Annotated in this window: 50 protein-coding genes and 1 other RNA gene; 33 read left to right on the plus strand and 18 right to left on the minus strand. The window is 39.1% G+C overall.

The window, feature by feature from the left end:
* Positions 1-798 precede the first annotated feature (798 nt).
* Positions 799-2,073: a CinA family nicotinamide mononucleotide deamidase-related protein gene (locus tag FNZ24_RS11600; protein ID WP_153914645.1), complete on the plus strand. Its 1,275-nt coding sequence runs from the start codon at positions 799-801 to the stop codon at positions 2,071-2,073.
* 48 nt (positions 2,074-2,121) lie between these two features.
* Here the strand turns inward: FNZ24_RS11600 and FNZ24_RS11605 are convergent, their stop codons facing one another.
* Together FNZ24_RS11605 and FNZ24_RS11610 are read right to left on the minus strand one after the other, a co-directional pair.
* The gene (locus FNZ24_RS11605) at positions 2,122-3,303 is read right to left on the minus strand and encodes a flagellar assembly protein T N-terminal domain-containing protein (protein ID WP_153914646.1); all 1,182 of its coding nucleotides are present in this window, start codon (positions 3,301-3,303) and stop codon (positions 2,122-2,124) included.
* 3 nt (positions 3,304-3,306) lie between these two features.
* Positions 3,307-3,993, minus strand: coding sequence for a flagellar basal body L-ring protein FlgH (locus tag FNZ24_RS11610; protein WP_194945056.1), 687 nt, complete (start codon positions 3,991-3,993; stop codon positions 3,307-3,309).
* A gap of 468 nt (positions 3,994-4,461) precedes the next feature.
* Between FNZ24_RS11610 and FNZ24_RS11615 the strand changes: the two genes are divergently transcribed.
* Together FNZ24_RS11615 and FNZ24_RS11620 are read left to right on the plus strand one after the other, a co-directional pair.
* Positions 4,462-5,190, plus strand: coding sequence for a hypothetical protein (locus FNZ24_RS11615; RefSeq protein WP_153914648.1), 729 nt, complete (start codon positions 4,462-4,464; stop codon positions 5,188-5,190).
* An 84-nt stretch (positions 5,191-5,274) separates the two neighbouring features.
* Complete coding sequence (locus tag FNZ24_RS11620) at positions 5,275-5,730, plus strand: LPP20 family lipoprotein (RefSeq protein WP_153914649.1); 456 nt, start codon at positions 5,275-5,277, stop codon at positions 5,728-5,730.
* Between the two features lie 79 nt (positions 5,731-5,809).
* On the opposite strand, the gene FNZ24_RS11625 is transcribed toward FNZ24_RS11620, so the two are convergent.
* The 3 genes from FNZ24_RS11625 to argE form a co-directional block, all read right to left on the minus strand.
* Positions 5,810-6,346: a DUF1439 domain-containing protein gene (locus FNZ24_RS11625; protein WP_153914650.1), complete on the minus strand. Its 537-nt coding sequence runs from the start codon at positions 6,344-6,346 to the stop codon at positions 5,810-5,812.
* The gene (ppc, locus tag FNZ24_RS11630; protein ID WP_153914651.1) at positions 6,346-8,994 is read right to left on the minus strand and encodes a phosphoenolpyruvate carboxylase; all 2,649 of its coding nucleotides are present in this window, start codon (positions 8,992-8,994) and stop codon (positions 6,346-6,348) included. Before ppc ends, FNZ24_RS11625 begins: the two co-directional genes overlap by 1 nt.
* 149 nt (positions 8,995-9,143) lie before the next feature.
* Entirely contained in the window at positions 9,144-10,295 is a 1,152-nt protein-coding gene (gene argE, locus FNZ24_RS11635; RefSeq protein WP_153914652.1) for an acetylornithine deacetylase, read from the minus strand.
* A 260-nt stretch (positions 10,296-10,555) separates the two neighbouring features.
* Here argE and argC point away from each other — a divergent pair, with 260 nt between their 5' ends.
* From argC to argH, 5 genes are all read left to right on the plus strand, one after another.
* The gene (argC, locus tag FNZ24_RS11640) at positions 10,556-11,536 is read left to right on the plus strand and encodes an N-acetyl-gamma-glutamyl-phosphate reductase (RefSeq protein ID WP_153914653.1); all 981 of its coding nucleotides are present in this window, start codon (positions 10,556-10,558) and stop codon (positions 11,534-11,536) included.
* Between the two features lie 14 nt (positions 11,537-11,550).
* Positions 11,551-12,333: an acetylglutamate kinase gene (argB, locus tag FNZ24_RS11645; protein WP_153914654.1), complete on the plus strand. Its 783-nt coding sequence runs from the start codon at positions 11,551-11,553 to the stop codon at positions 12,331-12,333.
* Between the two features lie 13 nt (positions 12,334-12,346).
* Positions 12,347-13,252: an ornithine carbamoyltransferase gene (locus FNZ24_RS11650; RefSeq protein ID WP_153914655.1), complete on the plus strand. Its 906-nt coding sequence runs from the start codon at positions 12,347-12,349 to the stop codon at positions 13,250-13,252.
* Positions 13,253-13,329: 77 nt separating this feature from the next.
* Positions 13,330-14,550 carry an argininosuccinate synthase gene (locus FNZ24_RS11655; RefSeq protein WP_153914656.1) on the plus strand — a complete coding sequence of 407 codons (1,221 nt, stop codon included), beginning with the start codon at positions 13,330-13,332 and terminating at the stop codon, positions 14,548-14,550.
* A 128-nt stretch (positions 14,551-14,678) separates the two neighbouring features.
* A complete protein-coding gene (gene argH / locus FNZ24_RS11660; protein WP_153914657.1) occupies positions 14,679-16,043 on the plus strand; it encodes an argininosuccinate lyase in 1,365 nt (454 codons plus the stop codon).
* 166 nt (positions 16,044-16,209) lie between these two features.
* On the opposite strand, the gene FNZ24_RS11665 is transcribed toward argH, so the two are convergent.
* The gene (locus tag FNZ24_RS11665) at positions 16,210-18,813 is read right to left on the minus strand and encodes a penicillin-binding protein 1A (RefSeq protein ID WP_153914658.1); all 2,604 of its coding nucleotides are present in this window, start codon (positions 18,811-18,813) and stop codon (positions 16,210-16,212) included.
* A gap of 188 nt (positions 18,814-19,001) precedes the next feature.
* Between FNZ24_RS11665 and FNZ24_RS11670 the strand changes: the two genes are divergently transcribed.
* From FNZ24_RS11670 to FNZ24_RS11710, 9 genes are all read left to right on the plus strand, one after another.
* Positions 19,002-20,081 carry a pilus assembly protein PilM gene (locus tag FNZ24_RS11670; RefSeq protein WP_153914659.1) on the plus strand — a complete coding sequence of 360 codons (1,080 nt, stop codon included), beginning with the start codon at positions 19,002-19,004 and terminating at the stop codon, positions 20,079-20,081.
* Positions 20,069-20,647: a PilN domain-containing protein gene (locus tag FNZ24_RS11675; protein ID WP_153914660.1), complete on the plus strand. Its 579-nt coding sequence runs from the start codon at positions 20,069-20,071 to the stop codon at positions 20,645-20,647. The genes FNZ24_RS11670 and FNZ24_RS11675 overlap by 13 nt, the downstream gene beginning before the upstream one ends.
* On the plus strand, positions 20,644-21,261 hold the full coding sequence (locus tag FNZ24_RS11680; RefSeq protein WP_153914661.1) for a type 4a pilus biogenesis protein PilO: 618 nt from the start codon (positions 20,644-20,646) through the stop codon (positions 21,259-21,261). The genes FNZ24_RS11675 and FNZ24_RS11680 overlap by 4 nt, the downstream gene beginning before the upstream one ends.
* Positions 21,261-21,776, plus strand: a complete 516-nt coding sequence (locus FNZ24_RS11685) for a pilus assembly protein PilP (protein WP_153914662.1) — start codon at positions 21,261-21,263, stop codon at positions 21,774-21,776. The genes FNZ24_RS11680 and FNZ24_RS11685 overlap by 1 nt, the downstream gene beginning before the upstream one ends.
* Positions 21,777-21,797: 21 nt before the next feature.
* Entirely contained in the window at positions 21,798-23,846 is a 2,049-nt protein-coding gene (locus FNZ24_RS11690) for a type IV pilus secretin PilQ (protein ID WP_153914663.1), read from the plus strand.
* 299 nt (positions 23,847-24,145) lie between these two features.
* Positions 24,146-24,661, plus strand: a complete 516-nt coding sequence (gene aroK / locus FNZ24_RS11695) for a shikimate kinase AroK (RefSeq protein ID WP_153914664.1) — start codon at positions 24,146-24,148, stop codon at positions 24,659-24,661.
* 8 nt (positions 24,662-24,669) lie between these two features.
* A complete protein-coding gene (gene aroB, locus FNZ24_RS11700; RefSeq protein ID WP_153914665.1) occupies positions 24,670-25,746 on the plus strand; it encodes a 3-dehydroquinate synthase in 1,077 nt (358 codons plus the stop codon).
* 28 nt (positions 25,747-25,774) lie between these two features.
* Positions 25,775-27,247, plus strand: coding sequence for an AAA family ATPase (locus FNZ24_RS11705; RefSeq protein WP_153914666.1), 1,473 nt, complete (start codon positions 25,775-25,777; stop codon positions 27,245-27,247).
* Between the two features lie 98 nt (positions 27,248-27,345).
* A complete protein-coding gene (locus FNZ24_RS11710; protein WP_153914667.1) occupies positions 27,346-28,185 on the plus strand; it encodes a Dam family site-specific DNA-(adenine-N6)-methyltransferase in 840 nt (279 codons plus the stop codon).
* A 57-nt stretch (positions 28,186-28,242) separates the two neighbouring features.
* Here FNZ24_RS11710 and FNZ24_RS11715 read toward each other — a convergent pair whose 3' ends face one another.
* Together FNZ24_RS11715 and FNZ24_RS11720 are read right to left on the minus strand one after the other, a co-directional pair.
* Positions 28,243-28,425: a DUF2970 domain-containing protein gene (locus FNZ24_RS11715; RefSeq protein ID WP_153914668.1), complete on the minus strand. Its 183-nt coding sequence runs from the start codon at positions 28,423-28,425 to the stop codon at positions 28,243-28,245.
* Positions 28,425-28,793 (minus strand): hypothetical protein, encoded by a 369-nt coding sequence (locus FNZ24_RS11720; protein WP_228768462.1) that lies wholly within the window; start codon positions 28,791-28,793, stop codon positions 28,425-28,427. Before FNZ24_RS11720 ends, FNZ24_RS11715 begins: the two co-directional genes overlap by 1 nt.
* Positions 28,794-29,100: 307 nt before the next feature.
* Between FNZ24_RS11720 and rpe the strand changes: the two genes are divergently transcribed.
* The 3 genes from rpe to trpS are packed head-to-tail and all read left to right on the plus strand — an operon-like array spanning position 29,101 to position 31,524.
* Positions 29,101-29,775 (plus strand): ribulose-phosphate 3-epimerase, encoded by a 675-nt coding sequence (gene rpe, locus FNZ24_RS11725; protein ID WP_153914669.1) that lies wholly within the window; start codon positions 29,101-29,103, stop codon positions 29,773-29,775.
* Positions 29,776-29,777: 2 nt separating this feature from the next.
* Entirely contained in the window at positions 29,778-30,488 is a 711-nt protein-coding gene (locus FNZ24_RS11730; RefSeq protein ID WP_153914670.1) for a phosphoglycolate phosphatase, read from the plus strand.
* Between the two features lie 34 nt (positions 30,489-30,522).
* The gene (gene trpS / locus FNZ24_RS11735) at positions 30,523-31,524 is read left to right on the plus strand and encodes a tryptophan--tRNA ligase (protein WP_153914671.1); all 1,002 of its coding nucleotides are present in this window, start codon (positions 30,523-30,525) and stop codon (positions 31,522-31,524) included.
* Between the two features lie 54 nt (positions 31,525-31,578).
* Here trpS and FNZ24_RS11740 read toward each other — a convergent pair whose 3' ends face one another.
* The gene (locus FNZ24_RS11740) at positions 31,579-32,487 is read right to left on the minus strand and encodes a LysR substrate-binding domain-containing protein (protein WP_153914672.1); all 909 of its coding nucleotides are present in this window, start codon (positions 32,485-32,487) and stop codon (positions 31,579-31,581) included.
* Positions 32,488-32,650: 163 nt separating this feature from the next.
* Between FNZ24_RS11740 and FNZ24_RS11745 the strand changes: the two genes are divergently transcribed.
* Positions 32,651-33,523 (plus strand): DMT family transporter, encoded by an 873-nt coding sequence (locus tag FNZ24_RS11745; protein ID WP_153914673.1) that lies wholly within the window; start codon positions 32,651-32,653, stop codon positions 33,521-33,523.
* A gap of 102 nt (positions 33,524-33,625) precedes the next feature.
* Here FNZ24_RS11745 and FNZ24_RS11750 read toward each other — a convergent pair whose 3' ends face one another.
* The 4 genes from FNZ24_RS11750 to FNZ24_RS11765 all read right to left on the minus strand — a co-directional run bounded on the left by FNZ24_RS11750 (position 33,626) and on the right by FNZ24_RS11765 (position 37,063).
* Entirely contained in the window at positions 33,626-34,198 is a 573-nt protein-coding gene (locus FNZ24_RS11750) for a BON domain-containing protein (protein WP_153914674.1), read from the minus strand.
* On the minus strand, positions 34,195-34,788 hold the full coding sequence (locus tag FNZ24_RS11755; RefSeq protein WP_102527688.1) for a phosphoheptose isomerase: 594 nt from the start codon (positions 34,786-34,788) through the stop codon (positions 34,195-34,197). The genes FNZ24_RS11750 and FNZ24_RS11755 overlap by 4 nt, the downstream gene beginning before the upstream one ends.
* A 79-nt stretch (positions 34,789-34,867) precedes the next feature.
* Positions 34,868-35,203 (minus strand): YraN family protein, encoded by a 336-nt coding sequence (locus FNZ24_RS11760; RefSeq protein WP_153914675.1) that lies wholly within the window; start codon positions 35,201-35,203, stop codon positions 34,868-34,870.
* Between the two features lie 36 nt (positions 35,204-35,239).
* Positions 35,240-37,063: a penicillin-binding protein activator gene (locus FNZ24_RS11765; protein ID WP_153914676.1), complete on the minus strand. Its 1,824-nt coding sequence runs from the start codon at positions 37,061-37,063 to the stop codon at positions 35,240-35,242.
* An 89-nt stretch (positions 37,064-37,152) separates the two neighbouring features.
* On the opposite strand from FNZ24_RS11765, the gene rsmI reads away from it, so the two are divergent.
* From rsmI to FNZ24_RS11780, 3 genes are all read left to right on the plus strand, one after another.
* Positions 37,153-37,995, plus strand: coding sequence for a 16S rRNA (cytidine(1402)-2'-O)-methyltransferase (gene rsmI / locus FNZ24_RS11770; protein WP_153914677.1), 843 nt, complete (start codon positions 37,153-37,155; stop codon positions 37,993-37,995).
* 74 nt (positions 37,996-38,069) lie between these two features.
* Positions 38,070-38,413: RNase P RNA component class A (gene rnpB / locus FNZ24_RS11775), an RNA gene on the plus strand.
* Positions 38,414-38,471: 58 nt separating this feature from the next.
* Positions 38,472-39,830: a site-specific integrase gene (locus FNZ24_RS11780; protein WP_153914678.1), complete on the plus strand. Its 1,359-nt coding sequence runs from the start codon at positions 38,472-38,474 to the stop codon at positions 39,828-39,830.
* 79 nt (positions 39,831-39,909) lie between these two features.
* Here FNZ24_RS11780 and FNZ24_RS11785 read toward each other — a convergent pair whose 3' ends face one another.
* The gene (locus FNZ24_RS11785) at positions 39,910-40,575 is read right to left on the minus strand and encodes a hypothetical protein (protein ID WP_153914679.1); all 666 of its coding nucleotides are present in this window, start codon (positions 40,573-40,575) and stop codon (positions 39,910-39,912) included.
* 327 nt (positions 40,576-40,902) lie between these two features.
* Here FNZ24_RS11785 and FNZ24_RS11790 point away from each other — a divergent pair, with 327 nt between their 5' ends.
* Positions 40,903-41,469: a recombinase family protein gene (locus FNZ24_RS11790; protein WP_153914680.1), complete on the plus strand. Its 567-nt coding sequence runs from the start codon at positions 40,903-40,905 to the stop codon at positions 41,467-41,469.
* Between the two features lie 251 nt (positions 41,470-41,720).
* Here the strand turns inward: FNZ24_RS11790 and FNZ24_RS11795 are convergent, their stop codons facing one another.
* Entirely contained in the window at positions 41,721-42,170 is a 450-nt protein-coding gene (locus FNZ24_RS11795) for a hypothetical protein (protein ID WP_153914681.1), read from the minus strand.
* 1 nt (position 42,171) lies between these two features.
* On the minus strand, positions 42,172-42,693 hold the full coding sequence (locus tag FNZ24_RS11800) for a hypothetical protein (RefSeq protein WP_153914682.1): 522 nt from the start codon (positions 42,691-42,693) through the stop codon (positions 42,172-42,174).
* A gap of 576 nt (positions 42,694-43,269) precedes the next feature.
* Between FNZ24_RS11800 and FNZ24_RS11805 the strand changes: the two genes are divergently transcribed.
* From FNZ24_RS11805 to FNZ24_RS11830, 6 genes are all read left to right on the plus strand, one after another.
* Entirely contained in the window at positions 43,270-43,527 is a 258-nt protein-coding gene (locus FNZ24_RS11805) for a hypothetical protein (protein WP_153914683.1), read from the plus strand.
* Positions 43,505-46,048 carry a DEAD/DEAH box helicase gene (locus tag FNZ24_RS11810; RefSeq protein ID WP_153914684.1) on the plus strand — a complete coding sequence of 848 codons (2,544 nt, stop codon included), beginning with the start codon at positions 43,505-43,507 and terminating at the stop codon, positions 46,046-46,048. The genes FNZ24_RS11805 and FNZ24_RS11810 overlap by 23 nt, the downstream gene beginning before the upstream one ends.
* Before the next feature lie 352 nt (positions 46,049-46,400).
* Complete coding sequence (locus FNZ24_RS11815; RefSeq protein ID WP_153914685.1) at positions 46,401-46,595, plus strand: hypothetical protein; 195 nt, start codon at positions 46,401-46,403, stop codon at positions 46,593-46,595.
* A gap of 268 nt (positions 46,596-46,863) precedes the next feature.
* Positions 46,864-49,596 carry a DNA methyltransferase gene (locus tag FNZ24_RS11820; protein ID WP_153914686.1) on the plus strand — a complete coding sequence of 911 codons (2,733 nt, stop codon included), beginning with the start codon at positions 46,864-46,866 and terminating at the stop codon, positions 49,594-49,596.
* Positions 49,589-51,517 (plus strand): DEAD/DEAH box helicase, encoded by a 1,929-nt coding sequence (locus FNZ24_RS11825; protein ID WP_153914687.1) that lies wholly within the window; start codon positions 49,589-49,591, stop codon positions 51,515-51,517. The genes FNZ24_RS11820 and FNZ24_RS11825 overlap by 8 nt, the downstream gene beginning before the upstream one ends.
* Positions 51,517-52,791 carry a GIY-YIG nuclease family protein gene (locus FNZ24_RS11830; protein ID WP_153914688.1) on the plus strand — a complete coding sequence of 425 codons (1,275 nt, stop codon included), beginning with the start codon at positions 51,517-51,519 and terminating at the stop codon, positions 52,789-52,791. The genes FNZ24_RS11825 and FNZ24_RS11830 overlap by 1 nt, the downstream gene beginning before the upstream one ends.
* 315 nt (positions 52,792-53,106) lie before the next feature.
* On the opposite strand, the gene FNZ24_RS11835 is transcribed toward FNZ24_RS11830, so the two are convergent.
* Positions 53,107-53,985 (minus strand): aspartate/glutamate racemase family protein, encoded by an 879-nt coding sequence (locus tag FNZ24_RS11835; RefSeq protein ID WP_153914689.1) that lies wholly within the window; start codon positions 53,983-53,985, stop codon positions 53,107-53,109.
* 633 nt (positions 53,986-54,618) lie between these two features.
* Between FNZ24_RS11835 and FNZ24_RS11840 the strand changes: the two genes are divergently transcribed.
* Together FNZ24_RS11840 and FNZ24_RS11845 are read left to right on the plus strand one after the other, a co-directional pair.
* Positions 54,619-54,921 (plus strand): hypothetical protein, encoded by a 303-nt coding sequence (locus tag FNZ24_RS11840; protein WP_153914690.1) that lies wholly within the window; start codon positions 54,619-54,621, stop codon positions 54,919-54,921.
* Entirely contained in the window at positions 54,921-55,376 is a 456-nt protein-coding gene (locus FNZ24_RS11845; RefSeq protein ID WP_153914691.1) for a hypothetical protein, read from the plus strand. Before FNZ24_RS11840 ends, FNZ24_RS11845 begins: the two co-directional genes overlap by 1 nt.
* Positions 55,377-55,403: 27 nt before the next feature.
* On the opposite strand, the gene FNZ24_RS11850 is transcribed toward FNZ24_RS11845, so the two are convergent.
* On the minus strand, positions 55,404-55,600 hold a 197-nt coding region (locus tag FNZ24_RS11850), incomplete at its 5' end, for an integrase core domain-containing protein (protein WP_153914692.1).

Genomic DNA, 55,600 nt, shown 5'->3' on the forward strand with positions numbered 1-55,600 from the left:
CCAAAACGAAAAAAKCCCTGACTCAGTGAGTCAGGGATTTTTTCGTTTTGGCGTTTTAGTTTTTAAATTAATTTTTACTAACTATCATAGTGTGGTTGATATGCCCATGTAAAAGCAGGTCATTACCAAGCGCCTAATTTCTCTTAATTGAGAGCAGATAGCCCGTTACTGATGTAGCGGGCTTTTTCTTTGTCTAAAGAAAAGTTCAAGTTTAAACACCAATACCTGATAGTGTGGACGATATGCCCATGTGAAAGTAGGTCATTGCCAAGCGCCTAATTTCTCTTAATTGAGAGCAGATAGCCCGTTACTTACGTAGCGGGCTTTTTCTTTGTCTAAAGAAAAGTTCAAGTTTAAACATCAATACCTGATAGTGTGGTCGATATGCCCATGTAAAAGCAGGTCATTGCCAAGCGCCTAATTTCTCAAATTTGAGAGCAGGCAGCTGGCAACGATGTAGCGGGCTTTTTTGTGTCTAGGATATTGCATCAAGTTAAATCAGTGGCATTTGATAACATTGATATCGGAATTTAAGCATGTAAATAATCTACTCAGTAACTTAATTAAGTGCTAATAGCACCTTATCATTACCTTCTTTGTTGTTACTTGTTGCTTTTAAAATGGATATTTACAACAGTTAATTGCAACCATAGTTCTAAATGCTGATGAAAAGTCATTAGTTATATGAATTAATATCGATAATTCGTTGATGTTTAACATAGGTCAGCTATCTTGTTAGGCAATTAAACAGGTTTTACATATTGGCTTAGTTTCCAAGTCAGCATTTTAAGGACAAAAATGAAATTAGAAATGATTTGTACTGGCGAAGAAGTCTTATCTGGCCAGATTATCGATACTAATGCAGCCTGGGTTGCTAATACGATGATGGAGTTGGGGATTGAAACTCAGCATCGCATTACTGTTGGTGATCGTTTAGAAGAATTAATGAATGCCTTCATTGAGCGTAGTTATCATGCAGATGTCATCATAGTTAATGGTGGTTTAGGTCCTACAAGTGACGATATGTCTGCTGAAGCGATGGCTATGGCTAAAGGTGAAACCTTAGTAGAGAACGTCGAGTGGCGAGAGAAGTTAATAGAGTGGTTTGCTCGAAATAATAGACAAATGGCCAAGAGCAACTTAAAGCAGGCTTGGTTACCTGAGTCAGCAATTATGGTAGATAATCCAGTAGGCACAGCCTGCGGCTTTAGAGTAAAGCTTAATAAAGCTTGGTTGTTCTTTACTCCTGGGGTGCCATTTGAATTAAAGCATATGATTAAAGAGCAATTTATTCCTTTTATTAAAGAGGAATTTGAAATTAGCGAAAATACATCTTTGAAGAAGCTGCTCACAATCGGCCATGGTGAGTCTTCACTCGCTGATAGCTTGTCAGAATTAACTTTACCAGATGGAATTACTTTAGGTTATCGCTCATCGATGCCGCATATTGAGATTAAGATTTTTGCTCGTGGTGATAAAGCTATTAGTAAGTTGCCTAATGTAACAAAAAAAGTGAAAGCGATTTTAGGTATTGCTGTTGTTGCTGAAGACCGACCAACATTGGCCGCAGAAATTCATCACAGACTTTACCAGTCAGGCTTTAGTTTGAGTATTGCAGAATCCTGTACTGGTGGATTGGTTACTAGTCAATTAATTGATTTTTCAGGAAGTTCTTCTTATCTTCATCATGGCTTAGTGACATACAGTAATGAATCGAAAGTTAAAGTACTAGGGGTTAACCCGCAGATACTTGATGATTATGGCGCTGTATCAATTGCAACAGTTGAAGCAATGGCTAGAGGGGCGAGAGAGATACTAGATAGCGACTTTGCACTGTCTACCAGTGGTATTGCAGGGCCTGATGGTGGCTCTGAGGAAAAGCCTGTAGGCACTGTGGCTATTGCTTTAGCTACAAAACACGCTGTTTACAGTCAGATGATTAAACTGCCAAGTCGTTCTCGTCAGTTAGTTCGCAGTATTAGTGCAGCGATCGCTTATGACATGTTACGACGTGCTTTGCTTGGTGAAGCTGTGATCGTTGATTACCCGTCGATCTCTCGTTTTGCTAAGTAAATGAATGCGAGCTAGCTTAATTGGCTAGCTCGATTATTGTTTAATGTTTTAAAAATTCACGGTTGTGACAACGTCATAAAGATCTACTTGATGTTGATTCATTCCATTTAAGTCTTCGTGCTCGGGTGCTTTTAATAGACTGACTTTGTTACTTACTTGAACGACTTCTAACAATATAGGCTCTTCAGGTGGCATCAAAGTAGATAACATAGTGTTGTGAAGTGGGATATTTTTCAATTTGATGTGCTGAAATCTATCTCCTTTTTTCACGCCGTGCAGTGTTCCAATATTGATGGTGACAAACTGTTCATCTTTATTGATAACAAGGGCCTTAGTTGGTTCACAACTCAAAGTTTGATTTATATCTTGAGCAACTTTAAATAGGGTATTGACGATAGTTGTACCGTATTCACTACGCCAAAATAGACTATTTTCCATGTCGACTTTGCTGTACGAATCGAAACTCCAACCCCCTTCGCCATGATATTCTTCTTCAAGTAGAATACTGTCGCTAACCCTATCGTACATGAACACTTTTATAGTGAAGTTACGCTTTGGGTAAATAGTATTAGTCACTAATCCCGATTTCTTTTCATTGTACAATCCAATATCACGGACATATCCAAAGACCAAATACTGACTTTGAAACTGGCTGTTCAAACCATGGGATATTCCTTGAACAGATTTTAAATTCACGCTATCAAAACTAGACGTTGGTTTAAAAACCATTTGTGGTATGAGTTCTTCTACGAAGATATTAGGTTGGTTACTGAGTTCGTTCTTGAATCTAGAGGCAACATGAAATGGCAGTGATGAAATGTCTCCTGGCGTTGCTTGAGACGGCGTAAGTAAAGGGAATTGGGCAATGATCAGCTGCTTTAGGTAATCATCTTTGATACAGTTTGAGCTTGATAGAAGGTTTATTTTTAAATTAACAGTTAACTTTCCAGCTGCTATCGATTCATTAAGAATGACTATTTCACTTATTTGTTGCTTCGAGATGATATGAGTTTTACTACTGGTTAAAATGCCATCTTTTACTGTGTTTTCAATATTGATATAACTGCTGGCTTGTAGCGATGCATTTTCAATTGCTTGTTCTATAGCTAGCTTACGAATATCGTTGTAGTCATCGCCATCATAGGGAATAGATGCTTGTCCGAGGTACCACTGTCCGTGTGCAATGCTCGGTAAAAAGAGTATTAATATAGCTGCAAGGATTTTCTTCATGTATTAGCCGAAAACACTGAGCAGTTTTGTAATTAATGAAGGATCTTGGTTATCCTGTTGTTCGCCTTTTCCGCTCACTTCTATCACGGTATTGCCAACCATACTTGAGTCAATTGAATGATCAGAGTCGATATCAGTTACTCTGATCTCGCCTGAAAAGCGCACATATTCGTCGCCTTTATTTAGTTTGAGCCACTTCTCTCCAGCTACGACTAAATTTCCGTTTGGAAGCTTCTCTCTTACGGCGACTGTAATCGTACCTGAGAGTGAATTATTGTGATTACTGGCTGAAGAGCTATCGAAGCTTTTATCTTGAGAGTAGTCAGCACTGAGGTTGTTCTCATCAATATTGATGTTACCTGCAGTAATATTTGGCGACATATCGAAGTTATTCGAGCTATCTCTTTTATAGCTGACTGACTTTTTAGAAGTCATTTCTTCATTTAACCTAATCAAAATCATATCGCCGACTTCATAGCGGTTATTGTTTTGATAGATATTGTAAACATTATTGGGATTGAATATTGAGCCAGTGATTTGTTGTGCTTGCTGAATATTATTGTTACGAACAGGTCGAAAGTCTGGATCGCCTTTCATCACTTCATCAGTAGTTTCTACGACATTTACTGTGGTATTTTCTTTTGTTGGTACTTTTATTTCAGCTACCTCAGTAGTGGTGCAAGCTGACATGTTGAATAAAAATAATACTATAATTGTTGTTTTAATATTCATTCGCAAAAAGTGTTTATTGGTTTTGTAAATTTTAACGTTAAATATATATTTAGATCTACGTTCTGCACAATTACTTCATTATCTTTACTTGTTTTTACGCTATATAGTTTTATTTGTTAATCTATGTTGGGTTATATTGTTCAAGTAAAGTTTTGTTGATGTTCTTTTTTGTGGTTAACTTGTTTTGCGTAACATTGTAATGTTATTTGTATCTAGTGTTTATTATGGAATTGTAAGTTGGTAGTCGGGAAAAATCATATATTTAAAGAATGTTTTTAAATAATGGTCTTTTAGTGTAATTATATAAACCTATTAAAATAATAAATGTAACGGATTTCATGTTGTAATATTTCGTTTTTAATAGAATTCTTTAAGAAACATAATAATTATATCGTCAATATTTTTATCTAAAATGGTTTAAAAAACATGCAGGCACAAAGTTCATTATCTGTAATAGGACAAGCTGTTGATCTGGCCAAAACTGACTCTAGCCACCAAGCGGAATCAGCTGAAAATACAGAGAAATTCTCTGATGTCTTATCTAATGTTACTTCTGTTGCAAGTGTCGGTAGTGCAGTATTAGCTACAGCGACATCAACGGATATTTTTTCTGTAGATAACTTAAAGCAACAAATCCTCTCAGAAACAGGTTTAGATAATGAAAACATTTTGTCGTTAAATATGAATGCTAGTATGATTTCTGAGCTACAACAAGGGTTATTATCTTCACTACAAACCAGCATGGTGAAAAGTTCAGCGATAGCAAACGTTGTTAGTCAAACTCAACAGGTTACTGAAAGTATAAATACAAAAAATGACGCTGCTAATTTAGTGACTAGTGATAATTCAAGTCTTGTCGATGATATCTACTCTTATTCCTTTGGAGAAGATGGATTTGATGAAAAAGATATTATTGATTCAGTCAATATATTAAATCATACGCCAATATTATCTTATATCTATCAAGAAACGACGAACACTGAAATTAGTCCCGCTTCAACATTAGCAGGAAGTGTTTTGTATTCTGATTATGTCGGCACGGGTTCAACAGCGATTAAACTCATTATGGATTATTTTTCAGAAAATAATTCAGAAGTGTTAGCTGCTGGTGTTAGTTCATTTTTATCAAGCGATAGTGAGGAAAATAATAATTAATATTCTTCAGATTTAAATCTATTTAGATGTTCATTCTATTTTTATTATATCTAACTATATTATTGATTGTTTGCGGTTATTAAAATGAAAAATTTAATTGTTCTATTCTTTCTATGCTTGGGTGGTTGTCAAAGTTTAACAAGTGAGCCAGAAGCGTATCAACCTACAGACTTTCCAGTACTGAATGCTGTGGGGTATGCACCTATTGAGAAACAACCTGCTGAACTACGCTCAGAGCAAATTCTAATGGCAATGGAAGCGTCTAAAATTCTTGCCTACAGAGAGCTAGCCGAACAAGTCTATGGCTTACAGTTGAACTCTCAGACTGGGATACAAGGCCATTCTTTGAATAACATTGCCACTAAAATAAAGGTGTCTGGATTAATCAAAGGCGCAAAAGTTGTTAAGACTTACCCAATAGACGGCTTTTACGTTACTGAGCTCGAATTGGACTTTAAGTTAGTACGTGACTTATATATGCAGTCTGAAACTCCTGTACATAATAATATCTTGGTGGTTGAACCGGTAAAAAACTTCTAGCTGCAGCTGTTTTTTTGCTTAGGAATAAAAAAGCGCCCTTAGGCGCTTTTTAAAAATAAGTTACTTAGCGTTGAGCATTCTAAAACTTAATCACAATTTTACCTTTTTGTACCTCAATCTCTTTCGTCATTTTAGCCATTAACGCTTGGTTTGAATCGCTTGTGTCGAGTACATAAACAGGTTGAGATTCTAAAAATGTTCGTAAAAAGATCATCAGCTGTGGTGTGATGGGTTTCAGCATTTGTTCAATATCAGCAGGTTCTGATTTCACGCTGACTAAATCCAATTTCTTTAAAAAGATACTCTTGGTTTCAACGTCATACCATGGCTCAGCTTCAAAAGTGGTTTCCATGTCAGCAGAGATAGATTTAAATGGATTTTTTACGGCCATTTTGGTCAATGCAGTAACAGATATGGTATTAGGTTTATTACCTAACTCCACTTCCATATCATTGAGTTTCAGTTGCAGGCCGAATATTTGATTTCCTTGAGAGACTTCGTAGTGCATCTCATTATTCAAATAGTCTTCTACTTCTGATTCAGTAATGCTGTACTGACTGGCGCAACCAGTCAGCAGTAGCATTATGCATAGTAAGCTTGCTTTGAACAAAGTCATTATCCTGTGTTTCTCATTCCTGCAGCCACACCCGCGATGGTTAACATTAATGCCAACTCAACCTGTTTTGACGCTTGCTCTTCATTACGGGTACGCGCCAATAGTTCAGCTTGTAAGAAATTTAATGGGTCGATATATGGGTTACGAAGCTTAACTGACTCTCTATTCCAAGGCGTGTGAGACATTAACTCTTCTGCTTCTGTTAGAGATAAAACGGCTTCAGTGCCTAATTGTAGACTCGCACGCAGCTTTTTACCTAAATGGTGTAAATTCTCTGGAACCAAAGTGCTTTCATAATAACGAGCAAGATTAGGTTCTGCTTTCATGTAAACCATTTCTAGCATTGAAATACGAGTTTCAAAGAATGGCCACTTAAGCTCCATCTCTTTCAATAATTCAAATTCACCACGTTCATTCGCTGCTTTTAATGCTTCGCCAGAACCTAACCATGCTGGAAGCATTAAACGGTTTTGTGACCAAGCAAAAATCCAAGGAATTGCTCGGAGACTTTCAATACCACCGTCAACACGTCTTTTGGCTGGGCGACTGCCTAATGGCAGCTTTCCAAGTTCGACTTCAGGAGTCGCTGCTCTAAAGTAAGCCACAAAGTCAGGTTCTTCTCGGACAATGTCACGATAGGCTTTGACTGAATCATCTGCAATGCGCTGCATACAGTCGCGCCATTCCTGTTTAGGCTCTGGTGGTGGCAATAATGTCGCCTCCATCACTGCCGATGTGTAAAGCGCTAAACTTTGCACGGCCACTTTTGGCAAGCCGAACTTAAAGCGGATCATCTCGCCTTGTTCGGTGACCCTAATACGGCCATCAACGGATCCTGGAGGTTGTGACAAAATCGCTTTATGTGCAGGTCCACCGCCACGGCCAATAGAACCACCACGACCATGGAAAAGCATTAACTTGACGTCAGCTTTTTTACATACTGCGACGAGTTGCTCTTGTGCGTGGTATTGCGCCCAAGCTGCAGCCATTACACCTGCATCTTTAGCAGAGTCAGAATAACCAATCATTACTTCTTGCATACCTTTGGTGTAACCACGGTACCAATCAATGTCTAGTAATTGGGTCATACAGTCTGAAGCAGTATTCAAGTCGCTTAAGGTTTCAAATAATGGCACCACGCGCATAGGGTGCTGACAGCCTGCTTCTTTTAAAAGCAATAACACTGCTAAAACATCTGAAGGCTTGCTGGCCATTGAAATAACATACGAACCTAATGCTGTGGCTGGTTGAGTTGCTACAAGCTGGCAGGTTTTAATGACTTCTTGAACATCAGCTGACGGTTGCCAATCAGTAGGGATGAGAGGTCGGCGACTGGTGAGCTCTCTTAATAAGAATGCTTGTTTCTCATTTTCGTCCCAATGATCATAATCACCCATGCCTAAATAACGAGTTAGCTCGGCTATAACATCACTATGACGCTCAGCATCTTGGCGAATATCTAAGCGAAGCATGTGAATACCAAAACATGCTAAACGGCGTAACATATCTAATAAAAGACCATTAGCAATTAAGCGCATTCCTGAGTCAGAAAGACTACGGTATAACAATTCTAGCGGTTGCTTTAAGTCATCCAACTCCCATATGAGGTCACTATGGTTTGTATCGAGTTGATGGCCTTCAAGACGGGCATTAAGGTAATCAATGGTGGCACGCAGTTTATGACGCAAGTGTCTTAAGATATCGCGGTAAGGTTCTTTGCTGTTTGGCACTAGCGCCATTAGCTCAGCATTGGCATCTTCCATCGATAGTTCATTCACTAACGACACAACATCTTTAAGGTACAGTCTTGCGGCTGCATGGCGGTTACGTAACAGTACTTCTTCAGTGACAACAGAGGTAACAAATGGGTTGCCGTCTCTATCACCACCCATCCAGCTTGAGAATCTGACAGGGCAAATATCTGCTGGAATTTGTTGGCCTGTTTTGGCTTCAACATGATCGTTTAACTGGCGTAAGAAGTCGGGGACTGCTTGCCATAATGAGGCTTCAATGGTGCTTAAACCCCAACGTGCTTCATCAACAGGAGTCGGGCGCTCATTACGAATTTCATTGGTATGCCAAATTTGGGCTATTAACTGACGTAATCTAAGGTGTGATTGGTTTCTTTCACGTTCTGTGAGTTGTTTATTCTCTTGCTCGGTTAAGCAATCGACAACAGCTGAATACTTTTGGATGAGTGTTCGGCGTGAAATTTCCGTTGGATGCGCTGTCAACACCAAGTCAATATCAAGTGTTTTTAAGCAATTAATAACATCTTGCTCGTTTGCATTACTGTTAAGCATGCGACCAAGGAGCTGTTCTACTGGATCTGGGACACAAACAAGCTCATCACAATTACGGCTTATGGTATGAAATTGCTCAGCAATATTGGCTAAATTTAAGAATTGGTTAAAGGCTTTAGCAAAAGGGACTAACTCTTCATCTGGTAATGAATTCAACAAGGTCAGCATTTGCTGTCGAGAGTCTGAATCACCTTTACGTGATTCTTTTGCAAGAATACGAATTTGCTCGACTTTTTCGAGAAATGCTTCGCCAAGGTGATCGCGCATGGTATCACCCAGTATCTGCCCTAAGCTACTCACATTAGAACGCAAAGATGCGTACATGTCGGCGGTTTGCTCTGCCATAATTACTCCATAAGTTAACTTAATTAGCCGTTACAAATATTTGACTCAAACTAGCACAATAGCGAGCTGCGAGGGTATTGGTCAATGGCTTCTATTATTAATTAAAATACATAATCATTTAACGTCTATATCATTGATGCTGGTCACAACTATTTAATACAAGCCTGATAAATAAGCTTTTTAAGTAAGTCTACAGTGGGCGTTAAATACTCCAAGCCAATATATTCATCAGGTTGGTGGGCTTGATTAATGCTACCTGGCCCCATTACAAGAGTTTGGCAGCCTAATTGTTTAATATATGGGGCTTCTGTGGCGTAGTTAACGACTTCTGGTTCGGTGTTTGAGATTTCTGCCACTAATTTAGTCCAATAGCTATCCACTTTACCCGCAAATGATTCAGAGCCAGGGTATAAGGTTGATATTTCAATACTACCTGGATATTGCTTACTGATTTCCGATAAGTAATTAATGACCATGAGTTCTAAATCGGCTAATTCGATACCAGGTAGAGGTCTGATATCGAGGTGTAAGTCGCAACAGCCACAAATTCTGTTAGCAGCATCTCCACCATGTATATGGCCAAAGTTCATCGTCGGGTGAGGAACGCTAAAGGCATCTTCGCGGTAATTCTCACTTAAATGCTGCTTAAGCTTCATTAATTGACCGACCACTTGATGCATAATTTCGATGGCATTTAATCCCCTAGCAGGATCTGATGAATGGCCACTTCTTCCTATTACTCGAATGCCTTGTGCTAAATGGCCTTTATGCATATATACCGGTTTTAAGCTGGTGGGTTCACCAATAATGGCATAATCAGGAGCAATACTTTTTGAATCAGCAAATGCTTTTGCGCCATTCATGGTGGTTTCTTCATCCGCACTTGCAAAGATATGCAGCGGACGTTTTAACTCATGTAAAGGCACAGTCTTAAGCGCTTCCATTATTAACGCAAAAAAACCTTTCATGTCACAGGTGCCTAAACCATACCAACGATTATCTTTTTCTGTCAGCTCAAATGGGTTTTGACTCCAGCGTCCTTCATCAAAAGGCACGGTATCAGTATGTCCAGCGAGTAAAAGCCCACCTTTACCCGACCCAATAGTGGCCACTAAGTTTTGTTTGCCACGGCTATCCGCCACTGTACTAACAGTGCACTCAAAACCCATGTCAGAAAACCAAGATTGCAGTATTTCGATAACTGCATGGTTACTCATATCTTGTTCAGGTTCTAGTGCACTGATTGATGGCGATGCAATCAGCTGTGTAAAAGCATCTTTAAGTTCAGGTAATGACTTCATAGGAACCTTTCTTAGTTATCGCAATAAATATGTATTCATTATTATTGCATAAGTAATAATTTGTGTTAGTCTAGCAAACAGCTAAGGCATTCACCATAACTTGATAACGATTTAAGAATATAGATATGTATTTAATTGCGATTCAACTCACTGTAACAGATCCCAAGGTAAACTATCTTCGACGATAGTTTTATTCTCGAGCACCCAGCTCATGTATCGATTTATCTCCAATAGTTTACTTACTTAAAGACGACAAAATAATGAAAAATATCGCAATAATTGGTGCAAGTGGTTATACCGGTGCACAAATCACCGCTCTTATTGATGCTGAAGCAACAATGTCTATTCAAGGCTTATACGTTTCTGAGAATAGTCTTGATAAAGGCCGTTTACTTGCTGATTTGTACCCCAGTTACCAACATATTCAAATTCCTTTATCGCCTTTATCTGCAGCGGCTAAGCAAGCTATCGTTGAAGAAGCTGATGCCGTAGTACTTGCTACTGAGCATTCTGTTAGCTTAGAGCTTGCGGCTTTCTTTTATCAGCAAGGTTTAGCTGTGTTTGACCTAAGTGGTGCTTACCGTTTTGCTGATGTTGAACAATACCCTAAGTGGTATGGATTTGAGCACTCTCAAGCAGAAGTACTTGCTGATGCTGTTTATGGTTTAGCTGAATGGAATCAAGAGCAAATTGCACAGAGTAAAATGATTGCGGTTCCAGGGTGCTATCCAACTGCGTCTTTAACTGCTCTTAAACCTTTAAAGTCATTACTTACTGATGCTTACCCAGTGATCAATGCTGTAAGTGGCGTAACAGGTGCAGGTAGAAAAGCACAGCTACATACTAGCTTTTGTGAAGTAAGCCTGACACCGTATGGCGTATTAGGTCACAGACATCAACCTGAAATAGCAACGCACTTAGGACAAGAAGTTATTTTTACACCGCATTTAGGTAATTTTAAGCGGGGCATTTTAGCCACTATTACTGTGCAGTTGGCTAAAGGTACTACTGAGGCTGACGTCGCTGCCGCTTATCAAGTTTATGATAATTGCCCATTAGTTAGCGTTAAACATAACCAATTCCCAAAAGTAGATGATGTAGTTAATACCCCTAACTGTATTTTAGGTTGGAAATATGATCCTCAAAGCCACTACTTAGTTGTGGCGAGTGCAATTGATAATTTAATGAAAGGTGCTGCTAGCCAAGGCTTACAGTGCATTAAAATTCACTTTGGCTTGTAACAGGAGAAGATAAAATGTCAGATATTAAGCCTGTTATTGTACTTAAAGTGGGTGGCGCGTTATTACAGTCGACTTCAGGTATGGCTGAGTTAATGGCAGTGGTTGCTGAAATGATGTCGCAAGGACAGAAAGTTATTTTTGTACATGGCGGTGGATGTTTGGTTGACGAGCAATTAACAGCCAATGGCAAAGAAACCATTAAACTTGACGGTTTACGGGTGACACCAGCCGATCAAATCCCAATTGTAGTTGGCGCATTAGCTGGAACATCTAACAAGCTATTACAAGCTGCAGCAATTGAAGCTGGCATTGTGACTGTAGGTATGAGCTTGGCAGATGGTAATACCGTGAATGCATCAATTAAAAATGAAAACTTAGGTCTAGTGGGTGAAGTCACACCCAATGACCCGAGCTATTTAAATTATTTACTATCACAGGGTTGGTTGCCTATTTGTAGCTCGATTGCTGTGTCACCTCAAGGTGACATGTTGAATGTTAATGCAGACCAAGCTGCCACAGCGTTAGCAAAATTAGTGCAAGGTCAGTTAGTTTTATTATCTGATGTTCCGGGCGTTTTAGATGGTAGCGGCGAGCTAATTGCGCAATTAAATCAACAACAAATTTCAGATTTAGTTCAGCAAGGCGTGATAGAAAAAGGAATGAAGGTCAAAGTAGAAGCGGCATTAGAAGTTGCTCAATGGATGGGTAAACCAGTGCAAGTTGCATCTTGGAAACAGCCTCAACAATTAATTGCCTTAACGAACGGAAAGTCCGTAGGCACACAAATTCAGCCATAGGAGTAAATTACTAATGGAACATTTATTGTCAATCAAAGACCTATCGCAAACTGAGTTATTAGATTTACTAGCGCTAGCAAAAAAGATTAAAGCTAACCCTACAGATTATAACCAAGCATTAGCAGGCAAAAGTGTCGTAATGCTGTTTGAAAAGCCTTCGCTTCGTACGCGAGTGAGTTTTGATATTGGTATTAATAAATTAGGTGGTCATGCTGTTTATTTAGATCAGCAAAATGGCGCGTTAGGTAAACGTGAGCCAGTTTCGGATTTTGCGACTAATATTTCTTGTTGGGCTGATGCAATTGTGGCGAGAACATTTTCCCATACAACCATTGCAGGTTTAGCTGAGCATGCTTCAGTTCCTGTTATCAATGCTCTATGTAACTTATATCACCCATGCCAAGGCCTAGCTGATTTTCTGACCTTATCAGAGAAGTTTGATGATGTGAGTAAAGTGAAATTAGCTTATTTAGGTGATGGTAATAATGTCACTCACTCATTGATGTATGGCGCTGCGATTCTTGGTGCAACTATGACTGTTGTTTGCCCTCCAGGGCATTTCCCTGATGGACAAGTGGTTTGTGAAGTTCAAGCGTTAGCTGCTAAGCATGGTGGTGAGCTTATTTTAACTTCAGACGTCAATGAAATGGGCCCGCAAGATGCAGTTTATACCGATACTTGGATCTCAATGGGGGACAACACCTCAATGGAAGAGATTGAAGCTAAGTTTAAACCGTACCAAGTGAATATCGAGTTGATGACAAAAGTAGGTGCTAACTTCTTTATGCATTGTTTACCAGCATACAGAGAAGTAGAAGCAACAACCGAAGTGGTTGATGGCGAAGGTTCGCTGATTCTGCAACAAGCAGAAAATAGAATGCATGCCCAAAATGCAGTATTGGTTACCTTGTTAGGGTAATGACAAACATATTTCGTTGGCTGGCTGATAACTTTAGCGAGCCAGCTTTACACAGTTTACGTTAGGAAGAATTAACGATGTCTATTGAAACACAACCAAGTATTAAAAAAGTCGTATTAGCTTATTCAGGTGGACTGGATACATCAGCCATTATCCCATGGTTAAAAGAAACCTACGACAATTGTGAAATTGTGGCATTTTGTGCCGATGTTGGTCAGGGTGATGCAGAGCTTGAAGGTTTGCACGAAAAAGCGATTGAATCAGGTGCTTCAGAATGTTACATCATTGATTTAAAAGAAGAGCTGGTGGCTGATTATATTTATCCAACGATTGCTACAGGTGCTATCTATGAAGGAACTTATTTATTAGGTACTTCAATGGCTCGTCCAATTATTGCGAAAGCGCAGGTTGAAGTTGCCCGTAAAGTTGGTGCTGACGCGGTTTGTCATGGCTGTACAGGTAAGGGTAATGACCAAGTTCGTTTTGAAGGTTGTTTTGCTGCCCTCGCTCCAGATTTAAAAGTGATTGCTCCTTGGCGTGAATGGTCAATGGTAAGTCGTGAAGACTTATTGGATTACTTAGCTGAAAGAAATATTGAAACCACTGCATCAGCGACCAAGATTTACAGTCGTGATGCAAATGCGTGGCATATCTCTCATGAAGGTGGCGAGTTAGAAGACCCTTGGAATGAACCAAGCAAAGAAGTGTGGACCATGACGGTTGCACCTGAAGATGCGCCTAATACACCTGAATACGTTGCATTGAACATTGAAAATGGTCGTGTGACTCATGTTGATGGTGTTGCTTTATCACCATACCAAGCGCTGATGCAGCTAAATGAGCAGGCAGCTGCACATGGCGTAGGCCGTATCGATATTACCGAGAACCGTTTAGTTGGCATGAAGTCTCGTGGGTGTTATGAAACACCAGGCGGTACGGTCATGTTTGCAGGTTTGCGTGCGATTGAAGAGTTAGTGCTTGATAAAACCAGTCGCGAGTGGCGTGAACAAGTTGGCGCACAGATGGCGCACTTAGTTTATGACGGACGTTGGTTTACCCCTTTATGTAATTCACTTCTTGCGGGGTCAGAGTCATTAGCTGAGCTGGTTAATGGTGAAGTGGTGATAAAACTTTATAAGGGCCAAGCGAGTGTCGTTAAAAAACGCTCACCAAATAGCTTATATTCAGAAGAGTTTGCAACATTTGGCGATGACGATGTGTATGACCAAAAAGATGCTGAAGGCTTCATCCGTCTTTATTCTTTATCTAGTCGTATTAGAGCACTTAACAGCAAATAAGCTCAGCTGTTAAATAGTTTTTAAACGGGGCTTACATCTACATTCAGGTATAAGCCCCGTTTTCATATTCATTTTAATATTATTGATTTAGCAACACTGATTAAAGAATTGAACAAGAGGATATCAACATGGCTTTATGGGGCGGAAGATTCAGTCAAGAAAGTAGTGCACTATTTAAATTATTCAATGACTCACTACCAGTCGATTACCGTTTAATTGAAGAAGATATTGTTGGCTCAATTGCATGGGCAACGGCCATTACTTCTGTGGGGATTTTAACCCAACAAGAATGTGAGCAGTTACATGGTGCTTTAAACGAATTACTTGCAGAAGTCGCTGATAAGCCTGAAGCGATTATTGCCTCTGGTGCTGAAGATATTCATAGCTTTGTTGAGCAGTCCTTGATTGCAAAAGTAGGTGATTTAGGTAAGAAACTACACACTGGACGTTCGCGTAATGACCAAGTGGCAACAGATCTAAAATTGTGGTGTAGAAAAGAGGGCGAGCAATCACTAACTCTGCTTAAAAAGCTCAGAGGTGCTTTAATCGACCTTGCGGCGCGTGAGATTGATGCCGTCATGCCAGGCTACACTCATTTGCAAAGAGCGCAGCCTGTATTGTTTGGCCATTGGTGTTTAGCCTATGTAGAAATGTTTGAGCGCGATATTAGCCGTTTAGAAGATGCGTTAAAACGCGCTGATACCTGTCCTTTAGGTTCAGGTGCGTTAGCTGGTACAGCTTACCCAATGGATAGACATGAAATCGCTAAATCATTAGGCTTTGCAGCGCCAACATTGAATAGCCTTGATACTGTATCAGACCGCGACCATGTGATTGAATTATGTAGCGACGCTTCTATCAGCATGATGCATTTAAGCCGTATGGCTGAAGATTTAATCTTCTTTAACAGCGGTGAAGCAGGCTTTATTGATTTAGACGATGAAGTCACTTCTGGCTCTTCATTAATGCCGCAAAAGAAAAACCCTGATGCACTCGAGCTTATTAGAGGTAAAACTGGCCGTGTTTATGGCAGCTTAATGGGTATTTTAACCACCATGAAAGCATTACCTTTGGCTTATAACAAAGACATGCAAGAAGATAAAGAAGGCTTATTCGATGTTATGGATAGCTGGTCAATTTGTCTTGAAATGGCGGCATTAGTGTTAAGTGGATTACAGGTAAATCGTGAAAGAACATTAGCAGCTGCGCAGCAAGGTTATGCCAACTCAACTGAATTAGCTGATTACCTTGTCGCTAAGGGAATGCCATTTAGAGAGGCACACCATGTAGTGGGCGAGGTGGTTGTGGTTGCAATAGGCAAGCAAACTCCGTTAGAGGAGCTTCCGCTTGCTGAACTTAAACAGTTTAGTGACATTATCGAAGACGATGTATACGCCTGCTTAACGATTGAATCTTGCTTAGAGAAGCGCGAAGCTTTAGGTGGGACGTCTATTATTCAAGTTAAACAAGCGTTAGCTGCAAAACAAGGCTAATCATAAGGTTTGAACTTTGGCTTACAAATAGTCATTAGCAAATTGGACGAGTGTTCATTATGATTATTTAATAGTAAAAAGCCCTAAGTGAAATTCACTTAGGGCTTTTTAGTTGATGTGCTTTATTGATTCAAGATTTAGCGTTTATAGTCCAGACATTCAATCATTATTGAAATAAATCATCTGTCGGATTTTCATTGAAAATATTGTCATCAATAACTTCATCCGTTGCATACTCTCTTGGCTCGGTACCTTCAACGAAGTACTCAAACGAAGTCGTATGATCAGTTTTACGGGTTAATAACCCAGTGGCTAAGTCAATTCGAGCAGAAACAATCCCTTTAGGTGGGATACTTGTTTTTTCTTCAGTGCCCTTTAGCGCCTGATTCATAAAGTCATTCCAACCTGGTCCTGCGGTTTTAGCGCCAGCCTCAGCACCAGAAATTTGATTTTCCGGTCCATCAGCGACCCAACTCGTACGGCCTAGTCGACGGCTATGATCATCAAAACCAACCCAGAATGTTGAGGTTAATGTTGGATTAAACCCACTAAACCAAGTATCTCGAGATTCATTGGTGGTACCGGTTTTACCTGCGATGTCGCGACGTTTTATTAATCGTGATGCACGCCAAGCTGTACCATTCCAACCTGTTCCTTTACTCCAATCGCCACCACCCCAAATTACACTTTTCAGTGCTTCAGTAATAAGGAATGCCGTTTGCTCAGTGATGATTCTAGGCGCATAAAGGCTATTCTCATCGCCACACTGGCCAACAAGCGTATTGGTCTGCTCAGTTTGCTCTTCTTCAGATACAACTTGTTGTGAACGAGCAAATTCAACTGCCATAGCTGCGAAAGGGTCATTCTCATCGGCTTTTGCAACATTATCAGCTTCATTGGCTTGTATAGGTGTACAAGCAAGCAGTGGATTTGCTTCTTCAATGACATTGTCGAATGAATCAGTTACTTGCTTGATAAAATAGGGCTCTACTAGGTAGCCGCCATTAGTGAACACGTTAAATGCCGTGACAACTTGTAAAGGAGTTACAGATGGAGATCCTAATGCGACAGACTCGTTGCGTGGTAAATCATTAGGATCGAATCCAAATTCGACTAATTTGGCTATGGTGTCATCTAAACCAATATGTCTCATAGCACGCACAGACATTACATTGACCGATTGTGCTAAACCTACACGTAAACGAGTTGGGCCACCATAAATATCAGGCGAGTTTTTTGGTCGCCATGCTGTGCCTTGTCGGGTATCCGGTTTATTAATTGGCGCATTATTGATTAATGTCGCTAAATTGTAGTCTTTTTCAAGAGCTGCAGAATAAATAAATGGTTTAATATTCGAACCCAGCTGACGCTTAGCTTGAGTGACACGGTTATACTGACTTTGTGTAAAGCTAAAACCACCAACTAATGTTTTAATGGCACCATCACTTGGCTCTAGTGATACTGTCGCGCTGGATACTTGAGGTATTTGAGATAACTGCCAGTAGTTGCCATTATTTCTAATCCATACCTTTTGGCCCACAGCCAAAATGTCATCAGCTTTTTTAGGTGGTGTTCCTTGGCGTCGATCAGTAATAAATTTTCGTGCCCACTTTAATCCATTCCACTCTAGCAGTATTTCTTCGCCTTTAGCGTTTAAGACAGTTGCTTGCTGTTCTTCAACGGCAATGACAGCGGCAGGCATAATACCTTGCATGGCAGAAGTACTTTTTAAATTGCTGATAATATCGCTGGTGGACATTGGCTCAGTAGTGGCATCTGATGTCGAGTCTGTAGACCATAGTTCAGCAATCGGCCCTCGATAACCATGACGTTGATCGTAAGCAAAAACATTATCTCGTAATGCACTTTGGGCTTTTAATTGTAAGTCAGACGAAATAGTCGTGTAGACGTTATAGCCATTGGTGTAGGCTTCTTCTTCGCCATATTGTTTCACCATATATTCACGTGCCATTTCTGAAATGTAAGGTGCGTATAAGTCGATTTCAGCGCCATGATATTTAGCTGTAATAGGTGAATTAATTGCTTCTTGGTATTGCGCTTCTGTAATGTTGCGCTTTTCTAACATCCGGCTCAGGACCCAATTACGGCGTGTTTTGGCTCGCTCAGGATTTCGAATTGGGTTTGCAGCTGAAGGTGCCTGAGGTAAGCCGGCAATCATCGCCATTTCGGGAAGCGATAGTTGGGTTAAATCTTTACCATAATAAACTTGGGCGGCAGCGCCAACACCGTAGGCTCTGTTACCAAGGAAAGAACGGTTTAAATAAAGTGTCAGGATTTCTTCTTTAGAAAGTGCTTTTTCAATTTTTAACGCTAAGAATATTTCTTTTGTTTTACGAATATAGGTTTTTTCACGGGACAAGAAAAAACCACGGGCGACTTGTTGAGTAATCGTACTCGCGCCTTGGCTTTTTTTGCCTGTCGTTACCAAAATAATAGCAGCACGAACAATACCGATTGGATCAATACCTTTATGTTCAAAAAAACGAGCATCTTCGGTATCTAATACGGCATTGATTAATTGTTCAGGTACATCCTGATATTCAACTGGGATTCTTCTTTTCTCACCAAACTGAGAAATAAGTAGTCCATCGCTACTGTATATTCTTAATGGCGTCTGTAATTTTACCGTTTTAAGGGTATTTACATCCGGTAATTCAGGTAAAAGATAATAATAAGCCCCGACAATTGTGCCGACGCCTAATAAAGTTAAGCTAAATATAGCTATAAGTATTCGTTTTAACCACTTCACCGAAATATTCCAAAAATCATAAATATGCTCGCTAGTATATAAGCGGGAAGGTTTTTGGTGAAGTAAAAACATGAAAACAGAAAAAAACAAGTTGTAAAATTTAGAAACATTTAATACAAATACTTATAACGAGTTGATTTTGTGCTAATCTATTTTAAAATATAAAAAAATAAATGCGATGACGGAATATGCTTTCTAAATTTTGGAAGCGTCAAGCTCCGCAAATGGTCGGGATCGATATTGGTTCCCACGAAGTTAAAGCCATTTTGCTGAGTAAGACCGCTGATGGATATAAAATTCAAAACTATATATCTGCTCCTTTGAGAAAAGGTGCAGTTGTCGATCATGAGATCCGTGATTCTGAAGCTGTTATTGAATCATTAAGGCATATTAGACGTGGACTGCCAAAAGGAATTAAGTCTGCTGCGGTTGCTGTCTCTGGTTCTGCTGTAATGACCAAAGTGATTTACATGGATGCTTCATTAAATGAAGAAGAAATGGAAGCACAAATTGAAATTGAAGCAGACAACCTTATCCCTTACTCACTCGACGAAGTGAGTATCGATTTTGAAACACTCAATGCCAACACAACTGACCCGACGAAAGTTGATGTGTTATTAAGTGCTTGTCGTACAGATAATATTGATTCCAGAATGGATTCATTAGATGCGATTGAACTTGATACTAAGGTAGTGGATGTTGAAGCTTATGCTTTAGGACGCTCGTCTGAGTTAATCCTTGCTCAACTTCCTGAAGGCGCCAATGAAAAATCAGTTGTACTGGTTGATATTGGAGCCAATATGACCACTTTTGCCGTGGTTGAGCACGGAGAAACGACATTTATTCGTGAGCAAGCATTCGGTGGTGAATTATTTACCCAATCAATTTTATCATTTTATGGTATGCCATATGATGAAGCTGAAAATGCAAAAATAACGGGTGAACTTCCACGAAACTATATGTTTGAGGTGTTATCACCTTTCCAAACCCAATTATTGCAGCAGATTAAACGTACACTTCAAATTTATTGTACTGCCAGTGGTAAAGATAAAGTTGACTATATTGTCTTATGTGGTGGAACAGCAAAACTTGAAGGTATGACAGCATTACTAACTAATGATTTAGGAGTGCATTCAATTGTTGCAGACCCATTTCAAGGCTGTTTACATGCTGATGATGATATTAAAAACCAGCTAGAACCTAGTATTAGTAAATATATGGTTGCATGCGGTTTAGCGCTTAGGAGTTACGCTCAATGGCGAACATAAATTTACTTCCTTGGCGTGAAGAGGCCAGAGAAAAACAAAAACGAGATTACATTGGTATATTAGCGTTAGTTTTTTTAGTTACCTGTTTAGTTGTATTTTTAGCATTAAGCTTTATTGAAGTGGTCACAGATGATCAACGTCAACGAAATGCATATTTACAATCTGAAATATCTCTATTAGATGCCCAAATTGCAGAAATAAGAAAAATTACGGCTCGTAAGAAAGATATTGAAAGACGAACTAAGATTATATTAAACCTTCAGCAATCTCGTAATTTGCCGACACATGTTTTAGACGAATTAGTGAGAATTGTACCGCCAGGAATATACCTTTCGAGTATCGAGAAGAAAGGCAGTTTACTTTGGATTGAAGGCAGAAGTGAGTCAAATAACAATGTTGCGAACATGATGAGAAAAGTAAAAACATCGCAATATTTAAATGATCCAAGTATGCAATCGATTATTAGTCAAAACGAAAATTTAAGACAATTACAAAAATTCAGATTGCGAGTGACAATCTTTGATGACACTCAAACAATAGAGACAACTGAAGGAGGTCGAAAATGAATCTCGACTTAGAGCAGTTTAATGATATTGATTTTGAGAATATTGGTGGTTGGCCAACTTTAGTTAAAGTGGTTTTTGCTATTTTTCTTTCATTGACTGTATTAGGGGCAAGTTATTACTTATTTGTTTCCGATGCACTAGATGTATTAGATAAAGAAGAAAGGCAGGAGATAACCCTTAGAGAAGACTTCCAAAATAAATATCGCTTAGCGGCTAACTTGAAACTGTATCGTGAACAACTTGTAGTAATGGAAGCACAGTTTGCTGAGTTACTTAAAATGTTGCCTTCAGAAAACGAAATGCCTGGTTTGTTAGATGATACAACTTTTGTTGCGACAGATGCTGGCCTTCGCATTAATAGTTTGGATTGGGATACTGAAATCGAACGTGATTTCTATTTAGAGTTCCCAATTAAAATGGCAGTTGTAGGCGACTATCATCAGTTAGGTAATATGGTCAGTGGTGTTGCGAAGCTGCCTCGTATCGTGAGTTTGCATGATTTTGTGATAAAGCGTGATGACAGCGGAAGTTTATCGATGGATATTCTCGCGAAAACCTATCGATTTAAAGAAGGTGCACAATTGCCTCCAGAGCAAAATAAGGGGAAGAAATAATGAAATTCTTACCCTTATTATTAGTCGTATTAATGTTAACTGGCTGTATAGGTGATCGCAGTGATTTAGAGTTGTTTGTTACGACGACTAAAGCACAGCATATTGCTCGTATTCCTCCGTTAAAAGAAACGCCTAAGTTTGAACACTTTGCCTATCAAGCAGAGTTAATGCGCAGTCCTTTTGTTCCACCTTCTCGTGAATTGACAGAGGAAGTGGTGGATACCAGTAGAAATTGTCTTCAACCTGACTTAAAACGTCGTAAAGGTCGTCTTGAAACATATGCAATAGACAATTTAAGAATGCGCGGTACGTTGAGTGAAGATGGTACAACTTGGGCTTTAGTTGAGTCATCTGATGCAAATGTATATCGCTTAGGGGTCGGTGAGTATCTCGGACTTTACCATGGGAAAATAGGTAAAGTGACACCGCAATATATTGAAATTATAGAATTAATTCCTGATGGTTCAGGTTGCTGGGCTGAAAGAGCAAGCAACTTAGAGCTAACTGGCAAATAATGTGCGAAGGATGAGGGAATAATGAAATCTTCTGCCGCGATGCAAACATCGACAAAAAGAATCTCACTACTTAAAACAGTACTTGGTGTTGTTTTAATGATTGGGGCACTACCAAGTGCACTAGCCGCCAATAAATTAATGGACGTTAAATACCATTCTATTGTCGATCACCAATTAGAATTAGAGCTTGTTTTCGAATCTGATTTATCTACTCCTGAAGTTGATCTATCTGGTTCACCAGCTCAAATCATATTAAGTTTTGAAGACAGTATTTCAAATCTTGAAAAAGATGACATCACTATCGATAGAGTTGGTGTTGAAGGCCTTAAAACTACACAAATAGATGGCTCACTCAATGTTGTTGTCGATTTAGCAGAAGTGAAGCCTTATCAAGGTAAAGTGGTAGGAAATACGTATCGTTTGACTGTAAATGATACCGCTTCAGGCCCTGATAATGCTGATAACCCTTTTGTGAATGGTATCGAAACAATTGATTTTCGCCGCAATAAAACCGGTGGTGGAGATTTATTGGTACATCTAAATAATCGCTCCGTTGCGGCAAATGTTGCTCAGGTGGGTTCAAAGCTTGAAGTAAAACTATATAACACTGATATCAAGGGCGAGCATTTGTACGTTATGGATGTACAAGACTTTAATACGCCAGTGACCAGTTTTGAAACATTTAAAGATGACTTAACTTCACGCATTATGGTTGATGTTGATGGCAACTATGATTACAACTACAAGCAAGAAGGCAACGTCTTTAAAGTCAGTATCAATAAAGTTGAACGTGCAGCTGTTGCTAAAGAAGATAAAAAATACAATGGCCGCTCATTGTCATTAAATTTCCAGAATATCTCTGTAAGAACAGTGCTTCAAATTATTGCTGATTATAACGATTTTAACTTGGTGACCAGTGATACAGTTGAAGGCAACATCACTTTGCGTTTAGACGATGTACCTTGGGATCAAGCGTTAGATTTAATTTTACAAACTAAAGGTTTAGATAAGCGAATTGAAGGTAACATTTTAATGGTTGCCCCGAGCGAAGAGCTTGCTATCCGCGAAAAACAAGATTTAGCTAACCAACAAGAAGTTAAAGAATTAGCGCCACTTTATTCCGAATATATTCAAGTCAATTATGCTAAAGCAGCTGATATGGCTGAGTTAATGAAGAGTTCTGACTCAAGTTTATTATCAAGCCGTGGTAGCGTTGCTGTAGATGAGCGAACTAACACACTATTAGTCAAAGATACTGCAGAGTCTTTAGAAACAATCCACCGTTTAGTTGAAGTACTTGATATCCCAATTAAGCAAGTATTAATTGAAGCGCGTATGGTGACAGTAAAAGATAATGTTTCAGAAGATTTAGGTATTCGTTGGGGCATTACAGACCAGCAAGGTGATAAGGGAACATCTGGTTCACTAGAAGGCGCGAATGATATCGTATCAGGTGTTATTCCTGCGTTGAGTGATCGCTTAAATGTTAATTTACCTTCGTCAGCAACAAATGCCGCAAGTATCGCATTTAGTGTTGCAAAAATGGCTGATGGAACAGTGCTTGATTTAGAGCTAAGTGCGTTAGAGCAAGAAAACAAAGGCGAGATTATTGCAAGTCCACGTATTACTACCTCTAACCAAAAATCAGCTTATATTGAGCAAGGTGTGGAGATTCCATATGTTGAGTCTGCATCAAGTGGTGCAACGACTGTATCATTCAAAAAAGCTGTACTATCTCTGAAAGTGACTCCACAAATTACTCCTGATGACCGCGTGATACTTGATCTAGAGATTACTCAAGATACTCGAGGCGAGACTGTTCAAACAGGTACGGGTGAAGCGGTATCGATTGATACTCAACGTATCGGAACCCAGGTACTCGTTGATAATGGTGAAACGATTGTACTTGGTGGTATTTATCAGCAAAACCTAATTAGTCGTGTCAGCAAAGTTCCTGTTTTAGGTGATATTCCACTAGTTGGCTTCTTATTCAGAAACACTTCTGATAGTAATGAACGTCAAGAGCTATTGATTTTTGTGACACCGAAAATTGTCACTGAACAGCTTTAAATAAATACAAATAAAAATACCAGCTTATTGCTGGTATTTTTTTGTCTATTTTTTACGTAGTTGATTGATTCTATTGTTAAGAGGGAAATATATCTCGTCAGTCATTAGTCTATTTAAGAAAGACTAATAGAGATTTATTTTAATAATCTTGGGTTAATTCATCAACACCACTTGCAACAACGGCCATATAACTGAGATAATCCTCCGTCAAGTCTCATTAGAGCAAGGTTAAATTATAGGTCGGCTTGAGTTTAAGTCGATAAGGCATACATTTCATATAAGATTCAGACGTATATATAATGGCTGAAAAACGCAATATTTTTCTGGTAGGCCCAATGGGCGCAGGCAAAAGCACAATTGGTCGCCATTTGGCCCAAATGCTGCATTTAGATTTCCACGATTCAGATCACGAGATTGAGCAACGCACAGGTGCAGATATTGCCTGGGTGTTTGACGTAGAAGGCGAAGAAGGTTTCCGTCTACGTGAAGCTCAAGTCATCGCCGACCTGTCGGAAAAGCAAGGCATTGTCCTAGCTACTGGCGGCGGATCTGTACAAAGTAAAGACATTCGTAATCATCTGTCAGCTCGCGGTATCGTTGTATACCTAGAGACTACAATCGATAAGCAAGTGGCTCGTACTCAACGTGATAAGCGTCGACCTCTATTACAGGTTGATGACCCACGTGAAGTGCTTGAGAATCTTGCTGATGTCCGTAATCCTTTATACGAAGAGATTGCCGATGTTATCGTTAAGACAGATGAGCAAAGCGCGAAAATAGTCGCAAATCAAATCATTGAGCAACTCGGTTTTTAGGTAGGTTTATGCAGCAAGTTCAGGTTGAATTAGGTATACGAAGTTATCCCATTTTTATTGGCCAGAATTTACTGCAGCAAAACGCTTATTTTTCCGATTACCTTTCTGGTAAAAAAGCACTCATTGTCACCAATGACACTATAGCTCCGTTGTACTTAGAACAAGTTCAACAAGCTATGACAAGTTGTGGTGAAGTGGGTGTTGTTGTGCTGCCTGATGGAGAGAGATTTAAAGATCTCACTCATTTGGACTTAATATTTTCTGCTTTGTTAGAAAATAATTTTGCACGTGATTGCGTGATAGTTGCATTAGGTGGCGGTGTCGTTGGCGACATGGCTGGCTTTGCTGCATCTTGCTATCAGAGAGGCGTGGAATTTATTCAGGTTCCTACAACCTTGTTGTCCCAGGTTGACTCATCAGTTGGCGGTAAAACAGCAGTTAATCATCCTTTAGGTAAAAATATGATCGGGGCATTCTATCAGCCTCAATCTGTCATTATTGATACCAATTGTTTAGCGACATTACCTGCAAAAGAATTTGCTGCAGGAATGGCTGAAGTGATTAAGTACGGCATTATTTGGGATGCTGACTTCTTTAGTTGGTTAGAGCAAAATGTTGAGCAACTAAAGTCGCTTGATAACGACGCCCTTACTTATGCGATTGCAAAGTGTTGTCAAATTAAGGCTGATGTCGTTGCTGAAGATGAGACCGAGCGCGGTGTTAGAGCGTTATTGAATCTGGGGCACACCTTTGGTCATGCTATCGAAGCTGAAATGGGTTATGGTGTTTGGCTTCATGGCGAAGCAGTTGCTACAGGTACAATAATGGCAGCATTAACATCGTTAAAACTAGGCTTAATTCAGCAAGCTGATTTCGATAGAGTTGTTCGCATAATGGAAGCGTTTGATTTACCCATAACCTCTCCTGAAACGATGATGTTTGAAAGTTATATCAAGCACATGCAACGTGATAAAAAAGTATTAGCGGGCCAAATTCGTTTGGTACTACCCACTTCAATAGGCACTGCTGATGTATTCTCTGATGTAAAAGAGTCATTACTTGCAGAAGTGATTAGCGAAGTTTAACTTGTAGTGTAAGTCTAATGGTGGGCTTTTGGATATCCAACAAACGCTATTATTACCTTCTCAGGAATCTTTAGTTCAGCGACTAGAGCATATCGCTAGTTATAGTGAACAACTGGTACTAGTGTCGGGTTCAAAAGGCTCAGGTAAAACCACGTTAGTTACAGCGCTTGCAAGTGAATTAGATAACTATAACTCTGCATTAGTTATCTGCCCAATGCACGCTGAAAGTGCAGAAATTCGACGTAAAATTCTTGTTCAATTAATTTCTTCTCCCATTTTCGATGATGCCTTACCTTTAGCTGATACCTTGCTAAGGATCCAATCTAGCCTGACTAAGCCATTGCATATTATTATTGATGATGCGCAATATATGTCTCGTGAGTTATGGGCTGAATGTCTAGTGTTGACGCAATTGAAATGTGCTGGAAAGCCTATTTCAATCACCTTTACTGTTGAGCCAGATTCATTTGCTGATCTGAGTCATGAATTAACAGAAACGATGCAATCATTACTACTGCATGTTGAAGTCGAACCTTTGTCATTAGCTGAGCGTGAAGGCTTATATAGAACCCTATTAATTAGAAGTAATAGAACACCATTTATCCCTCGTGAAATAATCCAAGCTCAGATTGAAAAACAATCCGGCACTCCAGCAGAAGTTATTGAGCTTTTAAAAAAAGCATTGGAAGATGAACCTGTTGTCTCAAAGAAATGGACCAAAAACCTAACATCTATTGTATCTCTGGGGTTAAGCTTGCTTATCGGTTTATCTGTTGTTGGATTCTATTTTTATCAGAGTGAGCAACAAGCTGAAATTGAACAGGATAAAAATACTGAGACGGTAGATTTCTTACCTTTTACAGCGCCAATAAACGCTAGCCAATGGTTTATTTATGACTACGGTAAATCGTTAATAGCCCCTGTTTTCACTAATACTGTAACTGCAAAATTACAGCATAAAATAAGCTTAGATGAAGAAACCCCTGCAGATCCAATACTCATCATAATCCCAGCTTCAGAAGACCATATAGTTCAGCAATTAATTGCAGAAGATATAGTCAATATCGCTGATGAGGGCGCCGAGACGGCAATAGCTTCAGATTTAAATCATGTTAATAACCAGGATGTACAATTATCAGATGTCGCTGAAGAAGAAACAATTGTAGAAACAGATAAGCTTGAAATCATCAATGAGCAAGTTGACAAGGTTGCCGACACTGATAAATTAACTGACAGGGCTGGATTTACATTACAGATAGCCAGTGTTCGAGAAGAAAAGTCACTGAAAAACATACTCACAAAACTCGCTATCCATCAATCTAGTACTGCAGAATTAGTGCAGGCAAAATATAAGAGTCGCCATATTGTATTATTCGGGCAATTCGAAAGCGCAGATCAAGCTTTAAGAGAATCAGATACATTACAACAAAAGCTTGGACTAAGTGCTCCTTGGATAAGGAAATGGAGCGATCTGAAAGGATACGAAATCAAATCGAATTAATCGCTTAAAAAGCTATTCGATTTGGTAATTCAAACAATGATTATTCTTATTAAAAAGAGTACAATCATCTGCTTTAATTTTGCTAGTAACTGGTATTCATGACTAAAAAGCATAGAGCCTTTCTTAAGTGGGCGGGTGGAAAATTTAAACTCGTTGACGAGCTAGCAAAGCATTTACCCCAAGGTAAAAGGTTAATAGAACCATTTGTAGGTGCTGGTTCAGTATTTTTAAATACTGACTATGACGAGTACCTGTTATGCGATATTAATCATGATTTAATCAATCTCTATAATATTGTTAAAAATCAACCTGACGCTTATATCGCTGCAGCTAAAGCGATGTTTGTTCCAGAAATGAATGATAAAGAACAATATTACCGAATTCGCACCGAATTCAATCAAACGAAAGATCCTTTCAAACGCTCGGTATATTTTCTTTATATGAACCGCCATGGGTTTAATGGCTTATGCCGCTATAACCGAAAAGGTGGCTTTAATGTGCCTTTTGGTTCATATAAAAAACCTTACTTTCCAGAAGAAGAGCTACGCTACTTTTCTATTAAAGCCCAAAAAGCGACATTTCATTGTGTAAGTTATGAACAAGCATTTGAGATGTCGAATACTGGTGACGTGATTTATTGTGATCCTCCTTATGCTCCGCTCTCAACAACAGCAAGCTTTACGACCTATGTAGGCCCAGGTTTTAGCTTAGACGATCAAGCTTTATTAGCGAGACAATCGCGCCATACTGCCCTTGAACGTGATATTCCTGTATTAATCAGTAATCATGATATTCCACTGACTCGTGAGCTTTATCGTGGGGCAAAATTAGCTTCAATTGCAGTGCAGCGCAATATTAGTCAGAAAGGCAGTTCGCGCAAGAAAGTAGACGAAATCATGGCGCTGTATGATCATCATTATCAAGAAGTGATCGATTAAATATCGGAATACTTTGATGAGTTTATGAAATTACTTAGAAAAGTTTTTTAGGGGCTGTCAACTTAATACTTGATTCACGATAAAGATCAAAGACAAAATCATTAATGCAGCTAACGCTATTCCCATAAATATAAATGGGAGAGGGGAACTGTTTTGGTTAAAGTCACGCTGGCGATTATCTTCAGTTTGCACTCCAAAAAAAGCAGCGACAGTACTGGTAAAAACACGCCAAATCGACATTAAATAGTGTTCGGGTTATTTGCAGGCATATCACTGATAGGTTTACTTTTTTCATTACCGTGCAGTAACTCTAGCAAATCTAAGAAATGAAACTGACTTGAGCGACTATTACCTGTAACCCAGCTACCCCAACTGACATCATCAGATTGAGTTGCACAACGATTGTTTGGATGGCTGCTCGGTAAGCTAGAGTTATAGGTGGCAGTATCAGTACAAGCACAGTTCTCTGCAAATAAATGCTCGCGGTTATCAGATGAAGCAAAATAAGCGACAAACATTAAGGCGCTTGCTGAGAAAATACTTAATACAGACTTTAACGTCACTTTACCTGACTGGTAAGTGTTCATTTTTCGCTGACTGCACATCATAAGGGCTATCCTTGTCTCATACTTTCAGAATGAATAAAAAACGTGTCCTAAATAACTCTTTACGATCCAACAAGATGTAAGGATCAGTAACTATAAATATAAAAAAGACACAGTGACGTAAGTCGCATTATAGCAAATTTGTCTAGTTAATGAACATCCATCATGTGTGATCTAGATCAATTTAATACTTACAGATTATTAATATTTACATTTATTGACGCTAACAAAGTTTTATTACCGTTTGTGACTAGAGCGTTTTCTCTGCAAAGGGTAAAATAATGCCACTTTAAACAGCTTCGAGAAGAATATGCGTCCATTTCTGATTGCTCCATCTATTTTATCTGCCGATTTCGCCCGCTTAGGTGATGATGTTCAAGCTGTACTAGATGCAGGGGCTGACGTTGTTCATTTTGACGTGATGGATAACCATTATGTACCTAATTTAACCATTGGTCCTATGGTGTGTCAGGCTTTGCGTGATTTTGGTATTACTGCTGACATCGATGTTCATCTAATGGTGAAGCCTGTTGATCGTATCATTCCAGATTTTGCTAAAGCAGGTGCTTCTATTATTACCTTCCATCCAGAAGCTTCTGAGCACCTAGATAGAAGCCTACAGTTAATTAAAGAATCAGGCTGTAAGGCAGGTTTAGTATTTAATCCAGGTACACCACTGCATTATCTTGATCATGTTATGGATAAACTGGATGTGATTTTATTGATGTCGGTTAACCCAGGGTTTGGTGGGCAATCATTTATCCCGTCTACTTTAGATAAATTGAAACAAGTGCGCGCTAAAATTGATGCGTGTGGTTTTGATATCCGTCTTGAAGTTGATGGTGGTGTTAAAGTAGATAATATTGCCGAAATCGCTGCAGCCGGTGCTGATATGTTTGTTGCTGGTTCTGCCATTTTTAATCAGCCAGATTATAAAACCGTGGTTGATGAAATGCGTGTAGAGCTTGCTAAAGTCGACGCTTAATCATGGCTGATTTTACTAAGGTTAAAGCCATTGCTTTTGACTTAGACGGCACGCTTATTGATAGCGTGCCAGACTTAGCTGCGGCCACTCAAGCGACATTGTCAGAACTTGGTTTAACGACATGTTCTGAAGATCAAGTCAGAAACTGGGTAGGTAATGGTGCTAAGGTGTTAATGCAGCGAGCTTTACAGCATGCTTATGGTGATGACAATAGTTTAAACCATGAAGTAACAGAAGCGACGCTCAATGCTGCAATGCCAGTATTTATGGAACATTACCAACAACACCTTCAAAAACATAGTCGGCTGTACACTGGGGTGTTAGATACTTTAGATGCATTAAAAGCATCAGGGTACACCTTAGCAATCGTGACAAATAAACCTCACCATTTCACAGTGCCACTATTGTCTGCATTTGAAATTGATGAACTGTTTAATCTGGTATTAGGTGGCGATTCACTCACTAAAATGAAACCTGATCCTATGCCGCTTCAGCATATTTTAACTGAATGGCAACTTGAACCCGAGCAATTATTAATGGTTGGTGATTCAAAAAATGACATATTTGCAGCTAAAGCGGCTGGAGTTGGCTCGATAGGCTTGACCTATGGGTACAACTACGGTGAAGATATTGGGCTAAGCGGTCCAACTGCGGTATGTGAACAATTTAATGAGATTTTAGCCTTACTAACTTCAGTTAACACTAACGGCTAAAACTAAAAGCTAAATCAATGGAGCAATAAAACAAATGACTGCAAAACCTATCGTGTTTAGTGGTGCTCAACCTTCAGGTGAGCTAAGTATCGGAAACTACATGGGCGCGCTTCGTCAGTGGGTTAATATGCAAGACAGCCACGATTGTATTTATTGTGTTGTTGATTTACATGCCATTACAGTGCGACAAGATCCTGTAAAGCTGCGTGCAGCTTGTTATGACACGCTAGCTATTTATCTAGCTTGTGGTATCGACCCAGACAAAAGCACTGTGTTTTTACAGTCTCAAGTGCCGCAACATACTCAATTAGGCTGGGCACTAAACTGTTACACCCAAATGGGTGAGCTTAACCGCATGACGCAGTTTAAAGATAAGTCGCAAAAGCACGCTAATAATATCAATGTGGGCCTATTTGATTATCCGGTATTAATGGCTGCAGATATCTTACTTTATCAAGCTAATGAAGTGCCTGTAGGCCAAGATCAGAAGCAACATTTAGAACTTTCTCGCGATATCGCGACTCGTTTTAATAATGCATACGGTGACACCTTTGTTGTACCTGAGCCGTTTATTCCAGAAACTGGTGCACGGGTCATGTCATTACAAGATCCAACCAAGAAAATGTCTAAGTCAGACGATAATCGTAATAATGTTATTGGCTTACTTGATGATCCTAAAGCGATTATGAAGAAAGTTAAAAAAGCGATGACTGATAGTGAAGAGCCACCAGTAGTGCGTTTTGACGTAGAAGAAAAGCCAGGTGTTTCTAACTTATTGAGCTTAATGTCTGGCTGTAATGGACAGTCAATCGAATCGATTGAAAAAGACTTTGAAGGCAAAATGTATGGTCATTTAAAAGTGGCAACAGGTGAAGCTGTTGTCGAGATGCTTGAGCCATTACAAGAGCGCTTCCATAAGTTCAGAGCTGATGAAGCGTACCTTGATTCTGTATTTAAAGCTGGTGCAGAAAAAGCCAAGGTTCGTGCAGAAGCCACAATCAAAAAAGTGTACGAAAAAATCGGCATGATTGTGTAGAGCCTATTAAAATAGAAAGCCGCAAAAGCCAGCATAATGCTGGCTTTTTTTGTTTTATAAACCCGACTGCGTCTGAGTCTTTAACCAATCAATAAAACAGGCTATGGCTGGCTCGCGTTTTCTGCGTTGTTTACAGCTAAAGTTGAAGTTAAAGCCCGTTAATAAATCGGGTAAATCGAGGGCAATTAATCGCCCTGAGCGTATGTCATCTTTCACCATGAAGTCAGAAGCGAGTGCAATACCTTGGTGAACAATTGCCGCTTCAATGGCGAGCAAGACATGGCTGAAAATGTGTTGTTGCTGCTCAACGGATGGAGTTAAATGGTTTACCTCGAACCAACGCTGCCAATCAATGCCTAATGCTCCTTCATCAACAGTGAGCAATACTGCACTCGCTAAGCAACTTTTTAACTCTTGGGTGGAATGAGCTGGGTTAATTAACCATTTAGCGATGTATTCAGGACTTGCTACTGCAATTAAGCGCTCTTTATGTAAAGTGAAGTGACTGTAACCTTTATGGTTTGATTGACCCGAAATAAACATGTCAGCGACGCTATCGCTTAACTGTGGGTCTTCGGCAATCATATCTATACGTAGGTCGATTTGTGGTTGAAGCTGACGGAATTCACTTAATCTAGGTATGAGCCATTTTACCGCAAATGAACTATAGACAGCTAAACGTAAATGTTGGTTTTCATCGCCAACTATTTGCCGACTGATGTCATCTAATTGATTGAATGATATCTCAGCTTGTTCAAATAGTAGCGCGCCCTTATCTGTTAATTCTAGCTGTCTAGTATTACGAATAAACAGCACTTCCCCATAGTACTCTTCAAGCTGCTTAATTTGATGTGATACTGCACTTTGAGTTATACAAAGCTCATCAGCCGCTTTCGAAAAGTGCTGCAAGCGAGCTGCTGACTCAAAAACTTGTAAAGACCGCAATGGAGGAAGCTTTCTCATTGTTGTACCACTCAAAAATAATAGAGATGAATAAATTATGGTCGATAATCATATTTATGAATTTAGCTCATGAATGGGTAAGAAACATCATTTCAGTTGCAGAAACTTGCTAGATATCATGATTTTCTTATTTAGGTTGTCTGTTAATTGAGTTTAGAAAGCCATGAAGCCACATGTCGTCGTTGCATTATTGATATTAGTATTAGGAAATATTTTCAGCGCCTTATACGACGTATCGATTAAGTGGCTACCCCACGATGCTGATGTGGTGACATTTTTACTTATACGCCAGCTAGGTTGCGTATTAATGCTGTTGCCTTTGTGGCTTATCGCTCGCAGACCAAACACCGCAGATTTTAAATTACAATTACTGCGCTCAAACATAGGTGTTGTGACTTCGATTACTCTAGTGATCGGGTTATTGTCATTACCATTAGCAACAGTGAGTTCCTTATTTTTCTCCGCGCCTATTATCATCATAGTATTAGGCCATTTCTGGCTTAAAGAACAAGTGAGAATGAGTCAGTGGCTGATCACTTTACTTGGGTTTGTGGGAATCATTATTTTACTTAGGCCGTCAGAAATGAGTTGGGCTGGGCTGGTGGTATTAATTGCCGCAGTGGCATTTTCTGTTAATCAGATTACCTTACGAAAATTACCCCAAACTGACTCACCTATCGTGACATTGCTGCTTTATAACCTGTTAAGTATTCCTGTGTTAGTTATCATTGGTGCCAGCATAGGTTTCGGTCAAATTTCTTGGTCACTGATTGGTTTGTCTATTGTCAGTAACATCTTTATTTTGGCTTATCATCTGTGCTGTATTTTTGCATACAAAAATGCCCAAGCCAGTGATATTGCAGTAGCAGAATACTCTGGACTACTGTTTTGTATCTTTTTCGGTTGGCTGTGGTTTGGTGAATGGTTAGATGCATTAAGCTGGGTTGGTGCTAGCTTAATTGTGCTACCCAGCTTAGTTATACCATTTGCAGTGAAATACTTTACGACTCGTTCAGCTAAAGCTTTAGTAAGCTAACGTTTGCTTGAACTAACAACAGCTAAAAAAAATTCATCGGACCAAGAGTGCGATGAATTTTTTGTGTTAGAAAGTGAGTGAGGTTTGCTACTTTTGAGTCATCTATTCAGGCTCAATATATTCAAAAACCTTTATTACCTTTCTCACCCCAGAAGTATTACGAGTCACTTCTACAGCTAGATCTGCTTGATCACGAGCGATTAAACCCAGTAAAAAGACTTCGCCATTCTCAGTCACTACTTTTACTCGTGTTACATCTAGTTTAGATTCGTTCAGCATACGGGTTTTCACCTTGGTAGTGATCCACGTATCGTTACTGCGTGTAGTAAATGATGTGGGGTTACCAATGCGAATTTGATTATGCAGTTTCCCGCCAATTTCTAATTCCTGAACGACTTTAACTGCCTTATCGCGCAGCATGGAATTAGGTGATTGACCAATCATTAAAACATTACTATTTAACACCACACCGGTAATATTGGTCTGGCTATGAATGTCTTTATGTTTTGATAATGCACTGGTGATTTCAAAGTCGGCATTTGTATCGCTGATTTGCGTAGACATGCTACGCTCATCATTTGCCATTTTTGCACCGCCAACAGCACCAACCATAACAACACCAGCACAGCCTTGAAGCAGAAACAGTATTGCTATGACAAGAACTGCTTTTATCATGCTTGCTCGTCCTGAGGGAACAGAGTACGGTCGATGTTGTCACATAGGCAGTGAATCACTAATAAGTGAACTTCCTGAATACGTGCAGTCACATTTGAAGGTACACGTACTTCAACGTCGCCTTCACTCATAAAGCCAGCCATAGCGCCGCCGTCTTTACCGGTTAACGCAACAATCGTCATATCACGACCTAATGCCGCTTCCATCGCTTTAATCACGTTACCAGAGTTACCACTGGTAGAAATAGCTAATAAAATATCGCCAGGTTGACCCAGCGCCATGATTTGCTTTGAGTAAATCTCATCGTAGCTGTAATCATTTGCGATAGCAGTGATGGTTGAAGTGTCACAGCTTAATGCGATTGCTGGTAAAGGTGGACGTTCAATTTCGTAACGGTTAAGTAATTCAGCAGAAAAATGCTGTGCATCGCCAGCACTACCACCATTACCACATGCAAGAATCTTATTACCGCTTAACAGGCATTGCACCATCATTTCAGCCGCTTTCTCAATCGACTCAGGTAATGCTTCAGCTGCGTCAATTTTAGTTTGAATTGACTCTGTGAAGCTGTCTTTAATACGTTCTAACATGGTTAAATCCTTACTCGGTAAAGTGTTGCTATCATGCATAAATCACTATCTTGGCAGCATTATAGCTAAAATTGTCTATTTAAAAACACCCTTGTAGCCATTGTATGTCTTGGCCGTTAATGGCAACAACATCAAAGCGGCATGGGGCATTGATTTTATGTGTTTGTAAATATTGCTCGGCAGCTTTTCTAATGCGAGATATTTGCGCTGCTGAGACGGCACTTAATGCACCGCCAAACTGGGTTGAAGAGCGATATTTCACCTCAACAAAGACCCAATACTGTTTATCTCGCATGATTAAATCTATTTCACCAAAACGGTAACGCTGATTCTGAGTCACAAACTGTAGACCTTGTTGTTCAAGGTAAGTTCGAGCCAATGATTCAGCGTGTTGGCCTTGATTGTTTTGGTTCATAACAAATGCTTCATATAGGGTGCTTATAAATGGCAGCTATAAAGGGCGAAGCTGGCCTCGCTGATATTTACCCCAGCTAAGTGTTCGTTCAATCACACCGTCTTTATCAACTGATAAAGCCCCACTGCGTCCGTTGAATTGGTAGCCAGGGAAAGCGCGCATTTGGGCTAAACGACTTACAAGTTCTAGTGAGTCATAGCCCATGATATATAAGCGCTTTTGGCCGTTATTCCAATTACTCCATAGTTTATTCACCATGGTTGTTTCAGTATTGGTGCCCATTAACCAAGGAATATCGCTGATCATTAGGTTATTGAGCTCTTGCGCTGATTGGGTTGAATTACCACTTAATCGACTGCGGCTGGTGGTATAAAGTGCAACAGGATCGGCAAACACACTAAAGTTAACGTCGAGGAATGGCTTAAGTAGTACCAAATCTTTAGCGGCAGAAATCATGTAAATGGCATCAATATCTCGGCGTGAGCGAAAATCAGCTTCAATATTGCTGCCAATGAGCTCTTTCATGCGGGAGATACGTGCTTGACTGTCTTTAACCCCGAGTGCTTCTTGTACTGTGAGTTTCATTTGATCGCCACCATCGTAGTAATGGATTTCGGCGTTTTCTTCTGTTAACTCAAACCATTTTTTATTAAAACTCTCAGCCATACGTTTACCCGTTGAGTCATTGCTGACGAGTAACAGAGGTAAAGTAATGCCATCGTTATACAGCTTTTGCGCAGCATCACTGGCTTCTTGCGCTGGTGATAACGCAAAATAGAACTGGTCGTTATTGGCTGTGAAGGTTTCAGTTTGATTCAAATACAGCTGTGGAACGCTCATTAAGCCTTGGTCGTTTAACGCCTGCATTTCTTCCACAGCGTTAGGTAACAAAGGTCCAATAACAAATTCAGCACCAGCGGCAATAGCATCTTGATAAGCTTGCTCAACACCTAGATTAGTATCGTAGAAGTTAAGCTCAATTTGGTCATCATAAGCGGCCATATAACTTGCAATAATACCTTGGCGAATAGGCTCAGCAACTGCAGCTCGTCGACCAGTAAGAGGTAAAAGCACGGCAATATTTTGCGGCTTATAAGGTTTTGCATTCAAGGCTTTTTCTAAATCAGAAGGTAGCTTCATCGCACCTGGATGATTTGGATTAGCTTGTTGCCATTCACCTAAGTAACGCACTAATTGAGAAGGGTCTACAGCATAATGTTTCGCAATATAAGCTAGCTGTAACCAACCAGAAAAAGTGGGATTGCTGCTATCGCCCATAAAGTTTTTAATCGTTTCTTCATGTAGAGGTTGCAGTGCACGCCAAATATTATCGTTGACCTCAAAAGCTTGCTCTTTTGGTAAATATAAACTTAACGAGCTTAACTGGCGTAATTCATCGATTGGCTGCTTTGTTTGATTAAATAAGCGCGCTTTATATTGATGATAAGTCACTCGCTGCCAATCGGGGAGGTTCCACTGTTGTGGATAATTCAAAATAGCGAGTGCGTCAGCCTCTGAGCGAGTTTGCTCAGTGACTCTTGCAGAAAGGTATAACCACTCAGCTTGTAAGCTAGGATCAGGCTGTAATTTTGGCTTCATTGAGGTCAATAAAGAATCAGCAGCGCTAAGATTACCTTCATTCACATAGGCATGGGCAGCTAATAGCAAATATCTATCACGCTCTTGTGGCTGCTCACTGTTACTTGCTGCCGATAAATAGACATTAGCCGTTTGAGTAACGCTGGCTAACGAACTATCAATAGCTTGTTTGTTATCAGTGGTTTGGGTTGCACAACCAAATAGTACAGTAGACAAAATGGCTGCGAAAACAAATTTTGTTGTAATCAGTCTTTTTAACACAGGGCTTCACTCTGGTAAGATGCTGTCTCTAGTTTAACCTGCTCTTTCACTTGGCGAAAGTCCAGATGGTATTCAATACAGAGGTAGTTATGGACCTATCGGTCGCACTTTATATCGTTCCCACCCCAATTGGTAACTTAGGGGATATCAGCAGCCGTGCAATAGAGGTACTTAATAACGTTAAACTAATTGCCTGCGAAGACACTCGCCACAGTGGCAAATTATTAAGCCATTTTGGTATCGAGACCCGCAAAACTGCGCTGCATGATCATAATGAACGTGACAGAGCCCAGTGGATTATTCAAAAATTAAGTAACGGTGAAGCGGTCGCATTGATTTCAGATGCAGGCACACCATTAATTTCAGATCCTGGATATCACTTAGTCAAACAAGTGCGTGAAGCGGGTTATAACGTAGTGCCATTGCCAGGTCCTTGTGCAGCTATCACAGCGTTAAGCGCATCTGGCTTACCATCAGATAGATTTTCTTTTGAAGGTTTCTTACCGTCGAAAGAAAAAGGACGTTTAGATAAACTTGCAGCGCTAAAAGAAGATCCGCGCACGCTGATTTTTTACGAATCACCGCATCGTATTGTCCATAGCCTTGAATCCATTGTGAAAGCATTAGGTGACGATCGTGAAATCGTTATGGCCCGTGAAGTCACTAAAACCTTTGAAACCTTTTTATCAGGTTCTGTGGCAGAGGTATTACAAACTGTAAAAGATGACCCAAATCAGCAAAAAGGTGAAATTGTCATCATGATCCATGGGCATCGCATTGACACTGAATCAGAAATTCCAACCGTTGTGATTAATACTCTAAAGCTGTTATGCCAAGACTTACCGTTGAAAAAGGCTTCGGCGTTAGCGGGTGAAATATACGGGCTTAAAAAGAATGCACTTTATAAATATGGTTTAGAAATCGGACTGTAATTAAATTGCGAATGGTTTAGCCCAAAGCTATTTTTTAGATGGTGTGTTGGAGTCGCTTACGCTATAATCCGCGCCGAGTTGGCCAGACAGTTGCTGCGTTCGCAAGAACGGGGAGGAAAGTCCGGGCTTCAAAGAGCAGGATACCAGGTAACGCCTGGGCGGTGTAAACCGACGACAAGTGCAGCAGAGAGAAGACCGCCAACTTCGGTTGGTAAGGGTGAAAGGGTGCGGTAAGAGCGCACCGGGCCACTGGTAACAGTTGGTTGCAAGGTAAACTCTATCCGAAGCAAGACCAAATAGGGTCCCGTATGGCGCTGCTCGCGTTGGGACCGGGTAGGTCGCTTGAGCCTGTGAGCAATTGCAGGCCTAGATGAATAACTGTCCACGACAGGACCCGGCTTATCGGCCAACTCACCTACAATTTTTGCGAAAGCAAAACAATGACTTAGTGGCACCTCAACCTTGGGGTGCCATTAATGTTACACAAACTGATACACAAGCAAACCAGTCAAGTATTACGCCCATTACCTCTATATCTAGAGTTAAGAAGTCGAATTTATTACTTTCGATATCGCTTACCTGCAAGTATTTCTCTTCTAGTAAATCAAAACGAAATTCGTTTTAGCCTTCATACTGATAGCTTAAATGAAGCATACTCTCGTTTGCACAGCTTTCTCCCGCTCATCCAATCAATTAAGCGTTACAGCTTCCATAAAGACTTAGCCGCCGTTGAGCAATCTCAAGTAAAAAATCTGATAAAACAGCTTCTAAATTCTAGGTTTCAACAACTCTTAGAGAATGCCCCTCTAACGCTACCAACAACAGTTGAGGTAAAGCCTGATAGCTCTGGGCAATTATTCTCTAATATTCATGACCAAATGATTGAGTATAAAAAATCAAAAGGCCTGACAGCCAAAATGTGCGAAGCCTATCTCAGGTACAAAAAACTATTCTTACTTATCTCAGGTGACAAGCCTGTTTCTCAGTTAACTACCCGCCACTTAAAAGACTATTTGGTGCGAGTGGCTGATTTACCCAGGAAAAACATCAAGCCATATAGTGCAATGTCATGGGAGGAGGTTGTAAGTTTAGATGTTGTTCCTGATAGGGATAAAGTAGCGGAAAAGACTGCTAAAGAGCACTTGAAATGGCTACAGGGCTTATATGTTTTTATGAATTTTCAACTTGATATGAAGTTGGAAAATCCCACCAAAGCAATAAAAATAAAATCTAAAGCTATCCGGTATGGTTCATTTGAAGACCACGAGGTAAATAAAATTTTTCAAAATGCTAAAGGGAAGGACTGGCAATATTGGCTTCCACGGTTAGCATTTTATACGGGAGCTAGAAGGGGAGAATTGGTTAGTTTGCAAAGGAAAAACATTAAATTCCACTCTGATTTAGGTCGTTATTATATACAGATTACAAGTGAAGATAATAAAAGCTTAAAGACAGATAATGCTCTCAGGCTGGTTCCTCTAAGTCATAAGATTATTGATTTAGGCTTTATTGATTTTGTTTCAAAAATAGACAAGGAGGACGAATTTGTTTTTGGAAGCCCAAAGTTAGTTACAAAGAAAATCACTTATTGGTTTAATCATAGATTACTCAATGAATCGGGCGTTAGAATAATTGACGACATGAACCAAAAACGTGTGTTTCACTCAACTCGTCATACATTTATAACGAAAGCACTTCAAAAAAATGTACAGCCCCAACTAGTGCAAGAAATAGTTGGTCACGATAAATCTCAGGGGCTTGGTATCACAGCTAGATATACTCATAGGTTCCCATTGAAAGAGTTGATTAAAGTGATTGATATAATTACCTATTAGTGACTATAAGTTGCACTCCACCAGCATGCTGGTGGACAGAGAAACACCTATGTACTTAGTCGAGTCAAGCTAATGCAAATTAACCTAATAAATTCATTCCGAGCTGAAATACACCATAAACGAAGGCAGATATGCAAAATAATACGACTGAAACCAAGAATATCTTTTTTATAATTTTCGCTTGTTTTTCTTCTTGTAGTTTTAGCTTAGCTTTTACTTTCTCGTCTATCATTAATTTTTCTTGTTGAAGCTTTTCTTTTTCCGCTATTTCATTTTTGAGTTCTAATGAATGCTTTTCTGCTTCTGCTTTAATATCAATAATTATTTTATTTAAGTTAGATTCAGTTAAATAATCTTCGCCTAGGGTTTCATATAATTTTTTTAGCTTTAATAGCGAGTTATCTAGTTCTGTACCAGATAAATTACTATTTAGAAAGCTAACCGCATTTGAAACTTGTTCAATGTAAGTTTGAGCTTGCTCCCATTTCTCTTGAGACTCACGAATAGAAGCTTCTGGATTATTATTGTCGCTGTTAAGTCCTAATGATGCCTCTTGATTTTTTAATATGGACTCTTGGAACGTTTTATCTACATTGCTTTGAGAGGCTACACAAATCAGTAATCCGATTAACGGGCTGAATATAAGGGATGCAAGAAATGATGCGAAAAAACCAATTTTTCGTGTACTACCAATCATACCAACGATGACACTTAAAACTATCCATATCATTATTGTTGAGAACATAAAAAACCTTATTTAATTAATTGTTACATAACCTTATACCTTTAAATTTTGCTTTTAACAAAGAAAACCATAAAAATATTAATGCTTTATCTTAAAGCTGGCGCCTTTGGCTAGATGTGTGAATTAGTTTTTGCCATGTGTAGGGGGGAAGAGAGGCTTTTTAATATATTCAATGTCTTCTATCCCCCCCCTCTTTAAAGATGTAACCTTAACTACAGTTTTGATTACATGAAATTGTTACTCCGTTATTCTTCAGAATTGATTTGATTTCGTGTAATCTTTATCGTAACCTTAGAGGCGTAATCTAAGCCGAAGGATAAAGAATACATGTTGATTGCATACGCTCGATGTTCAACGCAAAACCAAAACCTAGATGCTCAACTTGAGCAGTTAAAGCATTGCGATAAAATTTTTAAAGAAAAATTGAGCGGAGGGAAAAGCGACCGTCCAGAATTACAGCGTGCAATTGATTATTTGAGAGAGGGCGATAGCCTTGTTATAACCAAGCTAGACCGATTAGCTCGGTCATTGACTGACCTGCATAAATTGGTAGCCATTATTGAAGAGAAAGGTGCAACTCTCAATGTACTGAATCAGGCTATAGATACCTCAACAAGCAGCGGAAAGTTGATGTTCAGTATGCTCGGTGCCTTTGCTGAGTTTGAAAAAGACCTTATCAATGAGCGAGTCCAAGAAGGATTAGATAGGGCCAAAGCTAATGGTGTTAAATTTGGTAAGCCACGCCGTATACAGGATAAAGATCGTAAACGTATAGTTGAACTTGTAGATGATGAGCTGAGTAGCCTAACTAAACAAGAAATAGCGGATATGATGGGCTGTTCTAGAAATCAGGTTTACAAAATTTATCGAGAAGAAAAAGCTTTGGTAAAATGAACTAAGAGTGAGCCCTCATGATGAGGGCTTTTAATTAGCTTCTTGGAAGGCTGCGGAAGTGTTTGCAAACCATCTCCCAGTGATTAAACCGCCAGCGCCAGTAGCGTCTTACCAATACTATTTTGGGCCTATTATATCGGTTGCTCATAAGTTACTCCTTGATTGTATCGGGGTAGCCTAAGCCTGAAATAGATTCTATACTGTCAGCTCTCACACGTAGGAATAGAATCTTTTCCAGATTTAAACTTCTACTAAGAATAAGGTGGTTGAGGGTATTCTTGACCATCTTCTTCTATTTTGGGTTTTGCTGGCCTATCTCCTGTGTTTCTTTTATAAGTCGTTTCACGGCTAGTTTTTGCCTTCTTAAGACTCGCGACAAGTCTCTCTTTAGCTTCAAGAATCATATCGTCAGCACCACTCACTCTTTCTAGCACCTCAGCCTTCGATAAAGCACCATTTTTTATTTGAACAACAGTCTTGTTGTTTTGTAGCTTTAGCAAAGTTAAACCTTGTAAGCGAACTGAAACGTCAATCACATCTTTGATTTTTGACTCTTTAAAGATGACTTGAAGATTGCTTTTACAGTCTTCTAAAGTCCACTCCGACGGGCTTTTCTGCTCGTTAGTTACGGCAACATCATCAAACAAGTTCATAGGGTTAAAGGCCGTGCTAGTATTGCTATCGTTGTTTAAGTTATTCATGCTATTTTTCCTCGTTGTTTAAAATTCTATTTACAGAACGTCTAGATATTTGGGTTGTTTGGGCTATATCGCTAATGCTCATGTTCGTGTTTTTCTTATAGTTTTTCACATCACCTTTTACCTCTTCGGTTATTGGCTTTCGTCCTTGAGGTTTGTTGCTTAAATCCTTTCCCTTCATGATTTTTGCACTAATGACATAGTGTTCAAAATCCTTCAAAGCTTTAAAACGGCCTGATAAGTTAGCATTCATATCTAAAACGGTTAGCTTCGCTCCTTTGCTCTCTACTTGCTCGATTAGAGCTATCAACTTGTTTGTATCTTGCGCTAAAAACCTCAAGCTACAGATAACAAATTCATCACCATTATTCAGTGCGTTGATACATGGTAATAGGGTCATTTTCTCACCAAACCCAGTCGCTTTCTCAATGATTACTTTGTCGCAATCCTTAAGTAAAAGTTCTTGATTGAGCTTTACGTCACCTCTCTTGCTATACGGTGATATTCCTTGGTATCCGATTTTCATTTTATCTACTCGTGGTGCTGTTCAATTTGTGGAGCCATTAAATCAACCTAAGGGGCTGTTGATCAAAAACATTTTTTTTGGATGTGCTCATCTGAAGCGGTTTGTATGAGCTAAAAACGCACTGTAATCAGTGTATGCAAATTTTTTAATGGTAGCGTGCTAAAACATATGCTTTAGCGCATCAGTATGGCGAAGAATGCTTAAAGTATCTATAAACCCACGGCAAAGTTACGACGCTGGTTGGAAAGAGCTTTCGGTATTGCTTAGAGAGTGATACGAAAATCATTAGCATGGATGTTGGTGGTTGCTCCGCTCTGTGCGGATGGGCCTTCGGGCTAAGTTGTGGCAATAGAGTTAAGAAGGGGGAGAGTAATCAATGAGTAATTTTATCGACACGACTTTTGTATTTACTTAAAAAGAATATTCATTTGTGTTTTTCAAGGTTTCAACTGGCTGATTCATCGACAGCACTTTTTGATATAAAACTTGACGATATATTAACTTAATCAATACGCTACGCAGGCGAGATTAATAATATTTGCTTGCAAAATCAGTGAGTTAGGGTATAATAATTGTATGAAAACAAAAGACCTAGAAGATGTTCTGATTTTAGCTACAGATGGCATTAGGGTGATTCCCCCTAGAAGTCTGTTAGTAGAATCTGGCCTGTTAGACTCAGAGGCAAGAACATTTAGCAAATACCTAAAAAACAAAGGATACGTCAAGCTTTCAGCTCTTAGAGCAAAGCTTTTAGAAGCAGCAGAGATAGAGTTCGAGGCCATGAAGCTCTCTATTTCCATTAACCTAGAAGATGCAATTTCAAGTAGCACCTAACGTCTTTGAAAAGACGTCTTACACGACCAAATCTGTTACAAACCTGATTGAAGATATCAAATGCCTAAAGATACCTAATCAAGGAGTGACATACGAAGATCTTGTTATAAACTATGGATCGCAATTCTGCGATTTAACTAAGCAAATCAAACAATATAACCCTTACCTTTTTCCATATTCTGTAAAAGACCAAAATGAAAAGTTAGTTGCAGATAATATAGATAAATTGCAGTTTTTGGTCCTCGACATTGATGATTCTTGCACTATAGAGCAGTTCATTAAATGCAATACAGACTACAAATATTACTTGCACACTACCACTACTCATCGTGTCGCAGGTGTTGATAAATTTAGAGTCATTTTCCCTATAACTGAACCTATGGATATAGCAGATGCTATAAGCCGCAAAGCTGCAATACAGGACTACTTTAGCTTTGGAGGGGATACATACTTAGATACTAGCTTCTTGATTAAGGGGCGAGGGTTCGTAGTTCCAGTGGAGCTCGACCATTATTTTGAGTATGAAACGCAAACCTCGAATATTTTGGATTTATCGTCATTTGCTAAAGGCGCTAGTTCCGTCAAGCCTACAGGTAAAAAAGTAGATGCGATAGAAGGAATGGACAACTCTCCTGAAGTAATTAAGCTTGCTCAAGTTTATATGGACGCATGTGAAAATTCGGTAATAACAGTCAATAATCGAAAATGCTCTAGAAATGATGCTTTCTTTTTTCTTCATGCTGAAATCGCAAAGCACAGGGTTAGTGAAGAGTTTCAAATTGCTTTAGCCCATAAGATGAATTGGGATCAAAAGAGGAATACAGTCCAGAAGACAGTAGATGAGGCGAGAAAATATTGTAGAAGTATTGATATATCTGCGCTCAAAAAGAAATCCACAAACTATAAAGTTGAAACTAAAAAAGTAACCTACCTGCAAGCAGATGATGTGCAAATTAAGGACGGTAAGAAGCACCTGTTAACAGCGACTACAGGCACAGGGAAAACCACTCTTGTACTAGATAAAATGGATAGAAAAGTGATTTTTGCCGCTCCACTAAATTCAATTGTTGAGCAACAATCCCATAATCGAACATGTGTAACTTTAACTGGATGTAGTGGTGTTTTACCTTCAGGCGATAAAATCATATGTAGCTACAACGCACTTATAGCCCTACTAGACAAGAATGACTTAAGTGATTACTTGATTGTGTTAGATGAATTTCATCGAGTTCTATCTGATGGTTTTAGATTGGATGTAATGTCAGGTCTAATTGAAAGGCTCAAAGCAAAATCATATACCGTCCTTTGTATGTCAGGAACTTTTGACCCCACTCACTTGGATTGTTTCAAATTCGATTATCACTTCGATTTCAAAGCCGATAGGCCGACAAGAGAAATAACTGTACTTGAGACCACTGGCACTTTAGATAATGCACTGGTTCGATTTCTGAAAAACCTTAATCCTTTAAGTAACAACTTAGTGCTATTTGATGATAAGAAAAAGGCTTTAGCCATAGAGAAGGTGCTGAGTAACATTGAGGTTATTAGCTCTGATTCAAAAGAGGATGATTGTCATAAGCAAATCTTAGCATTGGGCGAGATAAAGGGGACTGTCATAACAACTCAAGTATTGTTGGAGGGTATTAATTTAAAGGGGATTGATAACATCATTATTGTGGCTAGTAAATATTGGTCAGAAGAGCAAATTGTTCAGTTTTATGAACGGGATAGAGACCGAAGTGCGAAGTGCTATTTAGTGAAAAAGCCAACAAAAGACATCGAAAGCTACATCCCTGATGCTTATAAGGAAAAAGAGTATCAAAACCAGTTCTATAACGAAGTTAATAATCTGGGAGTCGATAAGCTAAAACTGCTTGGGGCTAGGGATATGGAGAAGCTCATTCGTATAGAGGGAAGTCAAATCTATATGAACTTGCTATATCCATATCATAAGCAAAAGTCTGCAATGGACGTAGCTAACTTTAGGAAGGGGTTAACGTTTGAAAAGTATGATTATAGCTTAACCACAGATGTTGAAAGTATCTCCTCGTCAACTGTAGCTGCACTCGACAAGGTAAAAAACTTGAGCAAGGAAGTTAAAAGCCAAAGCTACGCACAAGCCGTTGAGAAGGCATTAAATCGAGAGCGATATGATGAGGACCATGATTCAGTATTCAATATGGTGACGTTGTTACTTGATAACGGCTTCGATAAAGAAGAAGTTCGAGAAATAGCTCTTAAAAGAAAAGAGCTAGGTATATACAAAGATAGGCTCTTATTCGCTGACCTGACATTAGAGAGGGCAATATATAAGCAGTTTGTCGTTGGCGAGTATTACACTGCAATAGATGCTAAAGCCATCATCACAAAAACGGTGACTAATAGCCCTCAAGTCACAGTTAGAGTGAACCCGAATCATTACCTGAAAATTTTGAATAGATACTTTCATATCAAACGTAAACCAACAAAAAAAGGAGTCGTAATTGTCTCAAAAAGAGAGGTGAATAATGTTCAATTATGAGCTTGATAAGCTCCCTAGTTTCTATGGGAGGTAAGTATTTGGGGGAGCATGAGTACAGAACAAAAATGGAACTACTGAATTTTTTGAACTTGCTCTGGGTTCTTGACCAAAAACGCTTCTCTCGAACTGCATTGATGAGGGACCTAGGCGTCCCTTACTCAATCGCTAGATGCTTTTCTGAGGGCAAGGGGGTCAACCCATATCACTGTTATAAATCGATACATGATGAGCCTGAAAAGGCTCAAGCCATTAGAGAACTAGTGATAAACATTAACCAAGCAAGAAAAGTGGATAAATTACTCGATAAGCCAGTTGTTGAAGGTGATTTTTTCAAAGATAAGAGGAGAAAAAGATGAAAAGAAGAATGAAGGATTTCATTTACTACATGAGTATAGGCAGTAAGCCAGAATGGATAGTTAAACAAATGGAATTAACCGAAGGTGAAGCTATAGATTTAACAGTAAAAGTTAAATCATTTATGGATAGCTTGCAGTTAGAGGCTGCTAGGCGTGAACGATTTCAGCGATTTTATCAGGCGGAGTTGTAATTGTTCACCTAAAAGCACATTAAAACTAGTTTTAACCCGTTTGTTCAGCTCCTCCTAGTGGGACCTCTTCCTAAAGAAAGCCTAATACTATGACTTTGCGGAATAAATACGTCACAGGTCATGTTCTTAAGCCGAACTTAGAAGTATGATTGATGCCACATGGATCATTGTCTATGGTGGTGTTATGACAAGGCAATGCTTGCTGAATACTTAATTCGATAACGACAAAAGTAATAGTGGTGAAAATACTGCTGCCTTAGGAATCCTGATGAATATTACCAAAATAGAAGAAATCGTTAAAAAATTAGCTACAGATATTAATGCTAACCAAGTTAACAAGGATGAATTTGTATACCAACTAATGGCGGCTTACGGTCATCGTAAAACAACCATAGGTCGTATTAAATCAGGTGAGCGTAATTTATCTAAAGTTGATGGTGAAGTCAGAGCTAAGCGCCATATTTACTTTAAGCAAAGCCAATATGATTGTGTGTTGTTAGATATCGACAACATGAAAAAAGAACCTTCTGTTTCTCGTGATAAAATTCGTTTTGTTATCGCTACAGACTTTAATCAGTTTGTTGCCTTAGATACTCGTACCCACGATACCTTAGATATTGAGTTTAATGAACTAGGTAAACATTTTGATTTCTTCTTACCTTGGGCTGGTATGGAAAAAGCGGTTTACCAAGGTGAAAATCCTGCTGATGTTAAAGCGGCTGAAAAAATGGCTAAGTTGTTCGACTTAATCAAAGCCGATAATTTTAATGAAGAGAACAACGACGATACCACGGCACTTCATAACCTAAACGTATTCTTAACCCGTTTACTGTTCTGCTTTTTCGCTGAAGATACAGGAATATTTACTCAAAACCAATTTAGCGGTGAGCTTGAATCACATACTAAGGTAGATGGCTCAGATGTTGATAGTTACTTAAACCGCTTATTTGAAGTTTTAAATACCAGTAAAGAAAACCGTGGTGACTTACCGGACTACTTAGCTAATTTTGAATTTGTAAATGGTGGCTTATTTGCAAATACTATTGCGTCACCAAGGTTTGCCACTAAATCACGTAAAATGCTCATTGAGTGTGGCAGTGAGCTAGATTGGTCTAATATTAACCCTGATATTTTTGGCTCTATGATTCAAGCCGTAGTTCACCCAGACCAGCGTGGCGGCATGGGTATGCACTACACCTCTGTTACCAACATTATGAAGGTGATTGAACCGCTATATCTCGATGAGCTTTATGCTGAATTTGAAAATATTGAAGATAATATTGATGCTAAGTTAAAACCAAGTCGCTTACGAAAATTACATGATCGTATTGCTGAAATTAAAATTTTCGACCCTGCTTGTGGATCGGGCAACTTTCTGATTATTGCCTTTAAAGAGTTACGTAAGCTGGAGATGGAAATCATCAAGCGTTTACAAGAATTAGAGCAGAATGATAACCAAGATGACCTGTTTAATGATGTTGGTTTAGATTCTTCTTTTTCACGTATCAAGCTTTCTCAATTTTACGGCATTGAACTAGATGACTTTGCTCATGAGGTAGCGATCCTTTCGCTTTGGCTTGCTGAGCACCAGATGAATGTTGAGTTTAAGTCTGAATTTGGTGAGTGTGAACCAACCCTACCACTCCATCACGGAGGCAATATAGTGCATGGAAATGCGTGTAATGTTGATTGGAATGTGGTTTGTCATAATGATGGTAGTGAGATTTACGTTTGTGGGAACCCTCCATATGCAGGGCAAAGAAATCAGATTGACCAGCATAAAGTGGATTTAGATGTAGTTTTTTCAGGAATGAAAGACTACAAAAAAATGGATTATATCTCTTGTTGGTTTTTTAAGGCTTCAACATATATAAAAAACAACCAGATGATTTCATTTGTAACAACAAACTCTATTTGCCAAGGAACACAGGTAAATATGCTCTGGCCTAAACTTTTTAATGCCGGAATAGAAATTTATTTTGCTTACGCACCTTTTAAGTGGACTAATAATGCTAAAGATAAAGCAGGTGTAACTTGCACAATAATTGGGTTAGGTAAGCCCAATAGTGGTAGGAATAAATATATTTATAACAGCATGTATAAAGAGTTTGCAAAGAATATAAATGCTTATCTTGTGGATGGAGAAAATTTAATTATAGAAAAAAGGAACTCACCAATATCTAAACTTCCCAAAATGCAAGGGGGGAATCAACCTAGAGAAGGTGGTTTCTTAATGCTTGATGATACTGAAAAGAACTCCATAGTTGAAAACGATGGGAGAATTACTAAGTTTATTCGCCCTCTAATGGGGTCTAATGAATTTATTAAAAGCATCAAAAGGTGGGCTATATGGATAACTGATGAAACATTAAGTGAAGCTCTTGGTATTCCAGAATTACAGAAGAGAGTTGAGTCAGTTAAAGCTCATAGAGAAAATGGTAATAGTGTTGAACTTTCATTCAAGAATGTTCCACATAAGTTTGTAACTACGAAAACAGGCAAAGCTCATCAGTTTATAATTCCTATCGTCTCATCAGAAAAGCGGGAATATATACCTATGGGGTTATTAAGTTCAGATGTTGTTGTAACAAGTAAAGCATTTTCCATTTTTGATCAGCCTTTATATGTTCTTGGGCTATTGCTTTCAAGAATGCACATGCAATGGGTAAAAGCTGTTTCAGGTCGATTAGGCACGGGAATCAGTTATTCATCACAGATTTGTTATAACACATTCCCTGTCCCTGATATCCCTGAAGGTAAAGAAGAAGTTATTGCAAACCTAGTCTTAGATGTCCTCTCGACCAGAGAAATGTTCCCTCAAAATACGCTTGCGGAATTGTATTCTGGTGAGTCAATGCCAGAAGAGCTAATCGACGCTCATGCAGCTTTAGATTCTGAAATTGAAAAGCTTTATTCAGCAAGTGAATTTAAATCCGACATTGAACGGCTCTCACTACTATTTAGTTTATATAAAGAAATGACAGGAGGTCAAAATGCGTAATTTAATGGAATTCAAATATGCCCAAAGTGGTGCTAGTTCAAATACAAATGACATGGGCATGCGAGCCATGCAGTCTCGTGCTTACGAAGGAAGAAACAGCCAATACCTGTTATTAAAAGCACCACCAGCTTCAGGTAAATCACGTGCATTAATGTTTTTAGCGTTAGACAAGCTACATAACCAAGGCGTAAAAAAAGCGATTGTCGCAGTTCCTGAGCGCTCTATCGGTGGCTCATTCGATACTACAGAGCTAAGCAAATATGGCTTTTTTTGTGATTGGCAAGTGGATAACGACAATAACCTTTGTACGCCCGGTGGTGAAACTAGTAAAACCAAAGCATTTAAATGTTTTATGGAGGGTAACGATAAAGTACTAATTTGTACTCATGCTACGCTGCGTTTTGCTTTCCAAGAAATCGAAGACACCGCTTTCAATGATTGCCTAATTGCTATTGATGAATTTCATCATGTTTCAGCCGATGGTGAAAATGTATTGGGTGATGTTTTACGCTCTATTATGGAAAACAGCAATGCTCATATTGTTGCTATGACAGGCTCATACTTCCGTGGTGATAGTGTTCCTGTATTAACACCTGAACTTGAAGCTCAGTTCGACAAAGTATCATTCAACTATTACGAACAACTTAATGGTTATAACTTCTTAAAATCGCTCGGCATTGGTTATCACTTCTACCAAGGTAAGTACACCGAAGTTATTCATGAAGTGCTTAACTCAGAAGAAAACTACGGTAAAAAAACCATCATTCATATTCCCAACGTTAATTCTGGTGAATCAACCAAAGAAAAATATGATGAAGTAGATGCTATTTTAGAAGTGCTAGGTGAAGCGGGTAAACGTGACCCTGATACTGGTGTGATTCCTGTTACCCGACCTGACGGTACAGTAATAAAGGTAGCCGATTTAGTTGAAGAAAATGATCGCGATGTCATTCAAAACTACTTGCGTAATATTAAACATCTTGATGATATGGATGTAATCATAGCACTAGGTATGGCTAAAGAAGGTTTTGACTGGGAATACTGTGAGCATGCATTAACCGTAGGTTATAGAAGCTCGTTAACTGAAATAATTCAGATTATTGGTCGCTGTACTCGTGATAGTCCAAACAAAACACATGCGCAATTCACTAACCTAATAGCCAAGCCTGATGCTGAAAATGACCAAGTAACCATTGCTGTAAATAACATGCTTAAAGCGATCACTTGTTCACTGCTTATGGAGCAAGTATTAGCGCCTAACTTTAAGTTTAAAGCTAAAAAAGATGATGATGTTGAGCCAACGCCTCCGGGCACAATGAAAATTGGCGGCTTTAAAGAGCCAAGCACTAAGCGTACTAAAGATATTATTGAGTCTGATTTGGCTGATTTAAAAGCGGCTATTTTGCAAGATGATAAAGTTATTGCGGCATCAGCAGGTAAAGTTGACCCAGAAGTCGTTAATAAAATACTTATTCCTAAAATAATTCGACTCAAATATCCTGACTTATCTGAAGCTGAAGTTGAAGAAATTCGTCAACAAGTGGTGGTTAATTCAGCGGTAAGTACGGCTGAGGTAAGTGAACAAGGCGGTAAAAAGTTTGTTCGCTTAGCCGATAAATTTATCAACATTGATGAATTGAGTATTGATCTAATCGATCAAATTAATCCTTTTCAAAAAGCCTTTGAGATACTGTCGAAATCAGTAACTACTGACGTACTTAAGCTTATTCAAGAATCGATTGAAACCACCCGTATTCAAATGGACTTTGATGAGGCTAAATTGTTATGGCCTAAAGTTAAACAGTTTGTTCATGAAAATGGCCGTGAACCTGACTTAAACGCGTCTGACTTTACCGAAAAGCGTTTGGCTGAATGCTTAATTTACATCAAACAAGAAAAGCGCAAAAGGATGCAAGCGTAATGAAAAATGAAGAATGGCAAAAGTTAAAGTCGATGGAGATGGACGACTGGTTAAGCTTCATTAACGATGATGACAAATTAGGGCTTACAACGGTTAAAGTTAAATCTAAAGCGCCGACGGCTGATGAGCACTTAGTTGCGAAATTTCAAGAGATAAATGACTTCTATAAAGCGAATGATCGTTTGCCTGAAAACAATATGGCAAACATTAGTGAGCTAATGTTATTTAAACGTTTAGATTCTATTAGAGGTAATGATACCCAGTGCCATGCGCTGGTTGATTTTGATGAATTTAACTTATTACCATTAACCCATGAAGTTGCAGAGCCTGCGGCAGAATATAAAGCAGAACCGAAACCTGAATCAAAGCCAGTGGTAAAAGAAATAAACTCTGTTGAAGATATATTTGCTGATGATGATTTTGGCCTACTGGGCGATACTGAAGATAGCATTTTTAACATCAAGCACGTGAAAACCGACAAACGTGCTGAAAGCGACTTCGTTGCTAGACGAAAATCATGCAAGGACTTTGCTAAATACAAAGACCTTTTTCCAGTTGTTCAGCAAGAGCTAAATAATGGTCAACGTAAGATCATTGAGTTTGATGATAAAGGTGAAAAGCTTCAAGCTGGTGAATATTATGTGTTAAGTGGGGTGCTGATGTACCTCGAACATATAGATATCACCAGTGAAGCAAAAACGGTGGATGGAAAGCGTTTCAGAAAGGATGGGAGAACTCGGTGTATTTTTGAGAATGGTACAGAGTCGAACATGCTTTATCGCTCTATTGCTAAGTCACTATATGCTGATGGAAAAATGGTTTCTCCAAAAGGTGATCACTTCTCTGATATTAAAAATGTTGGTGAAGGCGATGAGTCGGCTGGCTTTATTTATATCTTATCAAGCCAAAGTGAAGATCCTCGTATTAATTCAATTTCAAATTTATTTAAAATTGGCTATGCAACAACTCCCGTTGCAAAACGTATTGCCAATGCTGCAAATGAACCAACCTACTTAATGGCCCCGGTAAATGTTGTTGCTGAATACGAATGCTACAACATGAACACGCAAAAGTTTGAGAACCTTATTCATACCGTATTTAAAAATGTTTGTATTGATGTAGAGGTAGCAGATTTACAAGGCAATATGTGCAAACCGAGAGAATGGTTCAGTGTACCAATCGAACAAATAAATACTGCTATTGAGCTTATTGTTAATGGGCAGATTGTTAATTACCGATATAACTCATCGATTCAGAAGCTTGAATTGAGATAGCATATTTCGCTAATAGGGGGCATCATAGTGTTCCATAACTGTTCCATAACTGTTCCACAAACTGTGACATAACAGGCCAACTTCCGTTATACTTTGAGTAATTTAATTAGGTGTCACTAAGTTACAAATAGGGTCCCACTGCTTACCTAGGTAAGTTAATGCGCTGCTCGCGTTGGGACCGGGTAGGTCGCTTGAGCCTGTGAGCAATTGCAGGCCTAGATGAATAACTGTCCACGACAGGACCCGGCTTATCGGCCAACTCACCAATTTTAAGCGAAAGGCCTCACAGCAATGTGAGGCCTTTTGGTTTCCAGATTATGCACTCGTTGGTACGCGACTCACAATATAGTCGATAACCTCATCGTCGGTATGCACATCTAATGGAGGTAGGGCTTGAGTGGTTGTCTCATTGTTGTTTACGCGTTGTTCTGCCTGTTTATAAAGAATAACTGCGCGATCAGCAACGGCTTCCATTGGGTCAATAAATGTCATCGTAGGGAATGACTGCTGCAAAGCTTTTCGTACTAAAGGTAATTCAGTACAACCTAAAATAATGGTTGTTACACCTTGTTCTTTAAGTGAAGTGATCGCTTGTGTCAGAAGCGCTGCACTATGTACAAATTCACCCGCTTTAATACCATTATTTGCTCTTATTGATTGACCACACTCTGTCTTTTCTCCGGTAACCTCACCATAAATTGCACTGTGGACATAATGCTCTTGTTGGAAACGTTCAGGTTTTACAAATACTAAGTTGGCTTTGGTTAAATACGTGTCGTAAATACCAGAGTTATATGTGCCATTAGTACATAAGATACCCACAACAGCTTCTGGGTTTTGCGCTTTAATGGCGTCAACTGTGGTGCTGAGCATATCTAAGATGTATACATCAGTTTGTTGCTGAACTCGTTCACGGAAAAAGTGTGCTGTATTGCATGTCATAACAGCAAATTGCACTTGTACCTGCTGTAAAATATTGGCTGAATTAACCATCTCTGGCACTGGATCTTTACCGCCTTCATTGATGGCTTCTGAGCGATCTGCAATATCAGGGTTTTTGACTACTATCATGCCCATGTGGTTTTGATCTTTTAATGCACCATGTTCTATTTCTTTTTTTGCGACTATGTCTTGAAACAACGCATCAGCTTCAGGACCCATGTTACCCATTACACCAAATCTAACCTTTTTCATTTTTACTACCTTAATGTTTATTGATATGGGCTGAGATTAAGGTAGTAATTCGACAAGGCTAACTCTATTTTGATGGATCTAACCCTCTTTATTAAGTGTTGAACATAACTGACAACCTGTTTGTTATAAAGGTAAGTTCAAATTAATCATCTCCTTATGGTTATTCGCTTCGCCATATATGAGTGTCAAGAATGTATGGATGAAGAGAAGAGTGATTAATCTAATTAAACTCTGTGTCATTAGCTTAGCCAATCTAAATATTCTCAACAGACTGAACATTCCCGAAGACAATTGATTAAAAATAACTACGGAGTTTGAGCTTTATTCAAAGGTGCTTTACCTGCATATTTTCAGCACCTGAACTTTTAGAGGCTACAAAGCGCGAACCACAGTCAGCGGAGGTTAAGTTAGTCGCTCTTAATAACTCGTTTATGCAATTACTCTTTAATGAGATGAACAAATAGGCTTGATAAACATCATCAAGCAGATTCTGTTGCCATTTTTTTACGAGACATAGATTTTTGTTTAATTTCAATCAAAAATGAGTGAAATTAACATAAGAACTTTCGATATTTCGAATATAGGAGTGGTACTCGATTTTAATGAAGAGAACTGTAGGGTGAGCTTTTTATAATGGGTGTCATGTTAATTTATTTCAAAAGAAAATCACGCCGTGGTTATAAAGATGCCGAAATGGCAAAAATTGCCACTCAGTTGCGTCATTTACCAACGGGGAAGTCGAGCACTGTTTATGCAAGTTTAGGTTATGATTCTGCGGCTGATAACAATGCCAAGTTTCCCAAAAATAATGTAACCAGTCGTTTTAGGCAGCATAATATTAAAAACTGGCTCATCAATGATGCTAAAGCGTATCTGCTTGATGGGATAGATGACGAGACAATAAACGAGTTAATTACTGCAAGTGAGGAGTTTTAATGAGTGATTGGAAGTGTGACGACAAAGAGTGGATGAAGCAGCGTAAAAAAGAGTGGCCGCAGTATCGGACTAATATTTCTGAGGCTTTGGTTGAGGTTACAGACTTATCTAAAGAAGAATTAAATAGTTTAAAAAGCTATTTTCTCACCGGTGATAACAATGCGCTTGAAACACTTTATAAGATCAGGAGTGGTTTATTTCTTCAGCTCTGGCTGCATCCAAGTGAAAACATGGACACATTAAAGCAAGTGTTTCATCGCCATTGTGAAGAAAAAAAAAGCTATTCAGATATACCTGCTTATAGGGTGAATGATAGAAACACTTTTTATAGAATTGCTAAGCATAGGCATAATGTCCCTTATAAAGGGGTTAGTCGGTTAAATGGTCGGGAGTGGGTAATCGATCAAGTTTTTATGCCTCAGACCTTAGAGGAGTATATTGATGTGGTCAAGTAAATCTGTACACGCTTAGGGGAGTTATTATCATGCCGCCATTTCAGCTGCCGTTGGGGTCATATAATTATTGTAACTATGCCCGCGTTTTGTATTGTAATGTTTCAATATGTAGTTCAGCACATCATGTTTTGCTTCATTAAAATGTTGATATCCGTTCTTTGGCATCCATTCCGTTTTATAGCTCCTAAAAAAACGCTCCATTACGGCATTATCCCAGCAATTAC

The organism is Shewanella sp. TC10 (genome assembly GCF_009663145.1).
Lineage (GTDB): Bacteria > Pseudomonadota > Gammaproteobacteria > Enterobacterales > Shewanellaceae > Shewanella.

Bases quoted from the DNA above. Each gene is read 5' to 3' on its own strand.
- FNZ24_RS11600 (WP_153914645.1), top strand. From the start codon at position 799: ATGAAATTAGAAATGATTTGTACTGGCGAAGAAGTCTTATCTGGCCAG.
- FNZ24_RS11605 (WP_153914646.1), bottom strand. From the start codon at position 3,303: ATGAAGAAAATCCTTGCAGCTATATTAATACTCTTTTTACCGAGCATT.
- FNZ24_RS11610 (WP_194945056.1), bottom strand. From the start codon at position 3,993: ATGTCAGCTTGCACCACTACTGAGGTAGCTGAAATAAAAGTACCAACA.
- FNZ24_RS11615 (WP_153914648.1), top strand. From the start codon at position 4,462: ATGCAGGCACAAAGTTCATTATCTGTAATAGGACAAGCTGTTGATCTG.
- FNZ24_RS11620 (WP_153914649.1), top strand. From the start codon at position 5,275: ATGAAAAATTTAATTGTTCTATTCTTTCTATGCTTGGGTGGTTGTCAA.
- FNZ24_RS11625 (WP_153914650.1), bottom strand. From the start codon at position 6,346: ATGACTTTGTTCAAAGCAAGCTTACTATGCATAATGCTACTGCTGACT.
- ppc (WP_153914651.1), bottom strand. From the start codon at position 8,994: ATGGCAGAGCAAACCGCCGACATGTACGCATCTTTGCGTTCTAATGTG.
- argE (WP_153914652.1), bottom strand. From the start codon at position 10,295: ATGAAGTCATTACCTGAACTTAAAGATGCTTTTACACAGCTGATTGCA.
- argC (WP_153914653.1), top strand. From the start codon at position 10,556: ATGAAAAATATCGCAATAATTGGTGCAAGTGGTTATACCGGTGCACAA.
- argB (WP_153914654.1), top strand. From the start codon at position 11,551: ATGTCAGATATTAAGCCTGTTATTGTACTTAAAGTGGGTGGCGCGTTA.
- FNZ24_RS11650 (WP_153914655.1), top strand. From the start codon at position 12,347: ATGGAACATTTATTGTCAATCAAAGACCTATCGCAAACTGAGTTATTA.
- FNZ24_RS11655 (WP_153914656.1), top strand. From the start codon at position 13,330: ATGTCTATTGAAACACAACCAAGTATTAAAAAAGTCGTATTAGCTTAT.
- argH (WP_153914657.1), top strand. From the start codon at position 14,679: ATGGCTTTATGGGGCGGAAGATTCAGTCAAGAAAGTAGTGCACTATTT.
- FNZ24_RS11670 (WP_153914659.1), top strand. From the start codon at position 19,002: ATGCTTTCTAAATTTTGGAAGCGTCAAGCTCCGCAAATGGTCGGGATC.
- FNZ24_RS11675 (WP_153914660.1), top strand. From the start codon at position 20,069: ATGGCGAACATAAATTTACTTCCTTGGCGTGAAGAGGCCAGAGAAAAA.
- FNZ24_RS11680 (WP_153914661.1), top strand. From the start codon at position 20,644: ATGAATCTCGACTTAGAGCAGTTTAATGATATTGATTTTGAGAATATT.
- FNZ24_RS11685 (WP_153914662.1), top strand. From the start codon at position 21,261: ATGAAATTCTTACCCTTATTATTAGTCGTATTAATGTTAACTGGCTGT.
- FNZ24_RS11690 (WP_153914663.1), top strand. From the start codon at position 21,798: ATGAAATCTTCTGCCGCGATGCAAACATCGACAAAAAGAATCTCACTA.
- aroK (WP_153914664.1), top strand. From the start codon at position 24,146: ATGGCTGAAAAACGCAATATTTTTCTGGTAGGCCCAATGGGCGCAGGC.
- aroB (WP_153914665.1), top strand. From the start codon at position 24,670: ATGCAGCAAGTTCAGGTTGAATTAGGTATACGAAGTTATCCCATTTTT.
- FNZ24_RS11710 (WP_153914667.1), top strand. From the start codon at position 27,346: ATGACTAAAAAGCATAGAGCCTTTCTTAAGTGGGCGGGTGGAAAATTT.
- FNZ24_RS11715 (WP_153914668.1), bottom strand. From the start codon at position 28,425: ATGTCGATTTGGCGTGTTTTTACCAGTACTGTCGCTGCTTTTTTTGGA.
- FNZ24_RS11720 (WP_228768462.1), bottom strand. From the start codon at position 28,793: ATGATGTGCAGTCAGCGAAAAATGAACACTTACCAGTCAGGTAAAGTG.
- rpe (WP_153914669.1), top strand. From the start codon at position 29,101: ATGCGTCCATTTCTGATTGCTCCATCTATTTTATCTGCCGATTTCGCC.
- FNZ24_RS11730 (WP_153914670.1), top strand. From the start codon at position 29,778: ATGGCTGATTTTACTAAGGTTAAAGCCATTGCTTTTGACTTAGACGGC.
- trpS (WP_153914671.1), top strand. From the start codon at position 30,523: ATGACTGCAAAACCTATCGTGTTTAGTGGTGCTCAACCTTCAGGTGAG.
- FNZ24_RS11740 (WP_153914672.1), bottom strand. From the start codon at position 32,487: ATGAGAAAGCTTCCTCCATTGCGGTCTTTACAAGTTTTTGAGTCAGCA.
- FNZ24_RS11745 (WP_153914673.1), top strand. From the start codon at position 32,651: ATGAAGCCACATGTCGTCGTTGCATTATTGATATTAGTATTAGGAAAT.
- FNZ24_RS11750 (WP_153914674.1), bottom strand. From the start codon at position 34,198: ATGATAAAAGCAGTTCTTGTCATAGCAATACTGTTTCTGCTTCAAGGC.
- FNZ24_RS11755 (WP_102527688.1), bottom strand. From the start codon at position 34,788: ATGTTAGAACGTATTAAAGACAGCTTCACAGAGTCAATTCAAACTAAA.
- FNZ24_RS11760 (WP_153914675.1), bottom strand. From the start codon at position 35,203: ATGAACCAAAACAATCAAGGCCAACACGCTGAATCATTGGCTCGAACT.
- rsmI (WP_153914677.1), top strand. From the start codon at position 37,153: ATGGACCTATCGGTCGCACTTTATATCGTTCCCACCCCAATTGGTAAC.
- FNZ24_RS11780 (WP_153914678.1), top strand. From the start codon at position 38,472: ATGTTACACAAACTGATACACAAGCAAACCAGTCAAGTATTACGCCCA.
- FNZ24_RS11785 (WP_153914679.1), bottom strand. From the start codon at position 40,575: ATGTTCTCAACAATAATGATATGGATAGTTTTAAGTGTCATCGTTGGT.
- FNZ24_RS11790 (WP_153914680.1), top strand. From the start codon at position 40,903: ATGTTGATTGCATACGCTCGATGTTCAACGCAAAACCAAAACCTAGAT.
- FNZ24_RS11795 (WP_153914681.1), bottom strand. From the start codon at position 42,170: ATGAATAACTTAAACAACGATAGCAATACTAGCACGGCCTTTAACCCT.
- FNZ24_RS11800 (WP_153914682.1), bottom strand. From the start codon at position 42,693: ATGAAAATCGGATACCAAGGAATATCACCGTATAGCAAGAGAGGTGAC.
- FNZ24_RS11805 (WP_153914683.1), top strand. From the start codon at position 43,270: ATGAAAACAAAAGACCTAGAAGATGTTCTGATTTTAGCTACAGATGGC.
- FNZ24_RS11810 (WP_153914684.1), top strand. From the start codon at position 43,505: ATGCAATTTCAAGTAGCACCTAACGTCTTTGAAAAGACGTCTTACACG.
- FNZ24_RS11815 (WP_153914685.1), top strand. From the start codon at position 46,401: ATGAAAAGAAGAATGAAGGATTTCATTTACTACATGAGTATAGGCAGT.
- FNZ24_RS11820 (WP_153914686.1), top strand. From the start codon at position 46,864: ATGAATATTACCAAAATAGAAGAAATCGTTAAAAAATTAGCTACAGAT.
- FNZ24_RS11825 (WP_153914687.1), top strand. From the start codon at position 49,589: ATGCGTAATTTAATGGAATTCAAATATGCCCAAAGTGGTGCTAGTTCA.
- FNZ24_RS11830 (WP_153914688.1), top strand. From the start codon at position 51,517: ATGAAAAATGAAGAATGGCAAAAGTTAAAGTCGATGGAGATGGACGAC.
- FNZ24_RS11835 (WP_153914689.1), bottom strand. From the start codon at position 53,985: ATGAAAAAGGTTAGATTTGGTGTAATGGGTAACATGGGTCCTGAAGCT.
- FNZ24_RS11840 (WP_153914690.1), top strand. From the start codon at position 54,619: ATGGGTGTCATGTTAATTTATTTCAAAAGAAAATCACGCCGTGGTTAT.
- FNZ24_RS11845 (WP_153914691.1), top strand. From the start codon at position 54,921: ATGAGTGATTGGAAGTGTGACGACAAAGAGTGGATGAAGCAGCGTAAA.